Source organism: Roseibium sp. AS2, from assembly GCF_038900065.1.
GTDB lineage: Bacteria > Pseudomonadota > Alphaproteobacteria > Rhizobiales > Stappiaceae > Roseibium.
Genome location: NZ_JBBMQN010000011.1, coordinates 1 through 56,702, shown reverse-complemented (window position 1 = coordinate 56,702; position 56,702 = coordinate 1). Strand labels below are relative to the sequence as shown.

The following is a 56,702-nucleotide window of genomic DNA, read 5'->3' as shown; positions in this document are numbered from 1 at the left end:
ACATGGGTAACTCCTATTCCGGTCAGGGGGGCCAGCGCAGCACCGGCGTTCAGATGCCTTCGTAAATCCACTGCTCGGGAACATGGGCGACGACGCCCTGCCCGCTCCGGACCGTTCCCGACTTTTCGACATAGCCCACGAGGCCGCGCAGATACATTGCGCGTTTCGGGAAAAGCAGATCGAGACCGTCCCGGCCCGGATTGTGTTCCGCAATCGCTGCGCCGGCAATCCGGCAGGGCACGTTGTTGCCGTCGACCCGGATGACGGCGCCACCCTCGAAGACCAGCCGTGTGCGCGGCGGAACCATGCTCAGCCTGGGGATGCCGGAAACGATAATGTTGCCGCCGATCCACTCGGGCTTCAGCACCGGTATCTCCAGGCGCGCGGCGATCTCGGCGAGTTCCTCGACCGAAAGCAGGGAAACCTGCCGCTCGTTGCACATTTCCGTCCCGCGCGGATACCAGGGCTCGCGCCCGCCCGAGCGGCGCGTGAAGCCTGCGTGGCGGTCGCCGGCAATGCCCTGGAAATCCAGCTCGAGCGCATCGACGGGACCGGTCTGGAATTTGTCGGGCGACGTGGTTCGAAAGACGCCGGTCACCTTGCCGGCGGTCCTGAACTTCGGCGTCACCCGGGGGCCGTCCGGCGAAAGCGCAAGCTGGTCCATACGATAAAGATCCTGTTCTGCCACTGGTCCTGATGCGGCGGAGCTTAGCGTGCCGCGCGCGAAGGAACCAGCAAGACTCCTTGATGGATACCATCGGTTCCGCACATCAATCGGTCTGCGAGACCGCGCCGGGTCCGAGATTTCGCGACCGACCGGCCTGACCACTGCATGCTTTCGATCCCGCCATGTCGAACAGGCGGCTCACGGGCAATGCAGGCCGAAAAAAGCCCCGGAGCGGCGCTCCGGGGCTGGATTTTCGGTCACGCCACCGCGGTTCAGCGCGTCAGCGGCTTGTACTTGATCCGGCGCGGGTCGGCGGCATGCGCACCGAGGCGGCGGACCTTGTCCTTTTCATAGTCCTCGAAGTTGCCCTCGAACCATTCAACATGGCTGTCGCCCTCGAAGGCGAGCATGTGGGTGGCAAGACGGTCGAGGAACATGCGGTCATGCGAGATGACCACGGCGCAGCCGGCGTAGTTTTCCAGCGCGTCTTCCAGGGCCGCCAGGGTCTCGGTGTCGAGATCGTTGGTCGGCTCATCGAGGAGGAGCACGTTGGCGCCCTGCTTCAGGACCTTGGCCAGATGCACCCGGTTGCGCTGACCGCCGGAGAGATCGCCGACCTTGGCCTGCTGGGCCGGGCCCTTGAAATTGAAGGACGAGCAATAGGCGCGCGAGTTGATCTCCTTGTCGTCGAGATAGATGATCTCGGCGCCGCCGGAAATTTCCTCCCAGACATTGTTCGAAGGATTGAGCGCATCGCGTGACTGGTCGACATAGCCCAGATGTACACTGTCGCCGACAATGACTTCGCCGCTGTCGGGCTTTTCCTGACCGGTGAGCATCTTGAAGAGGGTCGATTTACCGGCGCCGTTCGGGCCGATCACGCCGACAATGCCGCCGCGCGGCAGCTTGAAGGACAGATCGTCGATCAGCAGGCGGTCTTCGAAGCCCTTCGAAACATTCTTGACCTCGATGACATTGGCGCCGAGACGCTCGCCGACCGGGATCAGGATCTGCTCGATGGACGGCATGCGCTCTTCCTGAGCGGTCAGCAGGTCCTCGAAGGCGCGGATACGGGCTTTCGACTTGGTCTGGCGGCCCTTCGGGCTCATGCCCATCCATTCGCGCTCACGGGAAATCGCACGCGAACGTGCCATGTCCTCGCGGCCTTCCTGCTGCATACGCTTGGTCTTCTTCTCCAGATAGGCGGAGTAGTTGCCCTCGTAGGGAATGCCCGAGCCACGGTCGAGTTCCAGGATCCAGCCGGTGACGTTGTCAAGGAAGTAGCGATCGTGGGTGATGATCAGGACGGAGCCCTTGAACTCGCGCAAGTGCCGCTCCAGCCAGTGAACGGTTTCCGCGTCCAGGTGGTTGGTCGGCTCGTCCAGCAGCAGCAGGTCCGGCTCGGAGAGCAGCAGCTGGCAGAGCGCGACACGGCGGCGTTCCCCGCCGGACAGGTTGTCGACGGCGGCATCACCCGGCGGACAACGCAGGGCCTCCATCGCCATTTCCACCTGGCTTTCCAGGTTCCACAGATCCTGGGCGTCGATCTCGTCCTGAAGCCGGGCACCCTCGTCCGCGGTTTCTTCCGAGTAGTTCATCATCAGCTCGTTGTAGCGGTCGAGCTTGGCCTGCTTGTGGGCGACCCCGTCCATGACGTTTTCCATCACGGTCCTGGTCTCGTCCAGCTTCGGCTCCTGCGGCAGATAGCCGACCTTGGCGCCCTCGGCCGCCCAGGCCTCGCCGGTATAGTCCTTGTCGAGACCGGCCATGATCTTCAGAAGCGTCGACTTGCCGGCCCCGTTCGGACCCAGGATACCGATCTTGGCATCCGGGTAGAAACTGAGGTGGATGTTGTCGAGGACCTTCTTGTTGTTATAGGCCTTGGAGAGGCCGTGCATGTGATAGATGAACTGGCGCGCCATGGGGCTCCGCGTCTCCACTTTGAAACAAGCTGTCGGGATCGATTGGATTTCTGCCGGGACTTTTAGGCGAAATGGGCGTTCGGGGCAATGGGGGAAGAGGGATAAGGATGCAGGGCCTGCCCGAGATTTCGTCTTTGCAGACAAGCGCAGCCCCGGCTATGCGCAGATCCGGAAACCGGCACGTCCGTGCGAGCGCGGGGCCCCCTGATTCAAGGTGCTGTGGTTGCAGCACGAAATATGGCCGGTTTCAGGAACTGCGTCCTGCGTTTCCTCAACAATCCGGCAAAACGCAGGTTCGCCGCAAGCCGATTCGTGTATCCGGGACCTCCTGAAACAACCGTACCCGCGCAAGACAATTGGACCTTTTTTCCCGGAGCGGTTGCTCGTAAGCTTCACACGCATTTTTTCAAATTCCCATTCCACCGGATCCGCCATGACACCCGTCGATATTCTGATGCCCCGCCCGATGCCGCCGCTCGTTCTGGAAAAGCTGGAGGCGGAGTTCACCGTTCACAAGCTGTTCGAGGCCGAGAACCCGGACGGGATGCTGGCCGAAATCGGGCCGAAGATCCGCGGTGTGGCTGCGATGGGCGGCAAGATGGACAAGGCGTTTCTGGAAAAGTTTCCCAATGTGGAAATCATTTCCAGCTTCGGGGTCGGCTACGATCACGTCAATACCGGCGACTGCCTCGCCGCCAACGTGATGGTGACCCACACGCCGGATGTGCTGTCCGACGAAGTGGCGGACACCGCGCTCGGCCTGCTCCTGATGACGGTCCGGGAACTGGGTCAGGCGGAGACATGGCTTCGCGAGGGCAAGTGGGTCAGCGAAGGCGCCTACCCGTTGACCCGGGCGACCCTGCAAGGCCGCACGCTCGGCATTTTTGGGCTGGGACGCATCGGCAAGGCGATCGCGAAGCGCGCCGAAGCATTCGGGCTCACGATCCACTATCACGGCCGCAGCCGGCAGGACGGCGTCGCCTATCCCTATCACGCCACCTTGAAGGACATGGCAGCGGCCTGCGACACGCTGATGGTGGTGGCGCCCGGCGGCGCGGCGACGAAGCATTCCGTCAACGCCGAAGTTCTGGACGCGCTGGGGCCGGAAGGCATCCTGATCAATATCGGCCGGGGCACGGTCGTCGATGAGCAAGCGCTGATCGCCGCCCTCGAAAAGGGCACGATCCACGGTGCCGGACTGGATGTGTTCGAAGACGAACCCAATGTGCCGGAAAAGCTGATGCAGCTTCCCCGTGTCACCCTGCTGCCCCACGTCGGCTCGGCGTCGCAGGCAACGCGCAACGCCATGGGTCAACTCGTGGTCGACAACCTGAAAAGCTGGTTCGACACCGGCCAGGCGGTCACGCCGGTGCCGGAGATGGGCTGAGGCGCCGCAATTCGCGCCTGATTGCCACAGGGCTCCGGAAAAAAATATTCGGCATGGAACCGGTTCCCTGTTTGCGCGTTTACTGCTCAGGACGCCGCAGGATCGCGGCCTCCAACAAGGTCCTTTCCGCAGCTCCCCGCAGCGCAAATGAGGGTCCGGATCAGTGCCGATCCGGGGACCTCGCCCGCAAAACGCCCCTGCATGCCCCCATGCAGGGGCGTTTTGCGTTTCAATGACGCCGCTCACGCTCCGTTACCGGACACCGGAACGGCGTGAACGTGCTGCCCATGTTCGCGCTGACGGTCATGATGGTCAGCAAATCGGCGAAGGCAAAGTCCGCCGGGGTTTTTGGGCAGGCGGCCCCTGTGACCAGGCAGCCTCCGGCGACGAACCCGTCGTGCGCATGGGAAAACCCGGACGACAAGGCGTCCGTGTCAATGTTTTCAAGAGCGCGCTCGACCATCTCGCGGTAATAGGCGCAGTTTCTTGAACGCCGCTCCTCCCGCGTTTCGGAGGCGGCCGGGGCCGGCATCGCGGCTATGAAAAGCGCGATGGCAAATGCCCAGTTCAGGGCGCGGTTTCCGGGATGGATGCCCCCTCCTTCCAGCAGATAGGTCACCGGTCAATCCCCCAGACTTGCCGCCAGCGCCGTGCCGAGTTCGGCGATGGCCGCGTTGCGTGCCTTCAGGGACACCGTCGTCTGCGTGATGTAGATGGCGATGACCACGGGCTTGCGGCCGGCCGGCCAGATCACCGCGATGTTGTTGCGCGACCCGTTGGCACCGGCACCGGTCTTGTCGGCGATCCGCCAGCCGTCCGGCAATCCGGCGCGCAAGGTGGCATTGCCGACCTTGTTGCCGACCAGCCAGTTTGAAAGCGTCTGCCGGGCCTCATCGGGCAATGTCTTTTCCAACACGAGTTTCCGGAGGGTGTCGGCGGCCGCATTCGGGCTGGTGGTGTCCCGCTCGTCCCCCGGAATGCCGGAATTGGAGTCCGGTTCCCATCGGTCCACGCGGGTGACGTCATCGCCGATACCGCGCAGATAGGCAGTCAGTCCCTGCGGTCCACCAATCTCCTCAAGCACAAGATTGGCGGCCGCGTTGTCGCTGATGGTCACCGTGATCTCGCACAGGTCGCGGAGTGATACGGGGGCACCGTCAATGCGTTTTTCCGTCACTGGCGAATAGGAGACGATGTCGCCCCGGCGGATGGTCACCCGGCGTTCGGGGTCGGCGGTCCCCTTCGCGCCGGCGTCCAGAAGCGCCGCGCACAGAAACGCCTTGAAGGTGCTGTTGGTGGGAAACCGCTCGTCGCCCTTGTGGGACCAGCGGCTGCCGGTCTGCGTATCGATCACGGCGACCCCGACCCGGGCCGAAAGACGGCTCGAGATATCTTCCACGGCACGGGCGAGCGGCGCCGGATCGAAGTCAGCGGCGTTCGCGGGGCCGGCGGCGAAGGGACCGGCAAGACAGACAAGCGCAAGGGTCAACGCCCTGCGGCGCAGTGAAGGCATCATCGAATTCTCCAGACATCGGTTGCAGTCGTCCCGGCTGGTGCAAAGGGCCGCTTCTGGCGCCCCTCCATCAGGACAGCCTCACCATGCAGCGCGTGAATTCATTAGGCAAATGATCAATATTCTGGTTAGACATGAATAAAACTTGGCCTTGAAAGGGCTGTCATGGACGTCTCCCAACTGCCGCTCAACGCTCTCAGGGCCTTCGAGGCCTCGGCCAGGCTCAGCAGCTTCACCCGCGCGGGGCTGGAATTGCGCGTGTCCCAGACGGCGGTCAGCCACCAGGTAAAAGCGCTTGAGGCGCTGCTCGAGGTCTCCCTGTTCGAGCGTCTGCCGCGCGGGGTGGCCCTCACCGACGAGGGCCAGGCACTGCTGCCCGTGCTGACGGATGCCTTCCGCCGCATGGGGGCGGCGCTGAGCCGGTTCGAGGACGGCAACTTCAGGGAGGTGCTGACCGTCGGCGTCGTCGGGACCTTCGCCACCGGCTGGCTGCTGCGCCGGTTGCCGGAATTTGCCCAGGCCCATCCCCGGATCGATCTGCGGTTGAAGACCAACAACAACCGCGCCGACATGGTGGCCGACGGCCTCGACTGCTTCATTCGGTTCGGCGACGGTGCCTGGCACGGCACCGAGGCGGTTCATCTGATGGCGGCCCCGCTCGCACCGGTCTGTTCACCGCAAACGGCGCTCCGGCTCACCGCGCCGGAAAGCCTCATCCACGAAGCGCTGCTGCGCACCTACCGGATGGACGAATGGAGCCGGTGGTTCGAAACCGCCGGTCTGCCGCGACCACGCATACGCGGGTGGATGTTCGACAGCTCCCTGACCATGGCGGAAGCCGCCGTTCAGGACCTGGGAACCGCGCTGGTGCCGATTGCAATGTTCGAGAACGATCTGAGGTCCGGGCGGCTGGTGCAGCCGTTCGAGACGACGGTCCTGACCGGCAGCTATTGGCTGACATGGCTGAAATCGCGCGAGGAGACCGCCGCCATGACCAGGTTCCGCGACTGGCTGCTCCAATCCCTGACGCGATGAGCCGCTTCCGTGTCACGCCTTCCGTCCGACGACCATTTCCCGTTTTCCGGCAAAGCCCCTGACCTTCCCGACTGTGAAACCGGCCGCCTGAAGATTGCGCCGCACCCAGCCGGCCGCCGTGTAGGTGGCAAGGGTGCCGTCCGGCGCCGTCAGGCCCGCCGCCGCTCCCAACAGACCGGGTTCCCAGAGTTCGGGATTCCTGGCCGGACTGAACCCGTCCAGGTACCAGGCATCGACGGGAGCAATGGCGATCTTTCCAGGTGGGGAGGCCGTGTCCTCGACGGTCAGGTCGCCGATCAGCGCGCGCGCGTCGCCGACGCCAAGCAGAAGCTGCGCTCCTGCGACCGGGATCCGGTTCCAGCCGGCCCCGGGCGACCAGGCGTCCAGCAGGGCCTCCGCAAGGCTCGTCAGCTCCGGAAACGCCTTGAGCGCCCGCCGCAACTGGTCCCGTGTCATCGGATGGAGTTCGAAGGACACGAAAGTCAGGCCGGGCGCCGCCTCCAGGCCGTTCAGGGCCTCCAGCGTGGTCAGGAAATTGAGGCCCGTGCCGAAACCGAATTCGGCAAGGGTCAGCCGGTCGCGGCCAGCGGCACGCTCAGGCAGGCGATTGCCGGCCAGAAAGACGTGCCGGGTCTCCGCGAGACCGCCCGCCCTGGAGAAATAGGTGTCGTCGAAGCCCCGCGCGCGGGGCACGCCGCCCTCGAGCCAGTCCAGATCCGGCGGTTTGATGGACATTGCCTCGGTTTCTGCCCTAGAAAGTGCCGTCCCCGGCAAGGGCTCTCGCGGGGCCTTGCCACTCTTGAAGTGTTCTCATAAGAGAACCCGCCGGATCGATCAATCACCATCGATCAATCACCGGCGCAATGCCAGGACCCGCCCGCACATGGTGCCAACCAGTTCAGAGACCTATGACGTGGCCGTTGCCGGTGCCGGCATTTTCGGGCTTGCGGTCGCCCGCGCCGCCATCGAAGCCGGACTGACAACCGTCGTTCTGGAAAAGTCCGGTGTCGGTGCCGGATCGAGCGGCGGCGTGCTGGGCGCCCTGATGCCGCACATGCCGGCACGCTGGAACCCGAAAAAGGAGTTCCAGTTCCAGGCCCTGATGTGCCTTGAGGACCGGGTCCGGCGGCTGGAAGCGGACACCGGTCTGAGCTGCGGATATCAGCGCTGCGGCCGCATTCTGCCGCTCACCACCACCGACAAGCTGGAGCATCATCTGGAACGCGCGGAGGAGAGCAAATTGCGCTGGCATCCGCGGGAAACCGGCTTTTCCTACGAGGTGGAACCCGCCGGCAGCCGGTCCGACTGGCTCGACGCGGACGCGGCTCCCCACGGCATCGTCTACGAGACCCTGGCCGCACGGGTGTCGCCACGCCTCTACCTGGCGGCGCTGGCCGCTTTCGTCCATCGTCATGGCGAGATTGTCACCGGCGTCGAGGTCACCGGCCATGACGAAGGGTCGTCCCGCGTCCTGCTTGCGGATGGCAAGACACCGGTCAGGGCGCGCCGGCTTGTCATCGCCGGCGGTCACGCGGCCTTCGATCTCATCGCCGCCCTGACCGGCGAGCGGATCGGGCGCGGCGAGAAGGGACAGGCGCTGCTACTGGAAGGCCGGGGGCTTGAGAACCGGCCCGCCATCTACTGCGACGGTCTCTATGTCGTTCCCCATGACGACGGCACGGTGGCCGTGGGCAGCACCTCGGACAAGGTTTTTAAGGACAATACCCCGTCTCTGCAAAGATCACGGGAACTTCTGGCCCGTGCCACGGCTTTCTGCCCGCTGCTTTCAGGAAGGGCGGTCCTGTCGGACTGGGCAGGCATCCGGCCACGCTGCCACAAGCGCGACCCGCTGGTCGGGCCGTTGCCCGGGTTTCAAAACGTGTTCACGGCGACGGGCGGGTACAAGATTTCCTTTGGCATCGCCCATCTGGTTGCCGAGGCGCTGGTGGCGGACATGACCGGCAAGAGCGCGGAGCATCCACTGCCGGAAACCTTCCGTCCGGACCATCACTTCGGTGTCAACAGGCTCGACGCGGACCGCTGAACGGCTGACCCGGGGCGCTGGAGCAATATGTCAGAAATTCAATTCGGGAAAAGCGCACCGGGAGCGATGCCGTCACAGTTTCGCACAGACCGTGTCGATGCGCCTGGTATTACAACGCTGCAACGATCGCGTAGAGCCCGAAGATGCTGAGGAAAATGCTTCCCCAGAACAGGACATTTTTCGCGACAAGAAGCACCAGGTCACCAGTCTCGCGCCGGTGATGCACGAGGTCTGCCTCGTCGTCTTCCTCCAGCGCGGGAGGACATGCACGCGTTCCACCTGTCATGGCTTCCGCCATTTCCGGCATTCCTTCAAAGACAGATCCTACGGGGCCTGGAAACCGGAGCTTCGCAACCGCCAATAGTAACCTCTAGAAGCCAAAAGGTTAAAATCCGTTTAAAAACAACAGTAACAGTTTCCTAATTTACATCAGGTGCATTTTGTTGGTATGCACAAATTGTGGCCGCTTGAGGCCCTTGCGCAAGGCAGCACACACGCGTCCGATGCCACCTGCAAACCTGTCCGGGAAAGCCTGTTTCACATGAGCCTTGAAAGTGTCCGTGAGCACCTCGCCGCCGCCGCACCGGATCTCGATCTGATCGTGACGGAAAGCAGCAGCGCTACAGTCGATCTGGCCGCACAGGCCCATGGCGTTGTTCCGGGCCAGATCGCCAAGACGCTCTCGTTCCAGGTCAAGGACCGGGTCTTTCTCGTGGTCGCCCGCGGTGATGCGCGCCTGGACAACAAGAAGGCCAAGGCCGCGTTCGGCGGCAAGGTGAAAATGCTGGGGCTGGAAGAGGTCGAAACACTGACCGGACACCCGGTCGGTGGCGTCTGCCCGTTCGGTCTCGCCCGGCCCCTGCCCGTCTATTGCGACATCTCTCTGAAGGATTTCGACGAGGTCATTCCGGCCGCCGGGGCCACCAACGCCGCCGTCCGGATTTCTCCTGAGCGGCTGGTGGAAATCACGGCCGGCGAATGGGTGGATGTCTGCCAGCCACCGCAGGAAGCCGGCTGAACTCAGCGCGGTCCGCTGCGTTCAGACTCAGATCCGGTAATAATCCCTGTACCAGTCCACAAACCGGCCAACACCCTCCTGAACGGTGGTTTTCGGCCGGTAACCGGTGAGGTGCTGCAGCAGTTCCGCGTTGGCCCAGGTGGCCGGCACGTCGCCGGCCTGCATCGGCATCAGGTTGCGTTCCGCCTTCTTTCCGGTCGCCGCCTCGATCGCCGCGATGTAATCGGTCAACTGCACGGGCGTGGAGTTGCCGATATTGACCACGCGCCAGGGCGCGACCGGGGACAGGCTGTCGCCCTCGGGCACCTCCTCGCCATCGGCGGGACGGACCGGAACCGCGTCGATCAGCAGACGGATGGCCTCGACCAGGTCTTCCACATAGGTGAAGTCCCGCTTCATGTCGCCGTGATTGTAGACATCGATCGGACGGTCCTCGAGAATCGCCTTGGTGAACTTGAACAGCGCCATGTCGGGCCGTCCCCACGGACCGTAGACGGTGAAGAAACGGAACATTGTGACCGGCAACTGGTAGAGATGGGCATAGGAATGCGCCATGTTCTCGGTCGCCTTCTTCGTCGCCGCATAGAACGACATCTGGTGGTCGGCCTTGTCCGTCTCCGTGTAGGGCATATGCGTGTTGGCGCCGTAGGCGGAGGATGTCGAGGCGAGCAGCATGTGTTCGGGCGGAAAGGCGCGGGCTGCTTCGAGCAACTCGAACGTGCCGCAGATATTGCTTTCCAGATAGGATCTCGGGGCCTCGATGGAGTAGCGCACGCCGGCCTGGGCGGCCAGGTGGATGACAAAGTCGGGCGTTTCGGAGCGGAACAGGGACATCAGCAGCTCCGGGGTCTCGACCCGGTCGTTCACCGCCCTGAAATGCTCGTGTTGCTGCAGCATCTGCTGGCGGCGCTGCTTCAGCCGGACATCGTAATAGTCGGTCATGGCATCGAGGCCGATCACGCGAAATCCGTCCTTGAGCAGACGTGTGCACAGGAAATAGCCGATAAATCCTGCGGAGCCGGTCACCAGAACGGTTTTCATGTTGTGCTCAAAGCCTTTCGATCGGAGGTAAGAGATGCGGAACGCGTCGATGGCGCTGGTCTTAGAAGGCTTCGCCGGAACGGGCAATCATAAAGTCCCGTTCCAAGTATATGCCCTGCATGGTCCGGTCATGCGGAATCACGTATCACTGATACATCTGACAGGTCGATGACAGAAAGGTTGACAGATTCCATGACCGTTTTGATAACCGGCGGCGCCGGGTACATCGGAAGCCATGCCGTGCTGGCCTTTCTGGACGCCGGAGAGACCCCGGTGGTCGTGGATGATCTGAGCACCGGCTTCGACTGGCTAGTCCCGGAAGGCGTGCCGTTCTACAGGTGCGATATCGCCGACAAGGATGCAATCGAGACGATCCTCAGGGACCACGGCATCGAGACCATCCTCCATTTCGCCGGTTCGATCATCCTGTCTGAATCCGTCGAGAATCCGCTGCGATACTACCGCAACAACACGGTCAATTCGCTGGGACTGCTGGAAGCCGCCGTCGCATGCGGTGTGAAGCACTTCGTTTTTTCCTCGACTGCCGCCGTCTACGGCCTGCCTGACAGCCTTCCGGTCGCCGAGACCGCACCGCTTCGGCCCGAGGCCCCCTACGGGTCCTCCAAGCTGATGACGGAACAGATGCTGCTGGACGCGGCCAACGCCCACGACCTCAAGGTCACCGCCCTGCGGTATTTCAATGTCTCAGGGGCCGATCCGCGCGGTCGCTCGGGCCAGTCGACCCGCAATGCCACAAACCTGATCAAGGTCGCCTGCGAGGCCGCAACCGGCAAACGCACTGCGCTGACGATCCACGGCCAGGACTACGACACGCCGGACGGGACCGCCATTCGCGACTATATCCACGTCTCGGACCTGGCAAGCGCACACCGGCTCGCGGTCGAACGCCTGCGCGGGGGCGGCGGCAACCTGATCGCCAATTGCGGCTATGGGCGGGGGTTTTCCGTTCTTGAAGTGGTGCGGTCCGTGAAGGCCACCTCCGGTTCGGACTTCACGGTGGAGATGGGCACCCGGCGCCCGGGAGACTGCCCGGAAGTGATCGCCGACAACGCCCTTGCCCGGGCTGAACTTCACTGGCAGCCCGAGCTGGACGATCTCGACCGGATTGTCGGCGACGCCTTTCGCTGGGAACAAACGCTCAGCCGGCGCAACCGGACCTAGGGAAAAGTCCGGTCGGCCGGGACCGTCCTAAATCCCCTCGCCGTCGACGCCGGCGCTGCTCAGGAAGCCGTGCTCCCTGAGGTAGCCTATGATTTCCTCGGCGATATCCTCCGGATCCCGCCCGACATTGCGAATGTGGATCTCGGGGTTTTCCGGGGCTTCATAGGGGCTGTCGATGCCGGTGAAATTCTTGATTTCACCGCGGTCTGCCTTGGCGTAGAGACCCTTGGGGTCACGCTTGCGGCACTCCTCGATAGGCGTGTCGATGAAGACCTCGATAAACTCGCCCTCGCCCAGCAGGTCGCGCGCCATGCGGCGCTCGGACTGGAACGGCGAGATGAACGACACCAGCGTGATCAGGCCCGCATCGGCGAACAGGCCGGCGACCTCGCCCACACGGCGGATGTTCTCCACCCGGTCCGCATCGGTGAAGCCGAGATCCCTGTTGAGACCGTGGCGGACATTGTCGCCGTCGAGCGTATAGGTGTGCTTTCCGTCGATGTGGAGCTTCTTTTCCACGATCGAGGCGATCGTCGACTTGCCGGACCCCGACAGGCCGGTGAACCACAATACCGCGGGCTTCTGGCCCATCTTTTCCGACCGGGCGGTCTTGTCGACATCCAGTGCCTGCCAGTGAATGTTGCTGGCCCGGCGCAGCGCGAACCAGACCATGCCGGCTCCGACCGTCGCATTCGACATCCTGTCGATGAGAATGAACGAGCCCGTCGTGCGGCTGGCTTCATAAGGATCGAACGGCACGGCAGAAGACAGGGCAAAATTGCAGAAGGCGATTTCGTTCAGTTCCAGCGTCTTGCCGGCGACATGCTCGAACGTGTTGACGTTGATCTTGTGCTTGATCTCCGACACCGTCGCCGTCACGGTCCGCGTGCCGATCTTCAGAAGATAGGGCCGGCCGGGCAGCAAGGGCTCGTCGGACATCCAGATGACATGGGCGGCGAACTGATCGGCCACATCCGGCCGGTGCGCCGTCGACGACAGGAGATCACCGCGGGAAATGTCGATCTCGTCTTCCAGGGTGAGCGTGACCGCTTCTCCGGCCACGGCGTCGGCAACTTCTCCGCCGGCTCCGATGATGGTCTTCACCTTCGAGATTTTCGCCGGACCCGCCACGACCACCTCGTCGCCGACGGCAACCCGGCCACTGGCGACGGTCCCGGAATAGCCGCGGAAATCGAGGTTGGGCCGGTTCACCCACTGCACCGGAAACCGGAACGGCGCCTCGAGTGCGTGCTCGCCGACCTCGACGGTCTCCAGGTGTTCCAGAAGGGTCGGGCCGGAATACCAGCCCATCTTGTCACTGCTTGCCGTGACATTGTCGCCATAGCGCGCGGACATGGGGATCGCCTGCAGGCTCTCGAAATCGAAGCCGTTGGCGAAGGTCTCGAAGTCCTTGCGGATCTCCTCGAACCGCTCCTGGGAGAAGTCGACCAGATCGATCTTGTTGATCGCCAGCACCACATGACGGATGCCGAGCAGCGATGCGATGAAGGCGTGGCGCCGGGTCTGCACCATCAGCCCGTGGCGGGCATCGACCAGCAGCACGGCAAGATCGGCGGTCGAGGCTCCAGTGGCCATATTGCGGGTGTATTGCTCGTGACCCGGGGTGTCGGCAACGATGAACTTGCGCTTTTCGGTAGCGAAGAAACGATAGGCCACGTCAATGGTGATGCCCTGCTCGCGCTCGGCCTCCAGACCATCGACCAGCAGGGCCAGATCGATTTCCTCGCCGACAGTGCCGTGCTTTTTGGAATCGCGCTCAAGCGCTGCCAGCTGATCCTCGAAGATCAGCTTGGTGTCGTAGAGCAGACGGCCGATCAGGGTCGACTTGCCGTCGTCCACGGAGCCGCAGGTCAGGAAACGGAGCTGGTCCTTGGTTTCCTGGGCGAGGATATAGTCTGTGACGGCCGTTTCGGCGGCATCTTCCAGGTTCGCGATCGTCATCTCAGAAATACCCTTCCCGCTTCTTCTTTTCCATCGAGGCGCTTTCATCCTTGTCGATCAGGCGCCCCTGGCGCTCGGACGTGCGGGCAATCAGCATTTCCCGGACAATCGCGGGCAGCGTGTCGGCGTCCGATTCAATGGCGCCGGTCAGCGGATAGCAGCCGAGCGTGCGGAACCGCACCAGCTTCTCCTCGATGACCTCTCCGGCCTGCAGCTTCATGCGCTCGTCATCGACCATGATCAGCATGCCGTCCCGGTTCACCACCGGCCGCACGGCGGCAAAGTAGAGCGGCACCATCGGGATGTTTTCCGTCAGGATGTACTGCCAGATGTCGAGCTCGGTCCAGTTGGACAAGGGAAAGGCACGGATGCTCTCGCCCTTGGCGACGCGGGCGTTGTAGAGGCTCCACAGTTCCGGGCGCTGGTTCTTCGGATCCCAGCCATGGGCGGCATTGCGGAACGAGAACACCCGCTCCTTGGCGCGGGACTTTTCCTCGTCCCGGCGCGCGCCGCCGAAAGCCGCGTCGAAGCCGTATTTGTTCAGCGCCTGCTTCAGCGCTTCCGTCTTCATGATGTGCGTGTGCACCGACGAGCCGTGCTCGAACGGGCTGATCCCGCGCTCCAACCCCTCCGGATTGGTGTGCACGATCAGGTCCATGCCCAGGCGGCTTGCCGTCTCGTCCCGGAAGGCGATCATGTCGCGGAACTTCCAGGTCGTGTCCACGTGCAGCAGGGGAAACGGAGGTTTTGAAGGGTAGAATGCCTTCATCGCCAGATGCAGCATCACGCCGCTGTCCTTGCCGATGGAATAGAGCATCACCGGATTGGAAAACTCGGCCGCAACTTCGCGGATGATATGAATGCTTTCCGCTTCAAGCCGCTTCAGGTTGGAGAGGCGCTCGGGCGTGATCCCCTGAGATTGCATGTTCATGTTCGCTTTTCCGTTGAGCCGGCAGTCCGGCCGAGATCTCGAAGTCCAGGCTCCGCGTCAGGCGGCGGGTGCCAGGTCCTGAAGCAATTGCCGACCGCTGGCGGCGATGAAATACGGATTGCGCAAGTCGTCCTTGCTCGCGTTTTCCGGTACGCGGTAGACGAAATCCTCACCGCTCGCGGCATGGATCAGAACGCCTCCGGCCGCCCGGAGCACCGCGTCGCCCGCGGCAATGTCCCACTGCATGGTCGGAGCAAGACGCGGATAGAGATCGGCGCGCCCGGCGGCCACCCAGCACAGTTTGAGAGACGAGCCGATCGAAAGCTGTTCGGCCACCATGACCCGGCCGATCAGGTCGGCGGTCTCCGCCGACATATGCGACCGGCTGGCCAGCACGCTCAGGCCCTCCGGAGGCGGCGTCCTGACGGTGATTTCCCGGGCATCGGCAACCGCGCCGTTTTCGATCCGGCCGGTGAAGGCGGCGGTGCGCGTGCCGCTGGCGGTCTCCATCAGGCCGCCCCAATAGATCTCGCCCAGCGCCGGAGCGGACACGACACCGAAGACCGGCTTGCCGTCCTCGATCAGGGCGATGTTGACCGTGAATTCGCCGTTCTTCTTCAGGAACTCCTTGGTTCCATCCAGCGGATCGACAAGAAAATAGCGGCTGCTGACCGCCGGCAATGCACCGGCCTCGGCGGCTTCTTCCGCAATCACCGGAATGCCGGCAAAGCGCTCCGCGAGACCCGCCAGAATGATTTTCTCCGCCGCGGCATCTGCCTTGGTCACTGGAGACCCGTCGGTCTTGCTCAGAACCTCGAACGGTTCGCAGTAGACTTTCAAAATGTCCTCACCGGCGCGGATCGCCAGTTGGTTCAAAAAGGATATCTGGTCTTCCGTCATCAATGCCTCGATCTGCCCGGACTTCGTTGGACGTCCGCAACCCATGCTCTTAGGGCCTGCCCGTAGATAATGAAAGAACCTGTATCAATTCAAGGAATGCTGTTCCACGAATGGGCGCGAAATGAAAACACCCGGGTTTCTCTGGACCCGGCGGGCGGCGTTTTGTTGCGCAGCGCAGGAGGAGTTCCCCGCGGGAAGGTCGATTCACGGATTGGCAATGCCTTTTCTGCTAGGGTACGATGAACTGGGTGCAAATCACCCTCAGGCACTACCTAAACGTGAGGTGACCATGTCGGACGCCAAATCGATCCCGCAGCAGCCTGCGGAAGACAGCAGCAGCGATCAGTTCCCGCGCGAGCGGCGGGCCCGTGTCTTCAAAAAGGGCAAGATGGTCTTTCAGCACGGCCTCAGGTCCATTCCCTGCACCATCCGCAATATTTCCGAGGGCGGCGCGTTGCTCGAGTTCGAGCAGGCCTACATGCTGCCGAAGGAATTCGACCTGCATATCGATCTGGAGGACTATGAGGTCACTTGCGAACGCCGTTGGGAAGACGGCCTGCGTTGCGGTGTCCAGTTCCTCGGCGAAAAGCGTCCGGTCTCGGCGCAACGCGCCCAGGTTCTGAAAACCTCCGAGGAGGCGCTGAAGAGCGAAATCGACGCACGCGGCGACAGCCCCGACAATTTCTTCCAGCGAAAGCACTTCGACGATTCCAGGAGCGAACCGGCACCGGCAGCCCGCTCCAGGCCCACAGGCGGCGGCAAGCCCACCTTCGGCAAGCGCCGCTGAGATCCCGAAAGACGGCAACAGGCCCTCTTCGGCACGCGCTGAAGGGGGCCTGTTGCGTCTGGCCTCGATGTTTTTCGACCGGTCAGCCCGTCTGAGCGTCCCGCTCCAGGGCGCGTTTCACCGACGGACGTTCGCCGCACCGCGTGATCCAGTCCCTGACCACCTTGTTGTCCGGCATGAGATCGGGCAGCCACAGGAAAACACTGCTGCACAGAAGATCGGCGGCGGAATAGTCTTCCCCGAGCAGATAGGGCCGGCGTTCGAGTGTCTCCGCCAGCCGTTCGATCACGGCATCCAGATTTCGCAGGTTGGCGTCTATGACCGGATGGGACACGCCGACCATGTGCAGCACGATCACCGGCTCCATGACGCCCTGATAATAAAACATCCAGGACAGATAGTCTCCGCGGCCGGGCGCGCCTTCAACGGGCCCCAGCCCGGCCTGCGGATACCTGTCGGTGAGATAGAGCATGATGGCGCCGCGCTCGCGCACCCGCTCGTCGCCGTCGACGAGAAAGGGCACCTTCTTTTCCGGATGAGGGTTTCGCGGATCGTGACTGCCGGAGCCGTCATGGCGCGGGATCGTCACTTCCTGGATATCAACTGGCGCGCCCAGTTCCTCGATCAGGGCGACAACCGTCGAGGACCGGCTGTTGGGGGCGTGAAAAAGTGTTGTCATGGTCGGAACCTTTCAATGTCGAGGTCTTTCAGTTGCGGTGGGATGGGTATAGCGTCCCCCTGCTGACAGATTACGGCAGGAGCAAATGGCCCGACCCGACAGACTGATGCGCCTGATGGATCTGCTCCGGCGGCTTCCCCAGCCCGTGACCGCCGCGCGGCTTGCGCAGGAAACCGGCGTCTCTCTGCGCCAGCTCTACCGCGACATCGCGACATTGCGTGCCGGCGGCGCGCTGATCGACGGTGCCGCCGGCCTCGGCTATTCCCTGACCGAGGACCCGGTGCTGCCGCCTCAGAGTTTCTCCCGGATCGAGATAGAGGCCCTGATGCTGGCCCTGAGCGGCCTCGACCAGATCGGCGATCCCACGCTGATCGACGCGGGCCGCAGCGCCATGGCCAGGATCATCGCGACATTGCCGGACAGCCAGGCACGCCACGCCATGCATACGATCATGCGCACCTGGCGCAAGCCGGACGAGCGCCCGCCCGTCACGGTCGATCTCGACCTGCTGCGGGAGGCCTGCTGGCAGGAATTCAGCCTGACGATGACCTACCGCGACCTGCAGGACCGGGTCACCACCCGCGATATCTGGCCGCTGGGCCTGTCCTACAGCGAGACCAGCCTGGTGCTGCTCGCGATGTGCCGCCTGCGCGACGACTACCGCCTGTTCCACATCAGCAGGATCATGTCCCTCCAACGCGGGGCGGACAGCTTCCGGCCCAAACGGGCGGCGCTGATCCGCGCCTATGTTCATCGGCACGATGCACCTCTCCCCGGCAACAGGCCAGGTACCAGTTTCGGCCCCAGTGCCGGCCCCAAGCCCGGCCCAGGTCCAGACACGGGCGCAGGCAGCGAGGGGACCGTTTCATGAGGCTGTCTTATCGGGTGCCGGTGCCTCGTTCCGGGAAGTCATGCTTATTTAGGGTTGCATTTTTCTTGATTAAATATCTGAAATAGAATATCTTCTTTTGCAAACAAGAACAGTATCCGCCTTTGAATGCCGGCAGCGTGCCCCCATCGACACGTTTTTCAAGCCAAAGGACCTTTCTTGATGCACATCCGCCTTGTCACTTCTCTCTTTCGAGCGTCGGGGCTCTCTCTCCTGCCCGGCCTTCTTGTGACACTCTGCGTGTCTGCGGCGGGAGCGCAGACCGCCGACTGTCCGGACCCGGGCCGCCAACCGGCAACGGAAAAGCTGATGTCGCTGGTTCAAGGCGATCCGGCGCTGCAGGAGCAGTTGACCCGCTCCATCGAACTCGGTCAGATCATCAATTCCGATCCGAACACGAATCCGGTGGCGAGCCTTGAAGACTATTACGATTTCATCGACGCCCTGGTCACCTATCCGCCGCAGAACATCGACAGTGGCATTTACGACGGCAAGATCCGTGTCAGCATGGATGGCACCAATTACTGCAATTGGAATATCCTGGACATCCTGTCCTTCAGCTATTTCCTGGTCGACCGGCAATTGACCACCGATCCGCGCGGCCAGATCCAGTTCGAAAACGACGCCTTTTCCAACTGGATGCGCGACATCGCAGAGGAATGGGGACAGTATCTGGAGACTCCCGCCTCGGCCGTTCATGTCCCCGACTTCACCGGCGACCCCAATTTCGGCGACTGGTATTGTCCGCCCGAGGGCGGCTACACCACGTTCCAGGACTTTTTCACCCGCGAACTGTGCGCTGCCACCTTTCCCACCGGCTCCCGCCCCGTCGAGGGGTATGACGATCCGGCCACGGTTGTGGCCATCGGCGACAGCACGTCGGCAGGATGGTGGCCGATCAGCGGCAACGGCAAGCTGGTGACGACTTATGACGGCATCTCCCAGGGCGGAGAAGTGATCAAGGGACAGCTCTACAGCGACGTCGCCGACTTCATCCTGGGCAAGGATGGCGAAACCGTCCTGGAGACGTTCGGCGCGATCGACCCGGCGATCTTCAACAAGGGCACCTGGACTCACCAGTTCCTCAACGTGAACAACTATCACCGGCTTCACGTGCCGGTCGCCGGCAAGATCGTCTACCTCAAGCACCTGCAATCGGGCGTCCGGATGAAATCGGGCTGGGCGGAAGCCCGCCGGCCGGAGGAGGTTGACCACTACGATCCGCAGGACACCGCCGACTGGCAGTTCGGCCAGACCCGCATGGTCATCGGGATCGAGACGGAGTCCCATGGCACCGTGGTGATCTCGCCAATGGGCATGGCGCAGGTTTCCTCGATCGTGAAACGCGACTGGGTCACCGAGGGCGCCATGACCGACAAGGGCTGGGAATTCGCAAACTTTGCCTTCGGCGGATCCGACTTCGTGGTCATCTTTCAGGAGGACGCGGACTTCGTCCTGACCGCGGAGACCCTGCCGGAAGAGGCGCCGGGCGCGGGCGTCGCCTACAAGACCTCCCTGCAAGGCGAGAAATACGGCTGTTTTGGCGGCGTCACCACCTGCAGCGCCACCCCACAGACCCCGCCCGCTCCTCCTTCCGGCGGGTGATAAGTCCGGCGGCCCTCCCCCCTCGGGCCGCCGGTCGCTTCCCTATTTTAAAGAGACTGAAAATTGCATTCAGGAGCCGCCAGTCGACCCGCAATCCGGTCCGGCTGGCGGTTTCTGTTAAATCACCATTGATTGTACGGCAGGAACTTGCCGCACATGGTGATCTTGACCCGGTCTCCCTTGGGGTTTTCCTCCCGCTCGATCTTCAGGTCGAAATCAATCGCGCTCATGATGCCGTCGCCGAATTCCTCATGAATGAGTTCCTTGATGGTGTCGCCATAGACGTAGGTGATTTCGAAGAAGCGGTAGATCAACGGGTCCTTGGAAACCGTTTCGGCCTCCTGGCCTTTTTTCGGCGGCAACTGAAGAGCGATCTCGACATCCCTGGTGCGATTGCCGAAACCGAGGAAACTCGCGACCTTCGCTGCCGCTTCCGCAGGCAGGGCATTCTGGCCAAGGCAGGCAGACACAACAAAGACGTCCGACATGCCGGCCGCAGCCGAAATGTCCGCCCAGCTTGCCTGCCTCGCGAACTTGGCCGCCATGACGAGTTCGGTCATCTCCAGTTTGGTCATCAGGGGGGCCAATGGCGCATCGGCGGATGGCATGGTCGTTACGGTGCTCATGGGTGCTCTCCAGGTTGGGTTTCGGTGTGGGGTTGAGAAATCAGGCTGCCTCGGCTTCGGGTTGCCGGGCCAATTCCTTGCGCGCCATCATGTGCTGGCGCGGTGCGTTGACGGCGTCGACGGCGAGAAGCCGGCTTCCGCAAAAATAGCTCAGGGAAAAGCTGCCACTGACGGGGTCCCCTTCCAGCTGTGTGCGATCATGGCCTTCCGACAGACCGGCGATCTGCAGTTTGCAGTCATATTGATCCGACCAGAACCAGGGAACGGGATCGTAGGCGACCTGTTCACCCAGCATTGCGCCGGCAGCGACCTTCGACTGGTCTATGGCGTTCTGTACGCTTTCGAGGCGCACCTGCCGCCCGTATCTTCTTGAAGGAAACAGGCAGCAGTCGCCGGTCGCAAAGACGTCCGGGGCCGATGTTCTGCAGGCGTCATCGACGACGATACCCGCCGCCACGTCCAGCCCCGCCGCCTCGGCAAGGTCGGTGACGGGGACGGCGCCAACCGCGACCAGCACGAGATCAGCCTTCAGAGCCCTGCCGCCGGCCAGCTTCACGGCAGCCACCGCCCCGTTTCGGCCCTCCAGTGCCGCAACGCCGGCGCCAAGATGAAACTCGACGCCGTTCTGGCGGTGGAGCGATTGAAAATACTCGGACATCTCCGGCGCAACCGAGCGCATGAGCACACGGGGCTGGGCCTCGACCACGTGCACGACCTTGCCCATGCGCGCGGCGACCGCGGCAAACTCCATGCCGACGTAGCCGGCGCCGATGATCGCGATGCTCTCGGCAGTTTCCAGCGCGGTTCGAAGCGGGGCGATATCATCCATGCCGCGCAGGCTGAAGACGCCGCCCAGATCCGCACCCGGCAGCGGGATTTGCCGGGCCCGTGTGCCTGTCGCCAGGACCAGTCTGGAATAGGCCAGTTCCTGACCGGTGCCCAGGGAGACCTTTCCGGCGGCAACATCGAGCCCCAGGACCCTTGCCCCCATCCGGAACTCAATTGAATGTGCGTCGAAATAGGCCTCCGGCCGGAGATAAAGCTGCTCCTCGGTCAGATCGCCCTTGAGATAGGCCTTGGACAAGGGGGGACGCTGATAGGGGAGCCAATGCTCATCCCCGAAAAGCACAAGGTCTCCGTCGAAGCCCTTCGACCGCAATGTCTCGGCCGTTTTCAGGCCGGCTTGCCCGGCCCCCACGATCACAATCGGCGCGTTCATGTTCGATGTCCTGTTTCAATGTCCGGGCGCCGGCGGCAGGCTGCCGCCGCCGGCGCAAGACCGCCCCTAGAACGGCAGGCCTTCCTCGATCGGCAACGCAGGGTCACGTGACCATTCGTTCCAGGAACCGAAATAGATCTTCACGTCCTTCACACCCGCCTCCTTCAGCGCGAGATAGGTGTTTGACGCCCGCGCACCCTTGAAGCAGTAGAGCGCCACCGGCGTCTCCGGCGTGATGCCCACCGTGGCGCATTCCGCCAGGACTTCTTCCCTGGACTTGATCATCGGTCCGGAGGCCGTCGGCTTCATCATCCGGTACCATTCGATCCACCTGGCCCCCGGAATGCGCCCCTTGCGCGGGCAGAAATCCTTGCCATAGGGTGAAGAGCTTTCGGCGATCCACTCGTCGATGTCGCGCACATCCAGCTTGACGACATCGTCCTTGTCCACCGCCGCCATCATGTCGGCGACGTCCATCATCAGGTCGGCGCCGCTGTCCGAAGCCGGGAAGACCCTGGGCGACGGTGTGGCAGCTTCTGTTGATTGTGACAGGCCGGCAGCAACCCAGGCCTCGTAGCCGCCGTGCAACACCTTGATCTTCGGATATCCGAGATACTGCAGCAGAAAATAGCCCCGGCAGGACTGTCCGAATCCGGACGCCATCGACTGTTCGTAGATCACTGCGGTTTCTGCACCCGAAAGACCGACCGAGCCGAATTCCTCCGCGAATTTTCCGCGCAATTCGGCAATGCCTTCAGGTGACGAGGTCGCCAGATAGGTGAAGATATCGTGCAGATTGACGGCGCCGGGAATGTGACCGGCGGCGTAGGCTTCCGGGGCCCGTGTATCGATCACGACACAGGGTTCACTTGCAACGAGGCTCTCGAGTCCCGAGGCAGAAATCAGGGTTCCGTCCGTCATGGTCATGCTCCTTTTTCGTTGGAAATGCGGTGTGATCAGGCAGCCCCCAGGTCTGCCAGCATTTTTCTGAGCTGTTTGGTGGCGGGTGTCACGATGGCCACGAAATAGGCCTCTCGCAGTCTCCGCTGGGCCGCACCGCGGCGCACATACCCGCGCGCGCCGCAATGAAGCATCGCGTTGTGTGCGGCGGCCACCGACGCATCGCCCGCCGCCAGACGGGCCTTGATGACGCGGATGAAATACTCCTTCGACGTGTCGAAGGGCGTGCGGGCAAGTTCGAAAACCTCGGTCTCCATCGCTTCAAGCTGAGACCGGAAGTCGTCCGGCTGATCCGGAAGGTGACAATTGACGTGCGACAGGGTCTGGCCGGCCTGCTCCATGAGATCGATGCAGGAGCGGATCATCCCGAAGGCCATGCCGGCCTGCAGCAGAATGAAGCCTGCGCGAATACGCGGGATATAGTCGTCGATCGGATCCGCCAGCACGCTCCCTGCCGGGATGAACGCCTTGCGCAGCTGGATGGCAAAGGTCCGGGTCCCGTCCAGTGCAACGAAATCGTCATTTTCAGAGATCTTTACACCCGGGGCCGAACAATCGGCGACGGCCATGACCTTGTGTTCGTTTTCCTCCGGCAAGGAAAAGACTATTCCGAAATGATGATCTTCGCCGAGGTTCGAGACCCAGGGCAGAGTGCCCGTGACTTCATAGCCCCCTTCGACACGAACGCCTTTCAGACGAAGCTTTTCGATCCCGAAAAGCGACTTCATCGGATTGGACAGGCCGGTGCCGCCCAGAACTTCGCCACTGGCGATCTTCGGGCCCAGGGTCTGCCTGAGGGTCTCGTTCTCGGAATTCGCGATGTACCAGGCGAGTGCATCCTGACACCAGACGCAGAAGGCGGTCGAAAGGCACTCCTCCCCCACAATCGTCATGGCGCGAATCGACGTCTCGAGATCGAAGGCTTCGGGAGAACTTGTATCTGCGGTGGCCATCGGGGCGTGTTGAGCAAAAGCGCCGGCGTTGCCAAGCGCGCGCATCACGGCTTCCGGGTAGACGCCCTTCAGATCGATGTCCTGAACCAGCGGAGCAAGGTCGGACTTCGCGATCCGCGCCACATTCGCCAGAATGTCCGGGACGCTCTGCCGCGGCACCGCATCTTCGACCGTCTTGAGCTGTACCTGTGCGTTCATCTTTTCACCTCCTCGTTCCGCGGACGGGGTTTGACTGTGGAGACGGTCCGCCCCGCCTGATGCGGCGGGGCGGACCGGAGGCATCAGAGAGACGCCGCGACCATGTTCACCGGCCGCGAGAAGGTGTTGAACACCGGCGACCACTGGCACACATGGGCGATCAGTTCGTCGATCGTTTCCTGAGGTGCATCCGCGTCCATGTGGACATTGATCCGCACATCGGTGAAACCGACCGGTTTCTCGCTGACATCGCCCGTGCCCCAGACAGCGGTGATGTTGAGATCGCCTTCAAGTTCAACTTCGAGCGAATTGATGGTGATGCCCCGATGCACCGCGTTGGCGTGCAGACCGACGGCGATACACGAGCCAAGCGCCGCCAGAGACGCTTCCGACGGGTTCGGCGCGGTGTCGTCACCCAGCAGGCCCGGCGGTTCGTCGACAATGTAAGGATCCAGGTCGCGGATGTAGTTGGCATGCCGGAAACGACCTTCCGCAACGGTCTTGCACTTCAGGGTCTTGACCGCTTTCGGGTTCTTCTTGCCATTTTCGATCAGGGCATCGAGACCGCCCTTGTCGATTGGTGCCAGACATCCCGTCAGGGCTGTTGCAGGTTCGGACATCAAATTCTCCTTCTTGGTTTCCTTGGGCAAAATGAAATCAGGATGATCGCAGCCAGCTGAGTTTTGCGATGGCCAGCTGCAACAGGGTGTCCAGGCTGAACCCGATCACCCCGATGATCACGACGGTGGCCGCGAGCCGGTCGTATTCGAGCGTGTCGCGGGCGTCGTTGATGGCGTAGCCGAGCCCGGACGTGACCCCGAGGTATTCGGCAGGAACGAGGATGATCCAGGCGACGCCAAGCGCCAGGCGGATGCCGGCCAGAATGTCCTGCGAGATCGCGGGCAGGATGATGACAAACAGCATGTGCCAGGGCCGGGCACCCAGGTTGCGGGCCACCTTGAACCAGGAAGGTTCGATGCGCCTGAGACCCGAAGCCGTCGAAAACAGGACCGGCCAGATGGCGGCGACCGCGATCAGGAAGACGATCGCGCCTTCCCAGGTGGCAAAGGCCATGACCGCGATCGGCATCCAGGACAGGGGCGAAATCATCCGGAGGAACTGAAACGGCACATTCGTAAGCTTGCGGAAGCCCGTGATCGCGCCGACCAGAATGCCGACGGGCACGCCAATAACGATGGCCCAGAACAACCCCGAAGCGACCCTGACCAGGCTTGGAACCGTTATCTGGAACGCCTCCCCTGTCGCGATCATCTCTCTCAGCCGCAGCAGGGTCGGGGCCGGCGCGAAATCAGCGAAGGCATAAAGATCATCGGACGCTTCAACCATGCGCCCGCCAACCCACCAGACCGCCACAAGCAGGGCCAGGCCGGCCACCGTGTAACCCAGGCTTTCGAGGCTGCCGCTCAACCTGCCCTTCATGTCCTCAGACAGGAAAGGCCTGGTGCCGGCCACCGCGGCAGCCGGCGTGAAACCGGCCTCCCGCGTTAAGATCGGGCTCGTCTCGCTCACAGCGACAGGACCTCCTCGCGATTGAAGGGGTCATCCGGATTGACCGACGGGTCGTTCTTCCACTCCGGGTATTTTTCAAGCGATGCCTTGACGAAGCTGCGATCCACCAGATCGTCGGCGACAAAGGACGGATCGAGGTCCGCCAGAAAGTTCTTGTCGCCGCCAACCACGGTCTGCTTCATCTGCTCGACCGTCAGTTTGGTGGCCGACGGGTAAGGCCAGGGCTGAAAGTCGATGCGGCCGTTGCCCCAGTCATCGACATGCTGGACGGCCCCGCTGTCGCGGTAGGCGGGCAGGTCGTATTCGGTCATGGCCCGCTTGACGACCGGGGCCGGTGCCGGGAGATAGCCTTCGCCGTTCTTTGAAATGATCTCGGCGACTTCAGCCTTGTTGGTCGAAGCGTAGATCGCACCGCGCACCACGGCGTTGACCACTTTCTGGGTCCACTCGGGACGCGCCTTGGTCGCTTCCTCGTGCATGCACAACACGCAACAGGGATGGTTCTTCCAGATGTCGCCGGTGAACCGCAGCATGCGTGCACCGGCCTTCATCTCGCCAAGTGCGTTGAAGGGTTCCGCGACGATATAGGCATCGAGCTTGCGGGCCGCGAGGGAGGCCGGCATTTCCGGCGGCGCCATGACCTGAAGATTGCATTCGTTTGCGGCCAGCGGCTCTCCCGGCCCCTTGATGACCGGGGTGACACCGGACGCTCTCAGCGCGTACTGGAGCACGATGTTGTGCATCGAATACCAGAACGGCACCGCCACCTGCTTGCCGCCCAGTTGGGAAAAGTCGGTGATGTCAGTGTGTTTTCCAACGACGAGGCCGGAGCCGTTGGTGTGTGCCCAGGCCATGATCTTGACCGGAAACTTGTTGTTGTAGCGCATCCAGATCGGGATCGGATTGAGGAAGTGGACGACGTTGAACTTGTTGGACACGAAGCCCTCGATCAAAGGCGACCATCCGCGGATCAGGGTCGGACGCTCGGCCTCCAGCCCCTCATCGGCAAAGAAGCCCTTGGCATGGGCCACCAGCAATGCCGTCGCATCGGTGATCGGCAGATAGCCGATACGCACGACCTCATCCTCCTGGGCATAGGACATCTGGGGCAATGAGGCGAGAAGCCCGGACAGCGACGCGAACAAGCCGCCCTTGGCGAACATGTTCAGCATCTGGCGGCGGGAATAATCTCCCGCGTAGGCCTCTCCTGCCCATTTCTCCATGGCCCAGTCGAATTGCCCGGTCTTCAGGCTGTCGAGATAAGTGCTGTCGGTCTTGCTCATGGTCTGATGCCTTTGTTGGTCTGGAAAACGGATCAATTGGCTGCCAGCCGATCAATCGGTGCAGGAGCGTTCAGGCTGTCCAATGGAATGAAGCCCTGGGCCTCGGCCATTGCCATGCCGGCGGCGGTCTCATAGGCCGCCACGAGCTTGCGGCGCGCCTCCGCGAAGTCAGGCATGGACGGAAGGCGGTCGCCCGCAATGTCGATCCTGATCTCGGCTTCGATGTCGCCGGGATCGGCTTTCATCACCAGAGCGCGGTCGGCCATCATCACGGCTTCGTTGATGTCGTGCGTGACCAGCACAAGGGTGATGCCGAGATCCTTGCAGATCCGGCGGATGTCCCGTTGCAGCGCATGACGGGTAAAGGCGTCGAGCGCCGAGAGAGGCTCATCGAGCAGCAGGACCTCGGGTTTCAGCGCAAGAGAACGGGCAAGAGCGACACGCTGTTGCTGACCGCCGGAGAGATCCTGGACATTGCGTTTTGCATAGTCGCCGAGTTCGACCAGTTCCAGCACTTCAGGAATGCGATTGCCTGCCTCCCTGGTCCTGCCGTTGAAACGCAGGCCGAGCCCGACGTTCTGTTCGACACTCATCCAGGGATACAGGCTTGGCGCCTGAAACATCATGATCCGGCTCGGCGACGGCTCCGTTATGCGTGCGCCATCGACCAGAACCCTGCCCGCCGTCGGAAGAGACAGGCCGGACAGGACATGCAGGAGCGTGGATTTGCCACATCCGGACCTGCCGATCAGCGCAAGGGCTTCCCCCGGAGAGATTTCGAGATCGATATGCCCGAGAGCCTTCGCCCCGCCCCCCTTGTAGGTGTGGGAAATTCCGATCGCCTGAATATGAGCACCGCCAGTCATGGACTACTCCAGATAGAAACATACCGTTCTGTTTCCTGTAAGCAGAGACCATGCCAACTCAGCGATTTACGTGTTACCTTTTGTTTTCATTAATATTTTTGATAAACCTGCAAAAGAACCGTTCGATATGCACTGCACAATTTACGACCGAACGCCTTCCAAGACAGCCTAATTCCGCGCCCGGTGTACCTGAGGTTCACCCCGGCTGTGCACATTGCAGGATTGAAAAACCCGCCTTGGTCCAGTAGTGAAAGGAAACAGATCGGTCGGTATCTTTTGGAAAGGTTTTCCGGTGCCCCCCACTTCAAGCGCCACGTCACACGGCATTGCCGCTCTCAATTCCGGTCCGGACCGTGGCTCCGCCCGGGAGCGCCTTCTGCTGGCGGCCTCGGACCTGTTCTGCAAGCAGGGCATCAACGCGACCGGCGTGGACGCGGTGATTGCGGCCGCGGGCACGGCGAAAACGACCCTCTACAAGGCCTTCGGTTCCAAGGAGGGGCTGGTCGAGGCAGTTCTGGAACGGGAGGGGGAGACCTGGCGCACATGGTTCGTCGCAGAGGTCGATGCCCTGCCCGGCACGTCGTCGGACAAGCTCGTCCATCTGTTCGATGTTTTGAAAAAGTGGTTCGCCGAAGAGCACTTCTATGGCTGCCCCTTTATCAACGCGGTTGCGGAGAACGACAAGGATGACGACCGCATGCGCGCCATTGCGCTCCGGCACAAGACCGTCGTCCTCGACAAGATACGCGACCTGGCCCGGGAAGCCCGGCCAGAAGACGCGGAGGGGCTGACCCATGAGCTGGCCCTCCTGATCGACGGTGCCATCGTGGCCGCTCTCATCACACGGGACCCGAGCATCGCCGACCATGCCCGGAATGCGGCCGCCAGGGTCCTGAGCACGCACCAGGTGTAAATCAACCGTAATTGACAAAAATCGCGGATCAGGCGGACTGCGCCCTCGCTGCGAAGACCCTGCCGAAGGAAGCGCCGGCTGCTGGTGTCCCCCGTGCCGCACCTTTTCCAGAAACAAAAAGAAGACCAAACGATACGCCTGCAGTCGAGGCGCTCGCCTATGTTGCGCTCAGCAACAAGGAACACACGCATGAAACTTTGCCGCATCCGGACTGAAAACGGCATTCGCCCTGCTGCGATCGACAACGAGGGTCTGGCGCGGGATCTGAGTGGTCATGCAGCCGACATCACACCGGGGTCGGTTGAACCCGGAGTGCTCGATCACCTGCGTGGCATAAACATTGATCTCCTGCCGGTCATTGCCGGTGACTATGCCCCCATCCTTTCGGATGTCAGGCGGATATTCTGCATTGGCCTCAACTACTCCGACCATGCAAAGGAGAGCAATCTTCCTATCCCCGAACACCCGATCCTGTTCATGAAAGCCTGTCCGGCAAGTGGTGCCAACGATCCGATCACGATCCCAAGGGGTTCGGTCAAGACCGACTGGGAGGTGGAACTCGGCGTCATCATCGGGACAAAGGCCCAACACGTCCCGGAGACCGAAGCACTGAGACATGTTGCCGGCTATTGCGTCGTCAATGACGTGTCCGAACGGAGCTTTCAATCGGACTGGGGCGGCCAGTGGGTCAAGGGTAAATCCTGTGACAGTTTCGCCCCCGTCGGCCCCTGGCTCGTAACCAGGGACGAGGTTCCGGACCCGCAGGCACTGGACCTCTATCTCGATGTCAACGGTATGCGTTGCCAGACCGGCAACACGTCGACGATGATCTTCCCGGTCGCCAGGATCGTCTCTTTCCTCAGCGATTTCCTGACACTCATGCCCGGTGACATCATCACGACAGGCACGCCCCCGGGGGTTGGAATGGGCATGAAGCCGCAAAAGTTCCTGCGTCCAGGAGACACCGTATCTCTCGGCATTACCGGCCTCGGCGATCAGCGCCAGAACGTGGTTGCCTTCCCTGTTTGACCCAAAAGAAAGTCTGACATGACCCGATTTACCGGCGGCTGCCTGTGTGGCAGCGTGACCTATACGTGCGAAGCAGATCCGGCGCTTGTCCTCAACTGTCATTGTACAGATTGCCGCAAGGCCATGGGCTCGGTTCACGCGACAACGATGTTTGTTCCCGAAGACAAGGTGACGATCAACGGGTATCCGCGCAGCTTCAGTCACAGCGCGGACAGCGGCGCCTCGATGACCAAGGTCTTTTGCGAAAACTGCGGCTCGCAACTGTTCAGCCGCAACACCAACCGACCGGGAACCCTCGGACTTCGGGCCGGATCCGTCGATGATGCCTCTCTCATACGACCGATGATGAACATCTACTGCGCAACCGCCGTCCCAAGCACGCCAATGGACCCTCAATTGCCGACCCATTCAACCATGCCCGGCTGAGGCTTTTTGCGCCGTTGGACATACAGTATCCGGCTGAAGGTCGACCTTCAGCCGGATTTGTTTCGTCAGGCGAGCGCTGCAATCACCGCGTTGGTTCTGGTAACGGCCGCCACGTTCTGCATCGCGTAGTTGATCGACGCCTGGTGCCAATCCGCATTCATGGTCGAACAGGCGTCTTCGGGGACGATCATCCGGTAGCCCTTGTCCGCTCCGGTCCGGGCCGTGTGTTCAACACTCATGTTGGTCCAGCTGCCGGTGTTTATGATCGTATCGCGGCCGCCGTGGCGGAGATAGGCGTCAAGACGGGAGGTCTCCCAGGCGCTCATGCTCATCTTCTCGACAATCAGGTCACCGGGCTGCGGCTCCAGTCCCGCAGCCGGCGCAACGCCCCAGGTCCCACGCACCAGAGCCTTGTTGTCCTTCAATCCTTTTTGAAGCTCCGCATGTTGGCACAGATACGGCGCTCCCGGTTCCAAGACCATCCAGACATGAATGATCATGCCGCCCCGAGACCGGACGGCGTCCGCCAGCCGTCGGACATTGGCGACCACATTCTGGTCGCGGGCATGATCCGGAGATCCGGTGGCTGCAAACGCGCCCCCGTCAATCATCACGTCATTTTGCAGATCTTGCAGGATCATCGCTGTACGCGCGCCCTCGATCCGGAAATCAAGGTGATCTTTCAGGATCAGCGAAGAGGCCGCGGAAGATGTCACAGCAGGGAGCTCCTGGGCTTTTGGAGGGTGGAACCTGTACCGCATGAAGGGTTCTTCCCTGCCCCGCTTGCGCGTTCTTACAGAATAGAGCGAGGTGGAAGCGCACAGGAACAAGGTCGACCAGTCGTCCCCGCCCCAGTGCATGTTGGCAACCATTTCAGGGCAGGTGATCTTGCCGAGCAGTTCGCCGTGGAACGAATAGACCCAGACACCGCCCGGGGCTGTCACATAGAGATTGCCGTCCTGGTCGGCCTTCATGCCGTCCGGCAGCCCGGCCAGTTGATCGTCGCGAATGCCGCCTGCGAATAGCCGGCCATTGGTCAGATGACCATCGTCGGCCACATCGAACATTCGGATGTTGGCCTGATCGGTGTCATTCACCCACATCCATTTGCCACAGGGCGAGAAACACAGGCCGTTGGGCTGACCGAACAGGTATTTGTCAACCACGAGCTGGGGCTCATCGCCCGGCCGATGTCCCGGCGGCAGTCGATAGACCCCCTGGAAGTCCAGTTGTGTCGGGCGCGGTACGCCGAAATGCTCCTGGCGACCGTAGGTGGGGTCGGTGAAATAGATGCTGCCGTCGTTGGCGACAACAATGTCATTCGGACTGTTGAGCTCCTTGCCAGCGAACTTCGAGCACAGCGTTTCACGCGTTCCATCCCTGTTCACCCGCACGACGGAACTGGTGGCATGCTCGCAGATCAACAGATTCAGGTCGGCATCATAGGTCATGCCGTTGCCCTTGTTGGACGGGCGGGCAATCTCGCTGATGCCTTGTCCGGGCACATACTTGCGGCGAACATCGCCGGGCATGTCCGAAAAGATCAGGTGGTTCTCGACCGGGTGCCAAAGCGGCCCCTCGGTAAAGATGAAGCCGGTCCCCAGATGCCGAACCGGTTCATTCACGTCAATGATCTTGTGAAATCCGTCTGCGATCGCCTGATGTGCCATGCGTCATGCTCCCGATTACTGCCCGGCCGACGCCTGTCGGCCGGAATTGCCTCAAACAGGAAACCAGGGTCGGTTCGGGACGGTTTCGGTCATGGGCCCCGGAACCTGCATGCCGAGCCGGCCAACCACCTTTTGCCGTTCAATCTTCGCTGGCCGGTCATGGATCGGCAGCAGGAAGGTATAATTGTTCAGGAGTTTCTTGATGGCCCCCTTCTCTTCCCGTTTGCTCTGGGAGTGATTGCCGGTCACACGCGGTTCTTTCCAGTTGTTGGTCATCACGTGATTGACGATCTGATCGTTGAAATCATAGATGACATCGCCGCAAATGCAGGCAAGGCCTTCGGATGTTTCAACAATCACATTCATGCTGCCTTCAGTGTGGGCACCCGCGGCTTCACACCAGACACCCGGGATGATCTCCTCGGCGCCGGTAATGTCGAGATCCAGAAACTGCATCGCTTCCGGTTCATAGATCCGGTCGACAAGGTGTTTGATGTCCGGCTTCGGATATTGCGGAAACATGATGCCGGAGACCGAAAATTCCATTTCCTTGCGGTTGATCACCACGGTGGTGTTCATCGGGAAGAGATCGTCCTTGCCCGCATGGTCGATGTGCAGATGGGTGTGCAGTATGTAGCGAATATCGCCAAGCTTCAGTCCATGTTTCGCCAGCTGGTTCTCGATCATGTTGTCGTGGAACTGCAACCCGCGCATCCCCAGGCTTTCCATGATGGCGTTGTCCCGGTAACCGGTATCGACCAGCACCGGATACTCCCCGCCCAGGATGAGAAACCCGTAGACCGGGACGCGCCGCGTCCGCCCACATTCATGTCCCAGGACCAGAAAGCTCGTTTCAAGCTCGATATCACCATAGTCGAGCACGTGAATTTGCAAGGCCATATCGGCTCCTCCCGTTAAACGTTACAGCCGGTAAACCCGGGCTGCGGTATCATTGAAGATTGCGGATTGTTTCTTTTTGGACAGGGTGCTCGCTGCATCCTGAAAGGCATGGAAAAGCTCGGTGTAGCTGGTCCAGAGTTTTTCGATCGGATAGTTCGATCCGAACATGCAGCGGTCGGCACCAAAGATCTTTTCGGTGTCGGTCACCATCTGCGCGATGAATTCCGGATCGTTCTTGTGAATGAACGTGCCGAAGGCCGACAACTTGCTGACGACATTCGGACAGTCCGCCAGCCTCTTCATGCCGTCCTTCCAGATCTTGTGGCCGGCAGCACTGGTGTCCTCCTTCATGCCCGCATGCTGAAGGATGAAGGTCACGTCCGGACAGGATCTTGCCAGTTCGGCGGCTCCTTCCATCTGGCTGGAAAACACCTGCAGATCGAAACTCCAGCCATAATCGGCGAGCCTGGTGACATTCTTCCGGACCTGAGCGTCGCGGCACAGATCCGGGTCCTGTGCAAACCGGTAGAGCGGGTTTTCGTGCCAGTGGAACTGTTGCCGGATGCCGCGCATCAGCGGGTATTTCTTCAGCCGATCCAGTTGGCCCGTCACGTCCCGACCGGTAAAATCCGCATACCCGACGATGCCCGCGATGGTGCCGTAACTGTCTGCCTGTTCCTGCACCCAGGCCACCTCGTCCTCGAACCAGTTCGGTGCCCAGTTGGCCTGGACGTAGACGGATTTCGTGATCTCCGTGCCTGCCAGATCCGCACGGTATTCGTGAAGGCTGTAGTCCCGCATGATCGCTCGGTAAGGACCGAAAATCCGGGGCTGCTCCGGGCCCAGAAGCCAGGGCAGATCCTTCTGCAACCAGATATGATGGTGTGCGTCGATCATGTGCGCCTCGCCATTGTTAAAATGTGGTCGGTAACGGCTGCGGTGCTGGCACCATTGCCAAGAAAGTCGAGAACCGGCAGCACACCGGCCAATCCGGATGTGACCGGCTGGTAGTCGGGGTCTTCGGCGAGCGGTGACAACCAGTCGAGGCGCCAGGCGATGCGCGACAACTTGCGGACGGCGCCGATCATCTCGTCAGGTTCACCGCGCTCCAGACCGTCCGAGAGCACCATGACCGAAGCGCCGCGCGCAAAACCCGCATAGCGGGGAACGGACAGGAACGCCGACAGGGCATCGCCGATCCGGGTGCCGCCGTCAAAATCGGCAACCGCGTGGGCGGTGCGCGCCAATGCCTGCCCGCTATCGGCCGGCCGCAGCGCCCGGGTGATCCGTGTCAGCCGGGTCCCGAGCGTAAAGACCTCGACCGCGTCGGCTGCCTGCACGACCGCATGCGCCAGTTGCAGCAATGCTTCGGAGCGGTCTTTCATCGACCCGGAAACATCGATCAGCAGCACAACCCGTCTTTGCCGCGTCTTGCGCCGGGACTGGAACAGGCGCAGCACCTCGCCATCGCGCCTTGCAGCATCTCGCAGCGACCGGCGCATATCGATGCGGTCTCCGGATTTGGCGGTCCTGCGCCGATAGGACCGGCGCCGCGGCAGCAGGGCCGGGGCGTCTCTCAAGAGCCGCCGCAATGCCTCTTCGCGGCTTTCCTGCAGAGGGCGTTGCCCCAGCCGTTCTTCCACCGTTGCCTCCGCGCCGACCTCGCTGTCCTCCTCAGCCGCCTCGATCACCCGGCTTTCGGTCGTCGGCTCGAATGCCTCCACCTCATCCTCTTCGTCCCCCTCGGCCGGTGCCTGAAGGACCTGATCCAGAAACACCGCGCGGAAAAGCGCGTCATACTCGGCAAGCCGCTCGGGCGGGATCGCAAACAGGGCGCGCCCGGCGCGGTGAATATCGGTCATGTCGCGCGGACCCAGCAGGCCGATGGCGGCAATGAAATCCGTTGTCTGATCGGGCGAAACGGCAAAACCGGCCCGGCGCAGGGCTTGCGCAAAACGCAAAAACGGGTCCAGCGCGCTTGGCAGGGTCACGCCGCTTCTCCCGGCAGGATGGCCGTCAGGCGGTCGGCCAGATAGGTCAGATCGTCGTGGTCCTTCAGCGCCACACCGATGGACCGCCTGAAGGCTTCCGGCCAACGCACACCTTGCGCATTCAAGAGCGTCGCGGCTTCTGCCCATTCGACGGTCTCGGCCACACCCGGAGGTTTGGCCAGAGGCTCCGTCCGCAAATGGCCAACCGAGGCGACCACGGCCCGCGCAGTCGCTTCCGCCACCGTTGAGGCACGCGCCATGACGATGCTGGCTTCAAGTGCGGCATCCGGATAATCGATCCAGTGATAGACACACCGCCGGCGCAAGGCTTCATGGAGGTCACGTGTCCGGTTTGAGGTCAGCACGACCACAGGAGCCTGAACGGCCCTCACCGTTCCGGTTTCCGGAATGGAAATGCTGAAGTCCGACAGAAACTCGAGCAGGAACGCTTCGAATTCGTGATCCGCGCGGTCGATCTCGTCGATCAGCAGCAATGATCCGGCCGGGTCACGCAACACCTCCAGCAGCGGACGCGCAAGCAGGTATTCTTCTGCGTAGAGATTTATGTAACCGTCCCCGGCCTGCCGGATCGCCAGCATTTGCCTCGGATAATTCCACTCGTAGAGAGCCGCGGCGGAATCGATGCCTTCGAAACACTGCAGACGTACCACCCTGCGACCGAGCACGCCGCCCAGGGCCTTGGCGGCCTCCGTCTTGCCGACGCCCGGCGCGCCTTCGAGGAGCAAGGGTTTGCCGAGCGCCAGCGACAGATAGGCCGCCGTCGACAAAGCGTCATCAGCGAGATACTGCGCGTCGACCAGTGCCTTCTTGAGGCCGGACGGATCGGAAATCCCCGCTATGGTGGGCCGGACAACCACTAGGAGCGCACTCCTTGTGGCCGGGCGCCGCCATTGGCCTGAAGTCCCTTGAGAACCTTTTCCGGTGTGATCGGCAAATAGTCACAACGCACACCTATGGCGTTGTAGATCGCATTGGCGATCGCCGGCAGCACCGGGTTTGCACACATCTCCCCCGGACCCTTGCCGCCAAAAGGCGCGTCTTCGGCCGGCCGTTCCAGAACGGCAATATCATGCGGCACGATCTCGCCCGGCCCCGGCATCAAATAGCTGTTGAAGTCATCCGGGCCATGATCACGATCGGGATAATAGGGCTCCGTGGTTTCATAAAGGGCATGACTGACCCCCATCCACGCGCCGCCAATCAATTGCTGTTCGACCAGCTTCGGATTGAGCGCACGTCCCACTTCATAGGCTGAATTGATCTGCTGCACCGTGACCTCACCGGTCTCGTCATCAACCTCGAGATCAATCACCAGCGCCGCATGGGCAAAACAGGTCACCGGGGTCATTTCCCCGGTTTCGGGATTGGCCTGCGACGGCGGGATCAGGAAGATCCCGCGACCGGACAATGTGCGCCCCTGTTTGAATTGCGCGGCAATCGCCGTTTCGGCCACCGTGATCTTTCTGGACGGCGCGCCTTTGACGTGGATGTTCCCTGCCCCGTCGGTATCCAGATCGCTTGCATTGACTTCCAGTTCTTCGGCAGCCGCTTCCATCATCTGTTTGCGGGCCTCCGCGGCGGCCCGGATGACGGCGTTGCCGACCCTGTGGGTGCCGCGTGACGCAAAGGACCCCATGCAATGCGGTCCGGTATCGCTGTCTGCCGTATCGACATAGACATCTGCCACCGGAACACCCAGGGTTTCCGCCGCGATCTGGCGGGTGACCGACTTCATGCCCTGGCCCAGATCTATCGAACTCAGTGACACCATGAACTTGCCATCCGGTGTCGAATGAACCAGCGCCTGGCTTGGGTCACCGCCAAGGTTCATGCCAATCGGGTAGTTGATGCAGGCGAAGCCGCGGCCTTTGTGAACTGCCATCTCAGCGTCTCCTGAAACCAGAGGTGAAGGGCGAGCTGCCGGGGCGCTTGACGCCCCGATTGAATGGCTGCGCCGGCTCATATGGTGCCGGGGTGACCGGGGGCGGCGCTGCAGGTTGTTGCGGCGCAACCGGAGAAGCCGCGCTTGGCGGTGCTACGCCGGGCGGTACCGGGACAGACGGTGGCGCCGGAGGCGCAACAGGCTGGCCTGGCGCAAGCGCCGGCGGGGCTGCACTTGTCGGTGTTGCCGGAGTTGACGACGTCGTTGACGCAGTCGGCGCTGCCCCCATCCTGTGACCGATACGTTCTGCATCGATCTGCATGTCCGGGTTCTGCACCGGCGCCCCGACGATGGCTTCTGTATGTGTTCCGGCCGGAACACGGCCGCTGGCGGACTTGCTCGGCGACGTCGTGGCAACCTTGCCCTGGCGACGATCACCGATCCGGCCTTCTTCGTCGGTCGCGCTTTCGGGGATGGCACCGCGGTCGCCCTGCCCGCCTCCTGCAAGCGACGACTGGCTTGCCGCCGACGCCGAGATCGGCCAGTTGGCCTTGCTCGCAGCCACCTGACAGCATTCAATCAATGCCGTGTTCTTGGCCTTGCGCCGATGGGCTTTCATGTCGCCGTCGCGATAGGCGTTGAGAATCCGCAGTTCGACAGGGTTCATGCCGACGGCCTCGGCAATTCGGTCCATCTGGCACTCGATCGCAAAATCGACAGCCGTGATCCCGAAACCACGCATGGCGGTCGCAGGTGTCCGGTTGGTAATGCAGCAATAGACGTTGGAAGCCACGTTCGGAATTGAATAGGGGCCGGGCAAATGCCCGGTACCTTTGATGATCGCGTAAGGCGACAGGCGCATATAGGCACCGCTGTCGAAGAAACCGGTGAATTCCCGGGCGATGATCCGCCCGTCGTGCATCACTCCATCCTTCAGCCGCCAGCGTTCACCACCGCGTGGCGCTCCAACCTGCATCTCCTCATGGCGGTCCCAGGCAAACTTGACCGGGCGGCCGGTCAGAACCGCACCGAGAACGGCCGTCGGCTCGACGATTGAATCGACCTTACCGCCAAAGCCGCCGCCGGCGGTACCACCGATGAAATGCAGCCGGCTGGACGCCATATCGAGCAGCTTTGCGGTTGTTCCAAGTGAGAAAAACAGTGCCTGGGTGTTGGTATGACAGACAAACCGGTCGTTGGTTTCCGGTGCCGCGATCGCACCGCAGGTCTCGATAGGCGCCTGTTCGATGGGCGACATCTGGTACTCTGCCTCGATGACATGGTCGGCACGCGCGAAGGCGGCGTTCACATCGCCAAAACGGAGTTTCTGGTGATCGTATTTCGCGTGGTAATCGAATGAATTGTTGGGATAGACCTCGTTGACGACCGGTGCGCCGGGCGCGAGTGCTTCCTCCACATCCAGGACATGCCGCAATACCGAATAGTCGACCCGAACCGCCGCGACCGCATCGCGTGCCTGGCGTTCGGTATCGGCAATCACCCAGGCGACGGCTTCGCCGCGGTAGCGAACCTTGTCATGGGCGCACAGCGGTTCATCGTCACGGCCGAAATTGATCAGGGACAACAGGGTGTTCAGGTTGTTTGGCACATCCCTGGCCGTCGCAACCCGGCGAACGCCCGGCATGCGTTCGGCGGCCGACGTGTCGATGGACCGGATCTCGGCATGATGATGCGGCGAGCGTACCGCCCGCATGTGCAACATGCCGTCAAACAGATGGTCGTCATAATAGGGCGTGCGGCCCGTGACGTGACCCAGAATGTCCTGACGAACGGTTGGCTTGCCGATTTCCTTGAGGTTGTCGTCCCGCTCGTCGGCAAACAGGTCTTTGCGAAATTCAATGCTGGACATTACACAGCCCTCCGCTGCGTTCGTGCCGCTGCCGTCAGAATCGCATTGACAATCGGTTCATAGCCTGTGCAACGGCACAGATTGCCCGAAATGGCCTCGATGACCTCGGCGCGCGACGGATCCGGACTTGCGTCCAGCAAAGCCTTGGCAGCCATCAGCATGCCGGACGTGCAGAACCCGCATTGTGCCGCGAAGCCCTCTATGAAGGCGTCTTGCAGGGCATGCAGTTGCGGGCCGCCGGCCAGGCCTGCCGTTGTATCGACCCGCTTGCCCTCGACGGTTTCAGCCAGTGTCAAACACGACAAGTGGGCTTTCCCGTCGATCAGGACCGTGCAGGCGCCGCAGGTTCCCTGACCGCAACCGTGTTTGGGGGTCAGATCGCCCACACCTCGCCGCAGGACGTCAATCAACGGTGCCCCGGCATCGACGAAGAGTGCTGCCTCGGCATCGTTGAGTATGAATGTAACCGGCGCTTTGGGCATCAGACCCGTCCTCCGTTTTGCAGCAACCGTCTCAAGTGGACCGGGGCGACTTCGCGCCGATACCAGCTTGAGGCCAGAGCGTCGTCGACAGGTGCCAGACCTTCCGTGCAGACCGCACAGGCAGCGGCAATCGCGTTCGCATCGCTGCCCTGTGCCAGAGCGCGTTCAGCGGCCCGGGCGCGCGTCGGCAGCGGGCCCATGTTGCCAAACACCACCCTCGGATCGCCGCGCCGGGAAGACACGGCAATCGACATCACCGAAACGCCCTTCGGCTTGACCCGGCTGACCTTGCTGAACAGGAAGCTGCCGGGCTCGATCCGCGGCACCGTTACGGCTGCAACAAGACCGCGCAGCTGATCGCGTCCCGACAGGAAACTTTCGACCGGAAGCGACTGGCCGTTGGCCATGACGACCTGCGCATCGAGTGCCAGAAGCGCCACGGTGATATCGCCGTAAGGATTGGGCGCAAACAGATTGCCGCCGATTGTCGCCATGTTGCGCAGGGCCGGCCCACCCACAAGACGCGCGACCGGATGCAGCACCTCGGCATCTCCGGATGCCAGAATATCGGACATCGTGGCGCCAGCCCCGATCCTCAAACCGGCCGCATCGTTGCCGATGTTCCTGTCTGTCTGGCGAACCCGGACAATCCGGTCAAAACTCTGGTCGCCGTAGGTCACGGCACGCATCACCAGCGTTCCGCCTGCGATGTACTGGCTTCGGTCTCCCAGCGCGCCGGCAGCCTCCGTTATCGTTTGATAGGTCTCGACCGATAACATCCTAGCCCTCCAGGCCCAATTCGGCCCGGATTGCTCCAAAGCCGGCGTCATAAATGTCTCTGGCAACCATCTGCACGAGGTCCTCGCACCGGGCGGCGGGCGCATCGAATGACCCCTCACAACGCCAGAACGTGTGATCGAGATCCGTGACCGGGATGAGCTGCACGTGGCTGACGTAATTCAGAAGCGGGATCGGCGTATCGAGCAGGCAATAGGTGTAGGCGGTATCGGCATCCGACAGCGCCAGAAGCTGTTCCCGCAGCTCTGCACCATCGGTCAGTTTGAACCGACGGATGCAGCCGATCCGGTCAGCCTCCCGGGACCGCTCGATCTGACTGGAGGCCACGGCCGGATGCCACCGGTCATGACCATTGAAATCCCGCAAGATCTCCCAGACGGCCTCGATCGGGGCCTTGAGTATCGTGCTGCGAACCACCTTGACCACGATCAGCCCCCAAAGTGCCTTTTGAGCGCATCAAACCCGCCCTGGAACACGTTGGTCGCGATCCCGCTGACCAGGTCCGCTTCCTTGTCCGGATCGCAGTTGAACTCTGCGGACCATTCGGCAAAACAGCGGTCGCCATCGGTAACGGGGGTCAACCGGATCGTCGCGATGTAATCCGTGAGCGGCATCGGTCCTTCGAGCATGGTGTAGCTGTAGAAGAGGTCATAGTCGGACATGCCAACAAGCTGCTCACGGATCATGTCGCCGCTTTGCAAATGGAAATTGCGAATACAACTGATCTTGTCGCTTGGAAAAGCGTCCTCGATCCGGCTGTCGCGGATACGTGGATGCCACTTCGGCATTCCGTTGAAGTCGCGTATCCGCGCCCAGACGTCCGTCGCCGACGCATTGATCACAGATGAAACAAATACCCGGGCCATTATTTGTTTTCCTTCGCACCCTGGGTGCGTTTGATTTCAGAAGCTGCGCGGGTCATGTCGCTGGCATCGCGAAAGATCGTCGATTTCGCGATGTTGCTGCCGTCGATACCGATGTCGTTCAGCAGGCTGTCGACCATGGGTGCCTGAACGCGGTAGCGCAGTGCGGAGTTCATCACTTCGTCGGTGGGGCTGCTGCTGCCGCCACCTCCACCGCCGCCCGAACCGTTGCCGGATCCGTTGCCGTCAGCTGCCCACTCGAACCCTCTGGTACCCGAGCCGCCGAGCTGCATGATCTTGATGTCGTTGATCTTCTCAAGCGGCTTGGCGGAGGCGGCCACAATGCCTTCGACATGCTCCAGGAGCTTGCGTTTGAAGAGAGAATGACGCGCTTCGTCCGTAAGAACGTTCTCGGCTTCGTTGATGAGCCTTGCAGCTTCGGCCTCGACCGCTGCCCGGACCTTCTCGGCCTCCGCCGCAATCCGCTTCCGCTCCGCCTCAAGCTCTGCCGTGGTGATCCCGACAGTCTTGGCCCGGAGCGCGATTTCCGTCTCGCCGGCCGTCGTTGCCTGCTCGGCAGCGGCAACAGCGCGTGCACGGGCGTTTTCGGCCTCCACGGCAGCAGCGCTCTTGTCCAGTGACTTGCGATAAAGAGCGATCGCCTTTTCCATCCCGATTTCCTCGACAACCTTCTCCCGCTCGATTTCCAGACGGCGCCGCTCGGTCTGGTGGCCGATACGCGCGTCGTCCAGACCCCGTTCGGAAGCAATCTGGGCGCGTTCGACTTCTTCGCGGCTGGCGATCTCGGCTTCGCGAAGAACCTGAACCCGGGCGATTTCCAGCTGTTCCAGTGCCTTCTTGCGTTCCAGTTTCTTGGTGTCGATCAACTGCTCCGCTAGGATCTTCTCTGCATCGACAGTCCGCTGTTTGGCGACTCTTGCAGCCTCGATCGCTTCATCGGAGGCAATCTGCGCGGCGTCCAGCGCCTTGTTGCGGGCGATTTCGAGATTGCGGATCTTTTCGTCGCGGGCAATTTTTTCGACCGTGGTCTCGGCCTCTTTCTCGATCCGCTGCTGATCAAGCAAGCGGCGGCTTGAGATTTCAGCGGCTTCAGTTGCCTCTGCCTTCTCGATCTCGCGGCTGCGCACTTCCGCATCTCTGGCAATCTCGGCAGCACGGATGCGCGTGGCTTCGCTGATCTTGGCAGACTTCACGACTTCCTGAGCCGCGACATTGGCGACATCCACAGCGCGGTTTCTGGCGATCTCACGCTCACGCATGTCCTGTTCAAAGGCAATGCGCTCTGCCGCCAGTTTCTTCTCCTTGGCAATCCGCTTGGCTTCGACCGCCTCTTTCTGTGCCGTGTCGGCGAAGGCAATGGCCTGTTCGCGGGCGATGTCCCGCTCTTTGGTACGTTCTTCGTTTTCGATCCGCTCGACCGCGGTTCGCGCTTCCGTGGCAATGCGTGCCTTCTCGACAAGCTCCCTGCTGGCGATCTCGGCCTGATCTATTGCCTGATTGCGGGAGATTTCAGACTGGCGGACGCGTTCTTCCTGGGAAATCCGCTCCTTTGCGGTGGCTTCCATTGCCGCTATTTCGGCGGTATCCAGGGTCTGACGCTGCATGATCTCGAGGGACCTTGTCGCCTGTTCGGAAGCAATGCGTTCCGCGGCAATGACCTTCTCACGCGCGATGCGGGCCGCTTCGATCGCCTGGTCCGCTTCGATCTGGGCGGCGTCCAGCACTTCGCGGCGTGCAATTTCAAGGGTCTTTGTTTCCTTGTCGGAGCTGATGCGCTCGGCATTGATGGTGCGCTCCTGCGCAATCCGCAGTTTTTCCGAAGCTTCCCGGGCAGCGATTTCAGCTTGTTCGACAGCCAGATTGCGCGCAATTTCGCGTTCTCGTGTGCTCCGTTCCAGCAAGATACGAGCCTCTGTCACGCTTTCTTCCTGCGCGATACGCGCCCGTTCGGTTGTTTCACGCGCGGAAATTTCAGCGGCGTCAATCGTCCTTTTGCGCTCGATCTCCTGGCGCTGGGTGTCCAGGTCCTTCGCAATGCGTGCTTCGGTGATGATCCGTTCCTGGGCGATGCGCGCTTTTTCTATGGTTTCCCTTGCCGCGATATCTGCGGAATCGGTGTCCTGGGTGGTGGCAATCCGCGTCTGAGTCAGTACCTTTTCCTGATTGATCCGCGCGGTTTCGATCTTCTCGCGTGCAGTGATCTCCGCTTCGTCAATCACCCGGGTCCGTTCGATTTCCTGTTGGCGAATGGTTCGCTCGGAGGCTATCCGCGCCTCGGCGATCTGTTCGTCGTTTGCGATCCGGGCGGTCTCGATTGCCTCGCGGCTGAGCAGGGTTGCCTGTTCAGCTTCCTTTTCCCGTTCGGAGCGCTCGCGAGCCAGTTCGGCGCGCTGCTGCGCCCGTCTGAATTCGATCTCGCGTTCCTGTTCCAAACGTGCGGTTTCACTCTCACGCTCGATATTCAGGGTTTCTTTTTCGGCTTCCAGATTGCGCGAGCGGATCTGCAGCATTGTATTTTGTTCAATGTCGTTGCGCAGTTTCCGGCGGGCTTCGATGGCTTCGACGACGAACGTCAGACCCTCGGCATCAAACCGGTTGGACGGATTGAAGAACTCGATATCTGTCTGGTCCAGATCCAGAATCGCGACGCTTTCAAGTTCAAGGCCGTTCTTGTCGAGGCCTTCCTGCGCCATCGCAATCACGCGGTTTACATATTCGCCCCGCTGCTCGTGCAACTCTTCCATCGTCATTTCAGCGGCAACCGAGCGCAGCGCCGAGATGAACTTGCCGGAAAGAAGCTGGTGGATCCGCTCGGGCTCGAGGGTGCGCCGGCCCAGGGTGGACGCGGCAAGCGTCACGCCCTTTTTCGACTGGGCGACCCGGACATAAAAGGACGCCTCGACATCGATCCGCATCCGGTCCTTGGTTATCAGGGCATCGGATTTCTCGCGGACCGCATGAAGGTCCATGGAATTCATGTTCACCGGCGTGATGTCATGAACGATCGGCCAGACGAATGCGCCCCCGTCGATCACGACCTTTTCGCCCAGGAAACCTGTTCTAACGAAAGCGATTTCCTTGGTGGATCTGCGATAGAGCCAGTTCATCACCCAATAGAGGATGAAAATGACGATCACGGCCATGATGAGCCACAAGATCAGTTGTCCAATGAGTTCGCCGGTCATGTGTTTTCCTCCCGCCAAGCCGACTTAACGGTTGATCGCTTTGAATTTTCTTGTTTGCTCGGTAAGCGCAATTTCGGTCGGCAGCCGCTCCATCGACGACGCCCCGTAAAACCCGTGGCAGTACCGGGTGTTCTTGAGAACGAATTGCGCGTCCTCCGGCATCGCGACCGGCCCGCCGTGCACGAGAACAATCGCATCGGGGTTCACGTCGAGGGCCGCTTTCGCCCAGGCATCGGTCAGCGCCGGAGCCTGCTCGAGCGTGCACCCTGTTTCCGCGCCAATGGAGCCGCCTGTGGTCAGCCCCAGATGAACAACAATGATGTCGGCACCGGCCCTGGCCATCGCCGCAGCATCTGCCTCGCAGAAAACATACGGTGTGGTCAGCAGGCCCTTCTTGTGGGCAGCCGCAATCATGTCGACTTCCAGCTGATAGGACATGCCGGTCTCTTCCAGATTGGCCCGGAAGGTGCCGTCGATCAGTCCGACCGTCGGAAAATTCTGCACACCGCTGAACCCGGCGTCCTTCACCTGATCCAGAAACCTGTCCATCAGCCGAAACGGGTCGGACGCACATACGCCGGCAAGGACGGGGGTTCTGGACACCACCGGCAAAACCTCACCAGCCATTTCCATGACGACGGCATTGGCGTCGCCGTAAGGCATCAGCCCGGCAAGGGATCCGCGTCCGGCCATCCGGTAGCGCCCGGAATTGTAGATGACGATCAGATCGATGCCGCCGGCCTCTTCGCATTTTGCCGACAGCCCCGTGCCGGCTCCCCCGCCGATGATGGGTTCACCGGCGTCGCGCATTGCGCGGAACTTCTTCATCAAGGTGTCGCGGTCAAACATGGATCAGGCTTTCCTGGCAGGTTGTGCCGGGCGGGCGTGAAAAGACCTGAAGGTCTTGATCACGAGCTCGGCAAATTCGGGATCGTTGATATGATGGGGGACGCGGACCAGCTGACGGTTCGCGGTTGTCCTGACGGTCTGTTCCAGCGTTTCAAACAGCGCCTTGTTGGCGGCAGGGTCCCAGAAGGGTCCGCCCGGCTTGTCCAGTGCCGACACGCCGCCGGCCGGCAGAAAGAACCTGACCACACCATTCATCCGGTTCAGCTTCTCGCCGATGAAACGGCCGATCTGAATGTTTTCTTCAACACTCGTGCGCATCAGCGTTATTTGCGGATTGTGCTCGTAGAACAGCCGGCCGCGGTAGTGGTCCGGAACGGTTTCGGGGGCATTGAAATTGACCATGTCCAGCGCACCGCACGCCCCGATATAGGGCTGGCTGCTGGCAATCATCGCGTCAAACCGGGTCTCGTCCGCGGCAAAGACACCGCCCGCAACCAGATCGCAAACTTCGGTTGTACTGATGTCGACGACCGCGCTCAGCATGCCTGAGGACAGAAGTTTTTCCATCGCACGGCCACCCGTGCCGGTGGCATGGAAGACCAGACAGTCATAGTCGGTCTCCAGTTGGGACATGACCTGCTGAACACATGGCGTGGTGACACCAAACATGGTCAGGCCAATGGCTGGCTTGTCGTTCACCGGCTTGGCGCTCTGGCGCGCCCTGGTCATTGCCGCGACAGCATTGGCGGCATTGCCAAGCACTTCGCGGGTGATCGAATTGAGGCCCTGAACGTCGGCCACCGAATGCATCATGGTGATGTCCGAGGCGCCGACATATTGCGCCGTGTTGCCACTTGCCACTGTGGAGACAATAAACTTGGGCACGCCGACGGGCGGCACCCGGAAGGCAGGTGAAACAAGAGCGGTTGCCCCGGACCCGCCAGCGGCCAGCAGTCCGGCAACGTCGGTTCGCTGACGCATCCAGCGCTCAAAGGCGACAGTCATGCCGGCAACGGCGCTGCCCCGGTCGCCGGTGAAAACGCCAGCCGATCCGCGCGGATGAAACCCGGCGACCGCAGCGGGCGGTATATCTGCACCGGACGGCTTGCCGCTGGTCGACAGGTCCACCAGCGCCACCCGGACACCCTGTGTCTTGATGATATCGCGCATGTAGCGCAATTCATCGCCCTTGGTATCGAGCGTTCCACACACGTAGAGGGTTCCGGTCCGACCGGTGACCGCCGTCATGGTGGTCGCGAGCGGTGCCGCTTCGACGTCCGTCACCGTGCGGGCTGAGCGCACCAGAACATCGACCGGAACGGGCGCCGTCCAGCGTGTCGGGGTCCTGGGATTTGACACATAGATCCTGGCGCCGTGTGCCTTCGGTTCGGGTCCCTTGACGCCGGCATCGGAAACGTCATCCGGTGTCTCATCATGGGCATGACGCCCGACACCCAGCAATGCCTGCTGCAGGTCCTTGTCGGAAGCCAGAAGCCCCGCGTCCATCACCCGATTGACCTTGCCATTGACCATGATGGCAACTTGTTCGGCAACAGAGCAGGCAACCCCGATATTCTGTTCGATGACCAGAACAGCGATGTCCCCGTCCTGTCCCAGCCGGAGCAACATCTCCGCAACCTGATTTACGATGACAGGCGCAAGACCTTCGGTCGGCTCATCCATGACCAGAAGTCTGGGGTTCAACAGCAAGGCCCGGCCGATCGCCAGCATCTGCTGCTCACCACCCGACAACTGCGCGCCGCCATTCGACTTGCGCTCCGCCAGCCGGGGAAACACGCCGTAGATCCGCTCCGGTGTCCAGGCACCGCCCCTGGTGGCAACCAGCCGAAGGTGTTCGTCAACCGTCAGGGACTTCCACAGCCGCCGGCCCTGAGGCACATAGCCGATACCCAGCCGGGCAATATCCGCCGGACCAAGTCCGGCAAGACTGTGCCCGTTGAAACTGATGGCGCCCGAGCGCACCGGCACCAGACCCATGATCGCCTTACAAAGCGTCGTCTTGCCCATTCCATTGCGCCCGACAACGGACAGGACACCGTTGCCGAGGGTCAGGTTGACGCCTTGCAGCGCATGGGATTGCCCGTAAAAGACGTTGAGGTCCTTGACCTCGAGGATGGGCGCGCCGCTGCCGCTACTCATGGCCACCTCCGAGATACAGTGCCTGGACTTCCGGGTCGTCCTCGATTTCCGCGGGCTTGCCTTCCTTGAAGATGCGGCCGTTGTGCATCATCGTGACCATTTCGCTCACCCGAAGGGCAACGTCCATGTCGTGCTCGATGATGATGTAGCCGACGTGCCCGGGAAGGCCGGTCAGGATCTTGACGAGTTCGGCTCGCTCGGTCGGCGACAGGCCGGCAGCCGGTTCGTCGAAAAGAATGAACCGGGGGGCACCGGCCAGCGCCATGGCAATTTCAAGCTGGCGTTGCTGACCGTAGGACAAGTCGCTGACCGATGTGTTCAGCGCACCGGTCAGATGAACCGTCGCTACGAGTTCTTCGGCCGCCTGCATCAATGCATCGGACTTGCTCGGCCGTTTGAAGGAGAACCTTCCCCGCGAAACACCGCGGCAGGCCAGATAGACATTGTCGAGCACCGTGAGCCCGTTGAACAGCAGGGAGATCTGATACGTCCGGCGCAGGCCGCGCCGGATGCGCTCCTGCGCGGGAAAGACCGTGACGTCTTCTCCGAAGAAACGGATTGCACCGCTTGTCGGCAGAAAGTCCCCGGTGATGCAGTTGAACAACGTTGTCTTTCCCGCCCCGTTGGAGCCGAGCACCGCGCGTCTCTCCCCCGGACGCACAACAATATTCACCTCAGACAACGCTTCCAGGGCGCCGAATTTCTTGGAGATGTTGCGGAGCTCCAGGGCATACCCGGCACCGCCCTGCACCGATGATCCCTTCTGGACAAGTGCATCTGTCATATCGGGTTGTCTCCCCGATCCTTGCCGGTCAGCGGGTCGCGATTGCGATTTGCGCGGAACCGGGCCCACAGGCCGAGAATGCCGTCCGGCGAGAACAACACGATTACGAGGAACCCGAGACCGATCACCAGCTGGAAACGCTCCCCGGCCAGGCCGAGGCTGACCAGGACATCCACTGCGAAGGTCTTCAGCAGCACATAGATGAACGCACCGATGAAGGGACCTATCGGATGCCGGAGGCCGCCGATAACCGCAATCACGAGGATGTCGATTGCAGGGCCGATTCCGATTGTACCTGGTGAAATCTGCGAGGATTGCCACGTCAGAAGGATGCCGCCGACACCGGCCAGCAAACCTGCGAAAGCATAGGCTGTAACCCGGTGGGCGGTGACGTTGTAGCCCAGCGCCGCCATCCGGCGCGGATTGTCCCGGACACCTTGCAACGCCAGCCCGAAAGGGGCGCGGCTGATGTAAAGAACCAGCAGATAAGCGGCGACCGCCCAAAAAAGGGTCAGATAATAGAAGGCATACGGGCCACGCCAGTCGACGCCGAAAAGCATCGGCGGCAGCACGGAATTGAAACCCTGGAAGCCATTGAAGAGGTCGTAGTTCTGCCGGACGAAATAGAAGAACGCCGCGGCGATGGCGAGCGTGATCATGATCGTGTAAATGCCTTCGGTGCGTACGGCCAGCCAGCCGATGGCAGCAGACAGGATCATCGTCAGGAACAAGGCCAGAGGGATTACGATCCACCACGGCCAGCCTTGCGAGATCGTGGAAATCGCGCTGTCGCCGAAAATCGCGACCATGTAGCCGGCAAATCCGGCGACCGCCATCTGCGCCAAGCTGACCATGCCGCCATAGCCGCCCAGGAACATCAGGCTGAGGGAAATGATGCCGAGGATGAAGGTCCATCCCATGATCTGAAACATCACGAACGGACTGACGAAAGCCGGCAGGACCAGGAGAACGACGCCCACCACCCAATAGGCCGGCGGTACAGTTTCAAACCTGAAGCCGCGTTGTTCGATGAGGGTCGAGGTTGCGTCTGCCATCGCCTAGCCCTGCCCCATCAGGCCTTGCGGGCGAAACGCCAGCACGACAACCATGATCAGGAAGGTCAGGACCACTGCATACGTCGGGAAATAGACCGACCCGAACTGTTCGGCCAGACCGATCAGAAGCGCGCCCAGTGCGGCGCCCGGGATCGACCCCATGCCGCCGACGATGACGACGACCAGACTGGCCAGCAAAAACCGAATGTCTTCGCCTGGCGCAACCGACTGGAACGTGCCGCCGACAACACCGGCGACACCGGCCAGTCCGGCCCCCAGCGCAAAGACGCCGACAAACACGATCTGGATGCGCGCGCCTGTTGCAGACAACATGTCGCGATCATCCACACCTGCCCGGATCATCATCCCGACACGGGTCCGGTTGAGCGCAAGCCACATGGCTATTCCCACGGCGACAGCCGCAAAGAAGATCACGATGCGAACCAGGGGATACTTCATGTAGACCAGGTCACCGCTGCGTTTTTGACCTGTCACGAACAGTGTCTCGATCGGTCCGGACAACCATGCCGGCGGCGAGATGTTGACAAAATCTCCGCCGAAGCCCCACAGCATCAGATCTGCCGCGACAATGGAGATGCCGATCGTCACCAGTGTCTGGCGAAGGTCCTGCCCTTCCATCCGGCGGAAGACGAGGATCTGCAGGAGAACGCCGCAGATGCCGACAAGAATGAATGCCACCGGAAACGCCATGAGCCAGAATCCCGTGATATCGGCGGCGTGAAACCCGACGTATCCCCCGAGCAGGTAGAGCGACCCGTGGGCGAGATTCACATTGCGCATCAAGCCGAAGATCAACGTGAAGCCACTGGCGACGAGGAAATAGAGACCACCCAGGGTGATGCCGTTGAAAAGCGCGCTGAGGAAGATCTTCTTTTTGCCGATCACGTCGACCAGCCCGGCGGGCCAGACTGCGAAGATCAGCCACAGCAAGATCACCACCGCGAGCGCCAGAATGGCCGTCCAGACCGGGTGTGCGTTTGCAAAGCGGCTCATGCGGATTGACCCGCACGCAGACTATTCGTCACTTCGCCCTTTGTGGAATCCTGCTGCACTCTTTCCTCCCACAGCCCGCAGTCGGGGCTTGTTGAGAGTGATGCTAGCGGGTGTTTTGGCGAAGGCACGTACCCCAAAGTCTGCTGGGTTTTCCCATCATCGGAAAAGCACCTTCAGGTCACATGGGCAACCCGGCGGTAGTCGCTTGGAGCAATGCCGACGTTCGAGGAAAAAAACCGCGTGAAACTCGCCTGCGACGAAAAACCGAGATCAAAGGCGATGTCCGTGACGGACTTGTCGGTGCCCAGCAGTTCCTCGATTGCCCGTTCGGATCTCAAGGTGTTCATGTATACATTCGGGGTCACCCCCATGTACTGTTTGAACAGCTTGAAAAAATGCGGCCTTGAAAGGCCCACGCTGCGGGCAAGCTTTTCCATTTCCATGTCTTCGCCCATGCGTTCCTGGATCAGACGCAGGGACCTGCGGACACGAAAATCGCTGAACCGGTTGAAGGCATTCAGCCGCGCCGTGCTGTCGATATTGGACCAGGACTGGTCGAAACTCGCCTTGGTCAATCCGAACAGCAACGTGTCGAACTGGCCCTGATCCTCATTTTCCAGAAGGAGCGCCGTGAGATGATTGACGAAACCCAGAATCTCGGCGGTCACCTCCAGTTCCGCCCTTCCGAATTTCAGCGCATTCTGGGCAGAGGACGAGTTTTCGAGAAACCACATCGGCTTGATGTAGAGCACGAGACAGACATGATCCCCGCCTTCGGCTTCATGGAAGCTGTGCGGTGCCCAGGGACTCACGGCCGCCGCCTGGGTCGCGTTCAACTTGCAGATCTTGTCGTCGCTGACAAGTGTCGCTGCCGGACCGTCAACGAGGAACACCAGATGCCCCTCGCGATGCGCATGTGTAATGATGGTTTTGTCCAGGCGGTATAGTGCGGCACGCCCAAACTGACCGTGACAAACTGCGATTGCATGGCTCATTTTGGACCCTCCCAAATCCGTAATGATGCTGCCCGGCAGAGGCGCGCTATTGTTGCGCTGCGTTACCTCGGCATATCCAAACTCACAGGTTCCTCCCTCATCCAAAAAGTCCTCGGTGTTCTCATCTCGATAAATTTCAGTCTTCATCGGGACATAGGCGCGCTACTCTGGCAAGCCATCGGGGTCAATAATCATACTCAAGGTTACTTCTCATGACTTGTCGTAGCGGAAACACTGTCCGAAACATGCGTTCATGGTGACGTGTATGCCGTTTTCACACGCGTGAAAAACTCTGCAGCATAGCTTCCCTGTTCGCGCGAACCATAGCTTGACCGCTTGCTGCCGCCGAACGGAACATGATAGTCGACACCGGCTGTGGGCAAGTTGACCATGACCATTCCGACTTGCGCTTTCTTTTTGAAATCGCTCGAGTATTTCAAACTCGTGGTGCAAATTCCGGCGCACAGGCCAAACTCCGTGTCGTTGGCGACCGCCAGGGCCTCATCGTAATCACGAACCCTGACAACCGACGCGACCGGGCCGAAGACTTCTTCCCTGTTGATGCGCATGTCGGGATGGGTTTCGGTAACAAGTGCGGGTTGAAGGAAATACCCGTTCGTCTCGCGCTCCACGACCTCGCCCCCGGCCCGCAACACACCCCCTTGCGCTCTCGCGACGGCAATATGGTCGAGGTCCTGCGCCAACTGGGCCGCATCCACCACGGGACCGATGTCCGATGAGGCATCCAGGGCATGGCCGACCCTCAGTGCCGACACACGCTCGGCAAGCGCACCGACAAACCGATCGTGGACCCGCTCGGTCACGATCAGCCTGGAGGACGCCGTGCATCGTTGCCCGGTCGAGAAGAAAGCGCCGTCGACAGCGCACTGCACGGCGATCTCCAGATCGGCATCATCCAGAATGACCAGAGGGTTCTTTCCACCCATCTCCAGCTGGATCTTGCGCTGATGGGGCAGACTTGCCGCGGCGACCCGGTCGCCGGTTGCCTGGCTCCCGGTGAAAGTGATGGCGTCGATGCGTGCATCCTCCAGCATGGTCTGCCCGACGACGGCCCCCGGCCCGGTCACAAGATTGAACACACCCGCGGGAACGCCCGATCTGTGGAGAATGTCGGCCAGTGCCCATGCACAGCCGGGCACAAGTTCTGCCGGTTTGAAGACCACCGTGTTTCCATAACAAAGCGCCGGAGCAATCTTCCAGGCTGGAATGGCAATCGGAAAATTCCATGGTGCGATGATCCCGACCACACCGACGGGTTCACGCGTCACTTCAACTCCGACACCAGGCCGGACGGAGGCAATGACCTCGCCGCGCAGCCGCAGCGTTTCGCCGGCATAAAACAGGAAGATCCGGCCGGCACGGGTGACCTCGGCGATCGCTTCGGACAGGATCTTGCCTTCCTCGCGCGCCAGCAGATTTCCAAGTTCGTCTTTCCGGGCCAGGATCTCCTGGCCCGCACACTGCAAGATATCGTGACGTTGCTGCAGGCCGCTCCGGCTCCACATTTCACAGGCATCCGCCGCAGCCGCGATGGCGGCTTGCGCTTCCGAACGACCGGCCTGCGCGTATTCATCGATGACATCACTCACGTCAGAGGGATTGATGTTCCCGGTCGCATGAGAGGTCGTCACCCAGGCACCGTTGATCAAAAGCGGCTTCATCCAACGCCCTCTTCATAAATAGATTCAAGCACCGACCGCGCACTTCCCACATCGAGACCTTGTGTCGTGGCGACGGCATCCGCCGCATCATCAAGGTCGGTTCGGGAGATCCCCATGCCGGCGAGAGAGGCGGCCATCGGCACGGCGGACAGAATGCGCCCGACTGCCTGGTGCAGGTCATCTTCCTGTCTGCCCAGAACTTTAAGCAGGATGTCCGCCTTTTCGGGCGCCATGACACGTTTGCGGATCACGCCGGGCAACACCAGCCGCGCGATTTCCGCCTCGTCCAGATCCGGATTTGTACGCGCAAGTGCCGCCGACATGGTCAATGACGGGCCAAGACCTTTTTCCTGGGACAACGCGGCATTCAGGCAGGCCGCCATCAATTCCCGTTGCAGGTCTATGCCTGCCAGTTTCCCGATCCTGGGCAAATTCACGACACATCGCGTCAGCCCATCCAGGGCCATGCCGTCGGCGGGCGGATTGTAGGCATTCGCCAGATAGGCTTCGAAACAGCGGATCAGGCTGAGAACCGCCGTTCGCTGGCTCTGCCGACTGTCGGCATCCAGGGTGACGGTCGGATCGCAGATCAGAACGGAGGGGAGGCCTGCACGCCAGCTTTCCAGCTTGCGCGTGCACGGATTGGGCAAGCCGTCGGCACCTGGAACAACATAGAGTTCCGGCCGGTTCGTTTGCGTTCGGGACAGGGCGTATCGGCATTTCCGCCCCAGTTCTATTGCACGTGCCGACCCGAAGGCCACGATCGCATCGGTGTCCGGTGCCAGACCGGTGGCCTGGGCGGCAGCGTGTCTGAGGTCGTGGTGACGGGCGAAGGAATACTGCCGTGGCTTCGCCGCCGAAGGCAGGCCTGTCTGAACCCGCTCGGAAAGCTCACTCTGCACCAACGTGCTGTCAAATATCAGCAATGGGTGCGTTGCGCCGGCTTTCTCCAGTTCGGAGTACAACGCGTCTTCAAGCACGCCATCAGCAAAATGCACACGCGTGGGGTATGTGATGAGCGTCATTGGCTCTCACCGGCGAATTGGAAGGCCAGAAAAATCGGGCGGCAAGTCATGTGCCGCCCGACAGATTGTGGGGTCAATAAGTGGTCTTGCACTCGGGCGTTTCACGGCCAGGCAAGCCGATGGCGGCGAAGGCTTCCTCGTCAAGGCCCAGGGTCTGGTTCACGTTGTCAACCATCTTGACCATCTTCGTCGCAAGGTTTCCATCCGGCAACTCGACCACTTCGGACACGAAGTTCGTTCCGATCGCCTGGCGATTCCCGTCAAGTGTGATGGTCTTGTTCGGTGCATCCAGCGACAGATTGCTCAGGCAGGACCGGAACGCCGCCTGGCCGTCCGACAGGTCGCCGTTGACGGTGTTCACGCACTCCAGCATCGCATTGGTTGCGTTGTAATAGCCGGTCGCCAGGAGAGAGGGCGAGGGAAAGCGCTGGTCCGCCGGGAACGTGTCCTGATACGCCTTCACATAGGCCTGCCACTTCGGATCCTCCCAGGTATCCGCCTGCGGACCCGAAGACGGTGTTCCGATCAGGGCTTTTTTGGCCGATCCTTCGGACGACAGAACCGTACCGTCCACCATGATCGAGCCGCCGATGAGGTTTGCGTCACCGCCGGCCTGCTGGTACTGGTTCAGGAAGTTGACGGCATCGCCGCCGCCAAGGCCGACATAGATCGCATCGACGTCATCGGGAAGCGCCGCGATGATCGATCCGAAGTCCTTGGTGCCCAGCGGGACCCACAGCCGTTCGGTGATTTCGCCGCCCGCCGCGCAGAATTCCGTGACAAATCCGAACACCTGCGTGTAGATGAAGGAATAGTCTTCACCGACCGTCGCGACCGATTTGTAGCCCTTTTCATTGAAGACATACTCGCCAAGACCGGCGGACCACTGCGATCCATCGGTGTTGAAGCGGAAGAAATTTTCCGACGGATCGACATAGGTCGTCTCCATCGCACCGGAGGCCCCGTTGATGAACGTGACGCCGGGCTGGGTCTTCGAATAGTCGCGGATCGCGATGCCTTCCGACCCGGAAAGCGGTCCGATCACGAGCTCGACACCATCCTGTTCGACCAGCTTGCGCGCGCCGCGCAGGGCACTGTCCGGCGACGCATCGGTGGACTGGATGATCAGCTCGATTTCACGCCCGCCGGCTGTCCCATCGGTTTGCGCAAGCGCGGTTTTCAATCCGCGAACGCCGTCTTCTCCCAAAACGGTGTAAGTCCCCTCGAGGGTGGCCAGCACGCCGACCTTCAACGGCTCCGCGGCCAACGCCGATGTCGCAGCCGCCGTCATTACGGCCACTATGGATAGTGATCCTAAAAGTGCCTTTTTCATTCCTGTTCCTCCCTGAAGTTTCCCGCCGTCCACAAGCTGTCTGGCGCTCGCAGGGGCTGGCACGAATGGTGCCGTACACAGGGTCAAACACAGATCACGCCAAGTGCGCCGACATAACAAGGCGTCTCTTTTTATGGAGTTATCCGGGGTCCGGAGACCGGGAACGCAGGACTTGCCGTGCGGCAAAAACCGCCGAACAGCAGGCCAGCAACGTCAGGATAACCGCCGCCACCGGCCAGGACGCCGTCACTGTCGAAAGGCTCGACAGGAACAACAGCAGCACGCCGACCAGAGCGATGAACAACGGCGCGAGCAGCGCGCGCGGGCGGTCCGAAAACATGAAGGCGGCAAACCGGATCCCGGCGACCGCGATGACAAAATGCGCGACGATCTCCAACGTCGAGGTGCACCAGATGGCATTCCCGAGTGTTGTTCCATCGGCTTCGCAGCTCTGCGTGCCGAATATCAGCATGTAATACTTGACGATCAACGCCACTGCGAGGCCAAGACCGAACAGCATCTGGACGACCATCATGACAATCCACGATGGCCTGCGGAAAGCTTCAAAAAAGGCGACTTCCCGGCCTGTGTCGTTGTTGGGCATGATCTGTCCCCGGTTTCATACGGAAGGCACCGTGCTGCAGCAGGACGCGGCTGGCAATTGCACGAGGGGTTACGACGTTACCGAGCGTCTGAATTGCGTGACGTCGCCCCGTGACGGGCCCTGCCCGCGCGACCCGGTTTGAGGGTCCGCGCATCGCATCTGTTGCAATTGTCATTCTCTCAAGGTGACCCGGGCTCGAAAAAGGCAGTCCGGATACCGACGCCGGCAAAAGTGCCGCACGACTGCTGCAACGACCTCCGGGGCGCAGCTCACCCGGAACATGTTCGCCGGTCAGAGGAAGGCAAAAACCTGATTGCCGGACAAATGCGCTCCCCCAACAAGAGCCGCTGGTTTTTTTGAGCCTGGCGGGGAAACCGCTGCGATCGGAACCCGGCGGGACGGGAAAACCGCAGGGTCGTGGCGCCCACGTTTCTCGATATCGCCGACGATGCGAGACAGTCGACACGCCTTATACCAATCTGAACAAACAGGAACCCTTTGGATGGCTTGTTCAGGGCCCCATGGTGCCTGAGATTATATAACCTCACTCGGCATCGGCATCGTCATTATGTTCCGGCACGCAATACGATACTGGAGCCTCCTGCAGCCCCAACGCATCTGTCATGGCAGCCGTACCGATCGCAAAGGAAGGCACTGTGGCAGCAGACCAGAGAGACGGAACGCAGGACAGCGTGTTGCAATCGCCGCCGAAGGTCACAAAATCCTGGTCTGCATGGGCCCCGTCCTTGGTGCCGATCTTGCAGGTGCAGATCGCCTTCAGCGGGTCAGTCGGGTCGAGTGTGCAGCGCGCATCGAGACAGTCCGTCCACGCACTTCCCGGCGCACACTGCATCACCGACTTATCTGCGGCCTGCCCGAACGAATAGGTTGATCTCAAGCTTACGGGTTCTGCCGCCGCTGTCGTGATTTCCGCGATATCATCGACTTTACTGGTCGACCCGTCCGTCATGGACTGGAAGGGTTTGCGTTGATCACACGTGGTCTGCAGCCCGAAATTCAATCCCTCGCGCACTTCGCAAGTGCAAATTCCATAAGTGAGAGGTGCACGCGGATCGGGCACACAAGGCGCGGATGTGCACAGCGCGTAGTAGCTGTCGCAAATTTTACCAGCTGAATGTGTGTCATCTGCGGAAGAGATGTTGGTGACACCCAACAGGATAAAAACTGCAAATAGTGGCAGGCAGATTTTTGCGGAATTTCTAATTAATCCTATGAATTTAACAATCGCAATCATGATAATTTCCTCCCCAATCTGATTGAAGACTATCATGAAGCGCGTATGCTTTCCTGAAAAAAGGCAGATTGATCTGCGCCAGACTGACCGGAGACTGTGTGGTTCAATTTTTCGCCGAAATCTGCTATTTCAGGTAGGGCAGCCGCTTTCTTTCGCCTGGGCCGGAAAATGTGACCTTGAAGTGACCTGCTGTAACGCGCAAGAACGGATCGCGGATCAAGGCTTTCCCAGGATCAAGTGGGATCGAGCGGTTTTTGGCGGTTTCCTGCCACTTCGGCCGAGGCCCGGCGAAAACGTCCGCGCAACTTCAGTTGGCACAAAATGCGCGATCTGCGGGAAGGCGAAATGCGCCATTTGAAGAAGCTCAATGGAAACAATTGTCGCGCAATTTCGAGATGTGAATAGCCCCGCGTTTTCTAGACGCCTTCGGCTTTCATTTTCTGCCGCCGTTCGAACTCGACGGGTGACAGCATGCCGTTCCTGGCGTGCTTCCGCGTCGGATTGTAGAACATCTCGATGTAGTCGAACACATCCTGCCTGGCTTCGATGCGGGTCTTGTAGGTCCGACGCCGTATCCGCTCGCGCTTCAACAGGTTGAAGAAGCTCTCGGCAACCGCGTTATCGTGGCAGTTCCCGCGCCGGCTCATCGAATGCTCGAGGTTGTGAGCCTTGAGGAACGAAGCCCAGTCCATGCTTGT

Annotated in this window: 55 protein-coding genes (1 of these 55 running past the window's edge); 11 read left to right on the top strand and 44 right to left on the bottom strand. The window is 61.3% G+C overall.

The genetic code is table 11. From position 1 onward, the window contains the following. The 3 genes from WNZ15_RS24885 to ettA form a co-directional block, all read right to left on the bottom strand. Positions 1–4, bottom strand: the start of a protein-coding gene (locus tag WNZ15_RS24885; RefSeq protein ID WP_342895746.1) for a RidA family protein. It extends 389 nt beyond the left edge of the window; only the first 4 of its 393 coding nucleotides appear in the window; its start codon is at positions 2–4; the stop codon falls past the left edge of the window. A gap of 45 nt (positions 5–49) precedes the next feature. Beyond that, on the bottom strand, positions 50–664 hold the full coding sequence (locus WNZ15_RS24880) for an MOSC domain-containing protein (RefSeq protein ID WP_342895745.1): 615 nt from the start codon (positions 662–664) through the stop codon (positions 50–52). A 275-nt stretch (positions 665–939) separates the two neighbouring features. Beyond that, positions 940–2,589: an energy-dependent translational throttle protein EttA gene (ettA, locus tag WNZ15_RS24875; protein WP_342895744.1), complete on the bottom strand. Its 1,650-nt coding sequence runs from the start codon at positions 2,587–2,589 to the stop codon at positions 940–942. Positions 2,590–3,022: 433 nt separating this feature from the next. Between ettA and WNZ15_RS24870 the strand changes: the two genes are divergently transcribed. Beyond that, positions 3,023–3,976 (top strand): 2-hydroxyacid dehydrogenase, encoded by a 954-nt coding sequence (locus tag WNZ15_RS24870; protein WP_342895743.1) that lies wholly within the window; start codon positions 3,023–3,025, stop codon positions 3,974–3,976. A gap of 229 nt (positions 3,977–4,205) precedes the next feature. On the opposite strand, the gene WNZ15_RS24865 is transcribed toward WNZ15_RS24870, so the two are convergent. Together WNZ15_RS24865 and bla are read right to left on the bottom strand one after the other, a co-directional pair. Then, positions 4,206–4,595: a hypothetical protein gene (locus WNZ15_RS24865; protein WP_342895742.1), complete on the bottom strand. Its 390-nt coding sequence runs from the start codon at positions 4,593–4,595 to the stop codon at positions 4,206–4,208. 3 nt (positions 4,596–4,598) lie between these two features. Then, positions 4,599–5,492, bottom strand: a complete 894-nt coding sequence (bla, locus tag WNZ15_RS24860; RefSeq protein WP_342895741.1) for a class A beta-lactamase — start codon at positions 5,490–5,492, stop codon at positions 4,599–4,601. 162 nt (positions 5,493–5,654) lie between these two features. Between bla and WNZ15_RS24855 the strand changes: the two genes are divergently transcribed. Beyond that, a complete protein-coding gene (locus tag WNZ15_RS24855) occupies positions 5,655–6,524 on the top strand; it encodes a LysR family transcriptional regulator (RefSeq protein ID WP_342895740.1) in 870 nt (289 codons plus the stop codon). A gap of 12 nt (positions 6,525–6,536) precedes the next feature. Here the strand turns inward: WNZ15_RS24855 and mnmD are convergent, their stop codons facing one another. Then, positions 6,537–7,259, bottom strand: coding sequence for a tRNA (5-methylaminomethyl-2-thiouridine)(34)-methyltransferase MnmD (gene mnmD / locus WNZ15_RS24850; protein ID WP_342895739.1), 723 nt, complete (start codon positions 7,257–7,259; stop codon positions 6,537–6,539). A 148-nt stretch (positions 7,260–7,407) separates the two neighbouring features. Between mnmD and WNZ15_RS24845 the strand changes: the two genes are divergently transcribed. Next, positions 7,408–8,568: an FAD-dependent oxidoreductase gene (locus WNZ15_RS24845; RefSeq protein ID WP_342895738.1), complete on the top strand. Its 1,161-nt coding sequence runs from the start codon at positions 7,408–7,410 to the stop codon at positions 8,566–8,568. 109 nt (positions 8,569–8,677) lie between these two features. Here the strand turns inward: WNZ15_RS24845 and WNZ15_RS24840 are convergent, their stop codons facing one another. Then, positions 8,678–8,866 carry a hypothetical protein gene (locus WNZ15_RS24840; RefSeq protein WP_342895737.1) on the bottom strand — a complete coding sequence of 63 codons (189 nt, stop codon included), beginning with the start codon at positions 8,864–8,866 and terminating at the stop codon, positions 8,678–8,680. A gap of 243 nt (positions 8,867–9,109) precedes the next feature. Between WNZ15_RS24840 and WNZ15_RS24835 the strand changes: the two genes are divergently transcribed. Continuing rightward, positions 9,110–9,586, top strand: coding sequence for a YbaK/EbsC family protein (locus WNZ15_RS24835; RefSeq protein ID WP_342895808.1), 477 nt, complete (start codon positions 9,110–9,112; stop codon positions 9,584–9,586). 27 nt (positions 9,587–9,613) lie between these two features. On the opposite strand, the gene WNZ15_RS24830 is transcribed toward WNZ15_RS24835, so the two are convergent. After that, positions 9,614–10,627 carry an NAD-dependent epimerase/dehydratase family protein gene (locus WNZ15_RS24830; protein ID WP_342895736.1) on the bottom strand — a complete coding sequence of 338 codons (1,014 nt, stop codon included), beginning with the start codon at positions 10,625–10,627 and terminating at the stop codon, positions 9,614–9,616. A 192-nt stretch (positions 10,628–10,819) separates the two neighbouring features. Between WNZ15_RS24830 and galE the strand changes: the two genes are divergently transcribed. Then, entirely contained in the window at positions 10,820–11,809 is a 990-nt protein-coding gene (gene galE, locus WNZ15_RS24825) for a UDP-glucose 4-epimerase GalE (protein WP_342895735.1), read from the top strand. A gap of 27 nt (positions 11,810–11,836) precedes the next feature. Here galE and cysN read toward each other — a convergent pair whose 3' ends face one another. The 3 genes from cysN to cysQ are packed head-to-tail and all read right to left on the bottom strand — an operon-like array spanning position 11,837 to position 15,602. Continuing rightward, positions 11,837–13,771, bottom strand: a complete 1,935-nt coding sequence (gene cysN / locus WNZ15_RS24820) for a sulfate adenylyltransferase subunit CysN (RefSeq protein ID WP_342895734.1) — start codon at positions 13,769–13,771, stop codon at positions 11,837–11,839. A gap of 1 nt (position 13,772) precedes the next feature. After that, on the bottom strand, positions 13,773–14,702 hold the full coding sequence (cysD, locus tag WNZ15_RS24815) for a sulfate adenylyltransferase subunit CysD (RefSeq protein ID WP_342895733.1): 930 nt from the start codon (positions 14,700–14,702) through the stop codon (positions 13,773–13,775). Between the two features lie 57 nt (positions 14,703–14,759). Further along, positions 14,760–15,602, bottom strand: a complete 843-nt coding sequence (gene cysQ, locus WNZ15_RS24810; protein ID WP_342895732.1) for a 3'(2'),5'-bisphosphate nucleotidase CysQ — start codon at positions 15,600–15,602, stop codon at positions 14,760–14,762. A 289-nt stretch (positions 15,603–15,891) separates the two neighbouring features. Here cysQ and WNZ15_RS24805 point away from each other — a divergent pair, with 289 nt between their 5' ends. Continuing rightward, positions 15,892–16,389 (top strand): PilZ domain-containing protein, encoded by a 498-nt coding sequence (locus WNZ15_RS24805; RefSeq protein ID WP_342895731.1) that lies wholly within the window; start codon positions 15,892–15,894, stop codon positions 16,387–16,389. Positions 16,390–16,471: 82 nt separating this feature from the next. Here the strand turns inward: WNZ15_RS24805 and WNZ15_RS24800 are convergent, their stop codons facing one another. Further along, the gene (locus WNZ15_RS24800; protein WP_342895730.1) at positions 16,472–17,068 is read right to left on the bottom strand and encodes a glutathione S-transferase family protein; all 597 of its coding nucleotides are present in this window, start codon (positions 17,066–17,068) and stop codon (positions 16,472–16,474) included. A gap of 85 nt (positions 17,069–17,153) precedes the next feature. On the opposite strand from WNZ15_RS24800, the gene WNZ15_RS24795 reads away from it, so the two are divergent. Together WNZ15_RS24795 and WNZ15_RS24790 are read left to right on the top strand one after the other, a co-directional pair. Beyond that, positions 17,154–17,939: a YafY family protein gene (locus tag WNZ15_RS24795; protein WP_342895729.1), complete on the top strand. Its 786-nt coding sequence runs from the start codon at positions 17,154–17,156 to the stop codon at positions 17,937–17,939. Between the two features lie 180 nt (positions 17,940–18,119). Then, the gene (locus WNZ15_RS24790; RefSeq protein WP_342895728.1) at positions 18,120–19,562 is read left to right on the top strand and encodes a phosphatidylserine decarboxylase; all 1,443 of its coding nucleotides are present in this window, start codon (positions 18,120–18,122) and stop codon (positions 19,560–19,562) included. A 122-nt stretch (positions 19,563–19,684) separates the two neighbouring features. On the opposite strand, the gene cynS is transcribed toward WNZ15_RS24790, so the two are convergent. The 8 genes from cynS to WNZ15_RS24750 all read right to left on the bottom strand — a co-directional run bounded on the left by cynS (position 19,685) and on the right by WNZ15_RS24750 (position 27,197). Continuing rightward, on the bottom strand, positions 19,685–20,188 hold the full coding sequence (gene cynS / locus WNZ15_RS24785; RefSeq protein WP_342895727.1) for a cyanase: 504 nt from the start codon (positions 20,186–20,188) through the stop codon (positions 19,685–19,687). 40 nt (positions 20,189–20,228) lie between these two features. Next, positions 20,229–21,407, bottom strand: coding sequence for an FAD-dependent oxidoreductase (locus WNZ15_RS24780; protein ID WP_342895726.1), 1,179 nt, complete (start codon positions 21,405–21,407; stop codon positions 20,229–20,231). 66 nt (positions 21,408–21,473) lie between these two features. After that, positions 21,474–22,328: a sulfurtransferase gene (locus WNZ15_RS24775; protein ID WP_342895725.1), complete on the bottom strand. Its 855-nt coding sequence runs from the start codon at positions 22,326–22,328 to the stop codon at positions 21,474–21,476. A 35-nt stretch (positions 22,329–22,363) separates the two neighbouring features. After that, positions 22,364–23,518, bottom strand: coding sequence for an acyl-CoA dehydrogenase family protein (locus tag WNZ15_RS24770; protein ID WP_342895724.1), 1,155 nt, complete (start codon positions 23,516–23,518; stop codon positions 22,364–22,366). 83 nt (positions 23,519–23,601) lie between these two features. Further along, a complete protein-coding gene (locus WNZ15_RS24765) occupies positions 23,602–24,138 on the bottom strand; it encodes an OsmC family protein (RefSeq protein WP_103222392.1) in 537 nt (178 codons plus the stop codon). A 37-nt stretch (positions 24,139–24,175) separates the two neighbouring features. Continuing rightward, entirely contained in the window at positions 24,176–25,048 is an 873-nt protein-coding gene (locus WNZ15_RS24760; RefSeq protein ID WP_342895723.1) for an ABC transporter permease, read from the bottom strand. Continuing rightward, positions 25,045–26,271 carry an ABC transporter substrate-binding protein gene (locus WNZ15_RS24755; protein ID WP_342895807.1) on the bottom strand — a complete coding sequence of 409 codons (1,227 nt, stop codon included), beginning with the start codon at positions 26,269–26,271 and terminating at the stop codon, positions 25,045–25,047. The genes WNZ15_RS24760 and WNZ15_RS24755 overlap by 4 nt, the downstream gene beginning before the upstream one ends. Positions 26,272–26,363: 92 nt before the next feature. Beyond that, a complete protein-coding gene (locus WNZ15_RS24750) occupies positions 26,364–27,197 on the bottom strand; it encodes an ABC transporter ATP-binding protein (RefSeq protein WP_342895722.1) in 834 nt (277 codons plus the stop codon). A 292-nt stretch (positions 27,198–27,489) separates the two neighbouring features. Here WNZ15_RS24750 and WNZ15_RS24745 point away from each other — a divergent pair, with 292 nt between their 5' ends. From WNZ15_RS24745 to WNZ15_RS24735, 3 genes are all read left to right on the top strand, one after another. Continuing rightward, complete coding sequence (locus WNZ15_RS24745) at positions 27,490–28,110, top strand: TetR/AcrR family transcriptional regulator (RefSeq protein WP_342895721.1); 621 nt, start codon at positions 27,490–27,492, stop codon at positions 28,108–28,110. 189 nt (positions 28,111–28,299) lie between these two features. After that, complete coding sequence (locus tag WNZ15_RS24740; protein ID WP_342895720.1) at positions 28,300–29,139, top strand: fumarylacetoacetate hydrolase family protein; 840 nt, start codon at positions 28,300–28,302, stop codon at positions 29,137–29,139. An 18-nt stretch (positions 29,140–29,157) separates the two neighbouring features. Then, positions 29,158–29,565: a GFA family protein gene (locus WNZ15_RS24735; protein WP_342895719.1), complete on the top strand. Its 408-nt coding sequence runs from the start codon at positions 29,158–29,160 to the stop codon at positions 29,563–29,565. A 65-nt stretch (positions 29,566–29,630) separates the two neighbouring features. Here the strand turns inward: WNZ15_RS24735 and WNZ15_RS24730 are convergent, their stop codons facing one another. The 24 genes from WNZ15_RS24730 to WNZ15_RS24615 form a co-directional block, all read right to left on the bottom strand. Next, positions 29,631–31,235: an isochorismatase family protein gene (locus WNZ15_RS24730; protein ID WP_342895718.1), complete on the bottom strand. Its 1,605-nt coding sequence runs from the start codon at positions 31,233–31,235 to the stop codon at positions 29,631–29,633. A 51-nt stretch (positions 31,236–31,286) separates the two neighbouring features. Further along, positions 31,287–32,135 (bottom strand): N-acyl homoserine lactonase family protein, encoded by an 849-nt coding sequence (locus WNZ15_RS24725; protein WP_342895717.1) that lies wholly within the window; start codon positions 32,133–32,135, stop codon positions 31,287–31,289. 21 nt (positions 32,136–32,156) lie between these two features. After that, positions 32,157–33,032: an amidohydrolase family protein gene (locus WNZ15_RS24720; protein WP_342895716.1), complete on the bottom strand. Its 876-nt coding sequence runs from the start codon at positions 33,030–33,032 to the stop codon at positions 32,157–32,159. Then, positions 33,029–34,126 (bottom strand): VWA domain-containing protein, encoded by a 1,098-nt coding sequence (locus WNZ15_RS24715; protein WP_342895715.1) that lies wholly within the window; start codon positions 34,124–34,126, stop codon positions 33,029–33,031. Before WNZ15_RS24715 ends, WNZ15_RS24720 begins: the two co-directional genes overlap by 4 nt. After that, complete coding sequence (locus tag WNZ15_RS24710) at positions 34,123–35,004, bottom strand: MoxR family ATPase (protein ID WP_342895714.1); 882 nt, start codon at positions 35,002–35,004, stop codon at positions 34,123–34,125. The genes WNZ15_RS24715 and WNZ15_RS24710 overlap by 4 nt, the downstream gene beginning before the upstream one ends. Continuing rightward, positions 35,004–36,029, bottom strand: coding sequence for a molybdopterin cofactor-binding domain-containing protein (locus WNZ15_RS24705; RefSeq protein ID WP_342895713.1), 1,026 nt, complete (start codon positions 36,027–36,029; stop codon positions 35,004–35,006). Before WNZ15_RS24705 ends, WNZ15_RS24710 begins: the two co-directional genes overlap by 1 nt. Before the next feature lies 1 nt (position 36,030). Further along, positions 36,031–37,899 (bottom strand): molybdopterin cofactor-binding domain-containing protein, encoded by a 1,869-nt coding sequence (locus WNZ15_RS24700; RefSeq protein WP_342895712.1) that lies wholly within the window; start codon positions 37,897–37,899, stop codon positions 36,031–36,033. Next, positions 37,899–38,381, bottom strand: coding sequence for a (2Fe-2S)-binding protein (locus tag WNZ15_RS24695; RefSeq protein WP_342895711.1), 483 nt, complete (start codon positions 38,379–38,381; stop codon positions 37,899–37,901). The genes WNZ15_RS24700 and WNZ15_RS24695 overlap by 1 nt, the downstream gene beginning before the upstream one ends. Further along, positions 38,381–39,160, bottom strand: coding sequence for an FAD binding domain-containing protein (locus WNZ15_RS24690; RefSeq protein WP_342895710.1), 780 nt, complete (start codon positions 39,158–39,160; stop codon positions 38,381–38,383). The genes WNZ15_RS24695 and WNZ15_RS24690 overlap by 1 nt, the downstream gene beginning before the upstream one ends. A gap of 1 nt (position 39,161) precedes the next feature. Next, positions 39,162–39,605, bottom strand: a complete 444-nt coding sequence (locus tag WNZ15_RS24685) for an SRPBCC family protein (protein ID WP_342895709.1) — start codon at positions 39,603–39,605, stop codon at positions 39,162–39,164. 2 nt (positions 39,606–39,607) lie between these two features. After that, the gene (locus WNZ15_RS24680) at positions 39,608–40,045 is read right to left on the bottom strand and encodes an SRPBCC family protein (protein ID WP_342895708.1); all 438 of its coding nucleotides are present in this window, start codon (positions 40,043–40,045) and stop codon (positions 39,608–39,610) included. Beyond that, the gene (locus tag WNZ15_RS24675; protein WP_342895707.1) at positions 40,045–43,248 is read right to left on the bottom strand and encodes a flotillin domain-containing protein; all 3,204 of its coding nucleotides are present in this window, start codon (positions 43,246–43,248) and stop codon (positions 40,045–40,047) included. Before WNZ15_RS24675 ends, WNZ15_RS24680 begins: the two co-directional genes overlap by 1 nt. 24 nt (positions 43,249–43,272) lie before the next feature. Continuing rightward, a complete protein-coding gene (locus tag WNZ15_RS24670; protein ID WP_342895706.1) occupies positions 43,273–44,097 on the bottom strand; it encodes a phosphoenolpyruvate hydrolase family protein in 825 nt (274 codons plus the stop codon). A gap of 3 nt (positions 44,098–44,100) precedes the next feature. Beyond that, positions 44,101–46,257 (bottom strand): ABC transporter permease, encoded by a 2,157-nt coding sequence (locus WNZ15_RS24665; protein ID WP_342895705.1) that lies wholly within the window; start codon positions 46,255–46,257, stop codon positions 44,101–44,103. Continuing rightward, positions 46,250–47,041, bottom strand: coding sequence for an ABC transporter ATP-binding protein (locus tag WNZ15_RS24660; RefSeq protein WP_342895704.1), 792 nt, complete (start codon positions 47,039–47,041; stop codon positions 46,250–46,252). Before WNZ15_RS24660 ends, WNZ15_RS24665 begins: the two co-directional genes overlap by 8 nt. After that, on the bottom strand, positions 47,038–48,096 hold the full coding sequence (locus WNZ15_RS24655; RefSeq protein WP_342895703.1) for a branched-chain amino acid ABC transporter permease: 1,059 nt from the start codon (positions 48,094–48,096) through the stop codon (positions 47,038–47,040). The genes WNZ15_RS24660 and WNZ15_RS24655 overlap by 4 nt, the downstream gene beginning before the upstream one ends. Positions 48,097–48,099: 3 nt before the next feature. After that, positions 48,100–49,110 carry a branched-chain amino acid ABC transporter permease gene (locus tag WNZ15_RS24650; protein WP_342895702.1) on the bottom strand — a complete coding sequence of 337 codons (1,011 nt, stop codon included), beginning with the start codon at positions 49,108–49,110 and terminating at the stop codon, positions 48,100–48,102. 173 nt (positions 49,111–49,283) lie between these two features. Next, complete coding sequence (locus WNZ15_RS24645) at positions 49,284–50,105, bottom strand: AraC family transcriptional regulator (protein WP_342895701.1); 822 nt, start codon at positions 50,103–50,105, stop codon at positions 49,284–49,286. Between the two features lie 251 nt (positions 50,106–50,356). Further along, entirely contained in the window at positions 50,357–51,787 is a 1,431-nt protein-coding gene (locus WNZ15_RS24640) for an aldehyde dehydrogenase family protein (RefSeq protein WP_342895700.1), read from the bottom strand. After that, positions 51,784–52,812 (bottom strand): iron-containing alcohol dehydrogenase, encoded by a 1,029-nt coding sequence (locus tag WNZ15_RS24635; RefSeq protein ID WP_342895699.1) that lies wholly within the window; start codon positions 52,810–52,812, stop codon positions 51,784–51,786. Before WNZ15_RS24635 ends, WNZ15_RS24640 begins: the two co-directional genes overlap by 4 nt. Positions 52,813–52,885: 73 nt before the next feature. Further along, positions 52,886–54,145 carry an ABC transporter substrate-binding protein gene (locus tag WNZ15_RS24630; RefSeq protein ID WP_342895698.1) on the bottom strand — a complete coding sequence of 420 codons (1,260 nt, stop codon included), beginning with the start codon at positions 54,143–54,145 and terminating at the stop codon, positions 52,886–52,888. Between the two features lie 139 nt (positions 54,146–54,284). After that, a complete protein-coding gene (locus WNZ15_RS24625; RefSeq protein WP_342895697.1) occupies positions 54,285–54,749 on the bottom strand; it encodes a hypothetical protein in 465 nt (154 codons plus the stop codon). 544 nt (positions 54,750–55,293) lie between these two features. Further along, the gene (locus WNZ15_RS24620; RefSeq protein ID WP_342895696.1) at positions 55,294–56,004 is read right to left on the bottom strand and encodes a hypothetical protein; all 711 of its coding nucleotides are present in this window, start codon (positions 56,002–56,004) and stop codon (positions 55,294–55,296) included. 416 nt (positions 56,005–56,420) lie between these two features. Further along, a partial coding sequence (locus tag WNZ15_RS24615; protein WP_342895695.1) for an IS3 family transposase occupies positions 56,421–56,702 on the bottom strand: 282 nt, incomplete at its 5' end.

Excerpts from the sequence above, each read along its gene's own strand:
- WNZ15_RS24880 (WP_342895745.1), bottom strand. The coding sequence starts at position 664 with ATGGACCAGCTTGCGCTTTCGCCGGACGGCCCCCGGGTGACGCCGAAG.
- ettA (WP_342895744.1), bottom strand. The coding sequence starts at position 2,589 with ATGGCGCGCCAGTTCATCTATCACATGCACGGCCTCTCCAAGGCCTAT.
- WNZ15_RS24870 (WP_342895743.1), top strand. The coding sequence starts at position 3,023 with ATGACACCCGTCGATATTCTGATGCCCCGCCCGATGCCGCCGCTCGTT.
- bla (WP_342895741.1), bottom strand. The coding sequence starts at position 5,492 with ATGATGCCTTCACTGCGCCGCAGGGCGTTGACCCTTGCGCTTGTCTGT.
- WNZ15_RS24855 (WP_342895740.1), top strand. The coding sequence starts at position 5,655 with ATGGACGTCTCCCAACTGCCGCTCAACGCTCTCAGGGCCTTCGAGGCC.
- mnmD (WP_342895739.1), bottom strand. The coding sequence starts at position 7,259 with ATGTCCATCAAACCGCCGGATCTGGACTGGCTCGAGGGCGGCGTGCCC.
- WNZ15_RS24845 (WP_342895738.1), top strand. The coding sequence starts at position 7,408 with ATGGTGCCAACCAGTTCAGAGACCTATGACGTGGCCGTTGCCGGTGCC.
- WNZ15_RS24840 (WP_342895737.1), bottom strand. The coding sequence starts at position 8,866 with ATGGCGGAAGCCATGACAGGTGGAACGCGTGCATGTCCTCCCGCGCTG.
- WNZ15_RS24835 (WP_342895808.1), top strand. The coding sequence starts at position 9,110 with ATGAGCCTTGAAAGTGTCCGTGAGCACCTCGCCGCCGCCGCACCGGAT.
- WNZ15_RS24830 (WP_342895736.1), bottom strand. The coding sequence starts at position 10,627 with ATGAAAACCGTTCTGGTGACCGGCTCCGCAGGATTTATCGGCTATTTC.
- galE (WP_342895735.1), top strand. The coding sequence starts at position 10,820 with ATGACCGTTTTGATAACCGGCGGCGCCGGGTACATCGGAAGCCATGCC.
- cysN (WP_342895734.1), bottom strand. The coding sequence starts at position 13,771 with ATGACGATCGCGAACCTGGAAGATGCCGCCGAAACGGCCGTCACAGAC.
- cysD (WP_342895733.1), bottom strand. The coding sequence starts at position 14,702 with ATGAACATGCAATCTCAGGGGATCACGCCCGAGCGCCTCTCCAACCTG.
- cysQ (WP_342895732.1), bottom strand. The coding sequence starts at position 15,602 with ATGACGGAAGACCAGATATCCTTTTTGAACCAACTGGCGATCCGCGCC.
- WNZ15_RS24805 (WP_342895731.1), top strand. The coding sequence starts at position 15,892 with ATGTCGGACGCCAAATCGATCCCGCAGCAGCCTGCGGAAGACAGCAGC.
- WNZ15_RS24800 (WP_342895730.1), bottom strand. The coding sequence starts at position 17,068 with ATGACAACACTTTTTCACGCCCCCAACAGCCGGTCCTCGACGGTTGTC.
- WNZ15_RS24795 (WP_342895729.1), top strand. The coding sequence starts at position 17,154 with ATGGCCCGACCCGACAGACTGATGCGCCTGATGGATCTGCTCCGGCGG.
- WNZ15_RS24790 (WP_342895728.1), top strand. The coding sequence starts at position 18,120 with ATGCACATCCGCCTTGTCACTTCTCTCTTTCGAGCGTCGGGGCTCTCT.
- cynS (WP_342895727.1), bottom strand. The coding sequence starts at position 20,188 with ATGAGCACCGTAACGACCATGCCATCCGCCGATGCGCCATTGGCCCCC.
- WNZ15_RS24780 (WP_342895726.1), bottom strand. The coding sequence starts at position 21,407 with ATGAACGCGCCGATTGTGATCGTGGGGGCCGGGCAAGCCGGCCTGAAA.
- WNZ15_RS24775 (WP_342895725.1), bottom strand. The coding sequence starts at position 22,328 with ATGACGGACGGAACCCTGATTTCTGCCTCGGGACTCGAGAGCCTCGTT.
- WNZ15_RS24770 (WP_342895724.1), bottom strand. The coding sequence starts at position 23,518 with ATGAACGCACAGGTACAGCTCAAGACGGTCGAAGATGCGGTGCCGCGG.
- WNZ15_RS24765 (WP_103222392.1), bottom strand. The coding sequence starts at position 24,138 with ATGTCCGAACCTGCAACAGCCCTGACGGGATGTCTGGCACCAATCGAC.
- WNZ15_RS24755 (WP_342895807.1), bottom strand. The coding sequence starts at position 26,271 with ATGGAGAAATGGGCAGGAGAGGCCTACGCGGGAGATTATTCCCGCCGC.
- WNZ15_RS24750 (WP_342895722.1), bottom strand. The coding sequence starts at position 27,197 with ATGACTGGCGGTGCTCATATTCAGGCGATCGGAATTTCCCACACCTAC.
- WNZ15_RS24740 (WP_342895720.1), top strand. The coding sequence starts at position 28,300 with ATGAAACTTTGCCGCATCCGGACTGAAAACGGCATTCGCCCTGCTGCG.
- WNZ15_RS24735 (WP_342895719.1), top strand. The coding sequence starts at position 29,158 with ATGACCCGATTTACCGGCGGCTGCCTGTGTGGCAGCGTGACCTATACG.
- WNZ15_RS24730 (WP_342895718.1), bottom strand. The coding sequence starts at position 31,235 with ATGGCACATCAGGCGATCGCAGACGGATTTCACAAGATCATTGACGTG.
- WNZ15_RS24725 (WP_342895717.1), bottom strand. The coding sequence starts at position 32,135 with ATGGCCTTGCAAATTCACGTGCTCGACTATGGTGATATCGAGCTTGAA.
- WNZ15_RS24720 (WP_342895716.1), bottom strand. The coding sequence starts at position 33,032 with ATGATCGACGCACACCATCATATCTGGTTGCAGAAGGATCTGCCCTGG.
- WNZ15_RS24705 (WP_342895713.1), bottom strand. The coding sequence starts at position 36,029 with ATGGCAGTTCACAAAGGCCGCGGCTTCGCCTGCATCAACTACCCGATT.
- WNZ15_RS24700 (WP_342895712.1), bottom strand. The coding sequence starts at position 37,899 with ATGTCCAGCATTGAATTTCGCAAAGACCTGTTTGCCGACGAGCGGGAC.
- WNZ15_RS24695 (WP_342895711.1), bottom strand. The coding sequence starts at position 38,381 with ATGCCCAAAGCGCCGGTTACATTCATACTCAACGATGCCGAGGCAGCA.
- WNZ15_RS24690 (WP_342895710.1), bottom strand. The coding sequence starts at position 39,160 with ATGTTATCGGTCGAGACCTATCAAACGATAACGGAGGCTGCCGGCGCG.
- WNZ15_RS24680 (WP_342895708.1), bottom strand. The coding sequence starts at position 40,045 with ATGGCCCGGGTATTTGTTTCATCTGTGATCAATGCGTCGGCGACGGAC.
- WNZ15_RS24675 (WP_342895707.1), bottom strand. The coding sequence starts at position 43,248 with ATGACCGGCGAACTCATTGGACAACTGATCTTGTGGCTCATCATGGCC.
- WNZ15_RS24670 (WP_342895706.1), bottom strand. The coding sequence starts at position 44,097 with ATGTTTGACCGCGACACCTTGATGAAGAAGTTCCGCGCAATGCGCGAC.
- WNZ15_RS24665 (WP_342895705.1), bottom strand. The coding sequence starts at position 46,257 with ATGAGTAGCGGCAGCGGCGCGCCCATCCTCGAGGTCAAGGACCTCAAC.
- WNZ15_RS24660 (WP_342895704.1), bottom strand. The coding sequence starts at position 47,041 with ATGACAGATGCACTTGTCCAGAAGGGATCATCGGTGCAGGGCGGTGCC.
- WNZ15_RS24655 (WP_342895703.1), bottom strand. The coding sequence starts at position 48,096 with ATGGCAGACGCAACCTCGACCCTCATCGAACAACGCGGCTTCAGGTTT.
- WNZ15_RS24650 (WP_342895702.1), bottom strand. The coding sequence starts at position 49,110 with ATGAGCCGCTTTGCAAACGCACACCCGGTCTGGACGGCCATTCTGGCG.
- WNZ15_RS24645 (WP_342895701.1), bottom strand. The coding sequence starts at position 50,105 with ATGAGCCATGCAATCGCAGTTTGTCACGGTCAGTTTGGGCGTGCCGCA.
- WNZ15_RS24640 (WP_342895700.1), bottom strand. The coding sequence starts at position 51,787 with ATGAAGCCGCTTTTGATCAACGGTGCCTGGGTGACGACCTCTCATGCG.
- WNZ15_RS24635 (WP_342895699.1), bottom strand. The coding sequence starts at position 52,812 with ATGACGCTCATCACATACCCCACGCGTGTGCATTTTGCTGATGGCGTG.
- WNZ15_RS24630 (WP_342895698.1), bottom strand. The coding sequence starts at position 54,145 with ATGAAAAAGGCACTTTTAGGATCACTATCCATAGTGGCCGTAATGACG.
- WNZ15_RS24625 (WP_342895697.1), bottom strand. The coding sequence starts at position 54,749 with ATGCCCAACAACGACACAGGCCGGGAAGTCGCCTTTTTTGAAGCTTTC.
- WNZ15_RS24620 (WP_342895696.1), bottom strand. The coding sequence starts at position 56,004 with ATGATTGCGATTGTTAAATTCATAGGATTAATTAGAAATTCCGCAAAA.